The 57,671-nt window shown below is 69.1% G+C and carries 45 protein-coding genes (1 of these 45 running past the window's edge); 23 read left to right on the top strand and 22 right to left on the bottom strand.

Annotated elements, in window-relative coordinates:
• The first annotated feature begins 235 nt into the window (after positions 1-235).
• Complete coding sequence (locus AB4Z48_RS14520; RefSeq protein WP_441615031.1) at positions 236-634, top strand: DUF6632 domain-containing protein; 399 nt, start codon at positions 236-238, stop codon at positions 632-634.
• A 51-nt stretch (positions 635-685) separates the two neighbouring features.
• On the opposite strand, the gene AB4Z48_RS14515 is transcribed toward AB4Z48_RS14520, so the two are convergent.
• The 3 genes from AB4Z48_RS14515 to AB4Z48_RS14505 all read right to left on the bottom strand — a co-directional run bounded on the left by AB4Z48_RS14515 (position 686) and on the right by AB4Z48_RS14505 (position 3,923).
• On the bottom strand, positions 686-1,120 hold the full coding sequence (locus AB4Z48_RS14515; protein WP_441615029.1) for a GFA family protein: 435 nt from the start codon (positions 1,118-1,120) through the stop codon (positions 686-688).
• A gap of 246 nt (positions 1,121-1,366) precedes the next feature.
• Entirely contained in the window at positions 1,367-2,821 is a 1,455-nt protein-coding gene (locus tag AB4Z48_RS14510) for a GntP family permease (protein ID WP_441615027.1), read from the bottom strand.
• 196 nt (positions 2,822-3,017) lie between these two features.
• Entirely contained in the window at positions 3,018-3,923 is a 906-nt protein-coding gene (locus AB4Z48_RS14505; RefSeq protein WP_441615025.1) for a LysR substrate-binding domain-containing protein, read from the bottom strand.
• Positions 3,924-4,230: 307 nt separating this feature from the next.
• On the opposite strand from AB4Z48_RS14505, the gene AB4Z48_RS14500 reads away from it, so the two are divergent.
• The 6 genes from AB4Z48_RS14500 to AB4Z48_RS14475 all read left to right on the top strand — a co-directional run bounded on the left by AB4Z48_RS14500 (position 4,231) and on the right by AB4Z48_RS14475 (position 11,351).
• On the top strand, positions 4,231-5,223 hold the full coding sequence (locus AB4Z48_RS14500) for a Bug family tripartite tricarboxylate transporter substrate binding protein (RefSeq protein ID WP_441615023.1): 993 nt from the start codon (positions 4,231-4,233) through the stop codon (positions 5,221-5,223).
• A 150-nt stretch (positions 5,224-5,373) separates the two neighbouring features.
• The gene (locus AB4Z48_RS14495; protein WP_441615021.1) at positions 5,374-6,966 is read left to right on the top strand and encodes a gamma-glutamyltransferase family protein; all 1,593 of its coding nucleotides are present in this window, start codon (positions 5,374-5,376) and stop codon (positions 6,964-6,966) included.
• 124 nt (positions 6,967-7,090) lie between these two features.
• Positions 7,091-7,312 (top strand): hypothetical protein, encoded by a 222-nt coding sequence (locus tag AB4Z48_RS14490; protein ID WP_441615020.1) that lies wholly within the window; start codon positions 7,091-7,093, stop codon positions 7,310-7,312.
• 373 nt (positions 7,313-7,685) lie between these two features.
• Entirely contained in the window at positions 7,686-8,534 is an 849-nt protein-coding gene (gene hpnD / locus AB4Z48_RS14485) for a presqualene diphosphate synthase HpnD (RefSeq protein WP_441615018.1), read from the top strand.
• Positions 8,535-8,640: 106 nt separating this feature from the next.
• Positions 8,641-10,665: a squalene--hopene cyclase gene (gene shc / locus AB4Z48_RS14480; RefSeq protein ID WP_441615016.1), complete on the top strand. Its 2,025-nt coding sequence runs from the start codon at positions 8,641-8,643 to the stop codon at positions 10,663-10,665.
• 35 nt (positions 10,666-10,700) lie between these two features.
• On the top strand, positions 10,701-11,351 hold the full coding sequence (locus tag AB4Z48_RS14475; RefSeq protein ID WP_441615015.1) for a phosphorylase: 651 nt from the start codon (positions 10,701-10,703) through the stop codon (positions 11,349-11,351).
• 116 nt (positions 11,352-11,467) lie between these two features.
• Here AB4Z48_RS14475 and AB4Z48_RS14470 read toward each other — a convergent pair whose 3' ends face one another.
• The gene (locus AB4Z48_RS14470) at positions 11,468-12,358 is read right to left on the bottom strand and encodes an MlaA family lipoprotein (protein WP_441615013.1); all 891 of its coding nucleotides are present in this window, start codon (positions 12,356-12,358) and stop codon (positions 11,468-11,470) included.
• Positions 12,359-12,371: 13 nt separating this feature from the next.
• Positions 12,372-15,044: an MMPL family transporter gene (locus tag AB4Z48_RS14465; RefSeq protein ID WP_441615011.1), complete on the bottom strand. Its 2,673-nt coding sequence runs from the start codon at positions 15,042-15,044 to the stop codon at positions 12,372-12,374.
• A 418-nt stretch (positions 15,045-15,462) separates the two neighbouring features.
• Here AB4Z48_RS14465 and AB4Z48_RS14460 point away from each other — a divergent pair, with 418 nt between their 5' ends.
• Positions 15,463-16,101 (top strand): MlaC/ttg2D family ABC transporter substrate-binding protein, encoded by a 639-nt coding sequence (locus AB4Z48_RS14460; RefSeq protein WP_441615009.1) that lies wholly within the window; start codon positions 15,463-15,465, stop codon positions 16,099-16,101.
• Between the two features lie 77 nt (positions 16,102-16,178).
• On the opposite strand, the gene hpnH is transcribed toward AB4Z48_RS14460, so the two are convergent.
• Both hpnH and ispH read right to left on the bottom strand, forming a co-directional pair.
• A complete protein-coding gene (gene hpnH, locus AB4Z48_RS14455; RefSeq protein ID WP_441615007.1) occupies positions 16,179-17,342 on the bottom strand; it encodes an adenosyl-hopene transferase HpnH in 1,164 nt (387 codons plus the stop codon).
• A 32-nt stretch (positions 17,343-17,374) separates the two neighbouring features.
• Positions 17,375-18,379, bottom strand: a complete 1,005-nt coding sequence (ispH, locus tag AB4Z48_RS14450; protein ID WP_441615006.1) for a 4-hydroxy-3-methylbut-2-enyl diphosphate reductase — start codon at positions 18,377-18,379, stop codon at positions 17,375-17,377.
• Positions 18,380-18,537: 158 nt separating this feature from the next.
• Here ispH and hpnA point away from each other — a divergent pair, with 158 nt between their 5' ends.
• Positions 18,538-19,539: a hopanoid-associated sugar epimerase gene (gene hpnA / locus AB4Z48_RS14445; RefSeq protein ID WP_441615004.1), complete on the top strand. Its 1,002-nt coding sequence runs from the start codon at positions 18,538-18,540 to the stop codon at positions 19,537-19,539.
• A 30-nt stretch (positions 19,540-19,569) separates the two neighbouring features.
• On the opposite strand, the gene AB4Z48_RS14440 is transcribed toward hpnA, so the two are convergent.
• Both AB4Z48_RS14440 and AB4Z48_RS14435 read right to left on the bottom strand, forming a co-directional pair.
• Positions 19,570-20,709, bottom strand: a complete 1,140-nt coding sequence (locus AB4Z48_RS14440) for a glycosyltransferase (protein ID WP_441615002.1) — start codon at positions 20,707-20,709, stop codon at positions 19,570-19,572.
• 42 nt (positions 20,710-20,751) lie between these two features.
• On the bottom strand, positions 20,752-21,720 hold the full coding sequence (locus AB4Z48_RS14435; protein ID WP_441615000.1) for a ferritin-like domain-containing protein: 969 nt from the start codon (positions 21,718-21,720) through the stop codon (positions 20,752-20,754).
• Positions 21,721-22,084: 364 nt separating this feature from the next.
• Between AB4Z48_RS14435 and AB4Z48_RS14430 the strand changes: the two genes are divergently transcribed.
• Positions 22,085-22,372, top strand: a complete 288-nt coding sequence (locus AB4Z48_RS14430; RefSeq protein ID WP_441614998.1) for a hypothetical protein — start codon at positions 22,085-22,087, stop codon at positions 22,370-22,372.
• Between the two features lie 221 nt (positions 22,373-22,593).
• Here the strand turns inward: AB4Z48_RS14430 and AB4Z48_RS14425 are convergent, their stop codons facing one another.
• A complete protein-coding gene (locus tag AB4Z48_RS14425; RefSeq protein ID WP_441614996.1) occupies positions 22,594-23,973 on the bottom strand; it encodes an amino acid permease in 1,380 nt (459 codons plus the stop codon).
• A 190-nt stretch (positions 23,974-24,163) separates the two neighbouring features.
• On the opposite strand from AB4Z48_RS14425, the gene AB4Z48_RS14420 reads away from it, so the two are divergent.
• Positions 24,164-24,310 carry a hypothetical protein gene (locus tag AB4Z48_RS14420; RefSeq protein ID WP_441614994.1) on the top strand — a complete coding sequence of 49 codons (147 nt, stop codon included), beginning with the start codon at positions 24,164-24,166 and terminating at the stop codon, positions 24,308-24,310.
• 25 nt (positions 24,311-24,335) lie between these two features.
• Here AB4Z48_RS14420 and AB4Z48_RS14415 read toward each other — a convergent pair whose 3' ends face one another.
• Positions 24,336-25,130, bottom strand: a complete 795-nt coding sequence (locus AB4Z48_RS14415; RefSeq protein WP_441614992.1) for an AraC family transcriptional regulator — start codon at positions 25,128-25,130, stop codon at positions 24,336-24,338.
• Entirely contained in the window at positions 25,114-26,058 is a 945-nt protein-coding gene (locus AB4Z48_RS14410) for a DMT family transporter (RefSeq protein ID WP_441614990.1), read from the bottom strand. Before AB4Z48_RS14410 ends, AB4Z48_RS14415 begins: the two co-directional genes overlap by 17 nt.
• A 210-nt stretch (positions 26,059-26,268) precedes the next feature.
• Between AB4Z48_RS14410 and surE the strand changes: the two genes are divergently transcribed.
• Together surE and AB4Z48_RS14400 are read left to right on the top strand one after the other, a co-directional pair.
• Positions 26,269-27,042 (top strand): 5'/3'-nucleotidase SurE, encoded by a 774-nt coding sequence (surE, locus tag AB4Z48_RS14405; protein ID WP_441614988.1) that lies wholly within the window; start codon positions 26,269-26,271, stop codon positions 27,040-27,042.
• A 77-nt stretch (positions 27,043-27,119) separates the two neighbouring features.
• The gene (locus AB4Z48_RS14400) at positions 27,120-28,034 is read left to right on the top strand and encodes a LysR family transcriptional regulator (protein WP_441614986.1); all 915 of its coding nucleotides are present in this window, start codon (positions 27,120-27,122) and stop codon (positions 28,032-28,034) included.
• 148 nt (positions 28,035-28,182) lie between these two features.
• Here the strand turns inward: AB4Z48_RS14400 and AB4Z48_RS14395 are convergent, their stop codons facing one another.
• The 3 genes from AB4Z48_RS14395 to AB4Z48_RS14385 form a co-directional block, all read right to left on the bottom strand.
• The gene (locus AB4Z48_RS14395) at positions 28,183-28,386 is read right to left on the bottom strand and encodes a hypothetical protein (RefSeq protein WP_441614984.1); all 204 of its coding nucleotides are present in this window, start codon (positions 28,384-28,386) and stop codon (positions 28,183-28,185) included.
• A gap of 274 nt (positions 28,387-28,660) precedes the next feature.
• Entirely contained in the window at positions 28,661-28,909 is a 249-nt protein-coding gene (locus tag AB4Z48_RS14390; RefSeq protein WP_441614982.1) for a nickel-binding protein, read from the bottom strand.
• Positions 28,910-28,951: 42 nt separating this feature from the next.
• Positions 28,952-32,215: an ATP-binding protein gene (locus AB4Z48_RS14385; protein WP_441614980.1), complete on the bottom strand. Its 3,264-nt coding sequence runs from the start codon at positions 32,213-32,215 to the stop codon at positions 28,952-28,954.
• A gap of 215 nt (positions 32,216-32,430) precedes the next feature.
• On the opposite strand from AB4Z48_RS14385, the gene AB4Z48_RS14380 reads away from it, so the two are divergent.
• The 6 genes from AB4Z48_RS14380 (at position 32,431) to mdtD (ending at position 42,508) form a co-directional block, all read left to right on the top strand.
• Positions 32,431-33,486, top strand: a complete 1,056-nt coding sequence (locus tag AB4Z48_RS14380) for a class I SAM-dependent methyltransferase (RefSeq protein WP_441614978.1) — start codon at positions 32,431-32,433, stop codon at positions 33,484-33,486.
• Positions 33,487-33,632: 146 nt separating this feature from the next.
• Entirely contained in the window at positions 33,633-34,655 is a 1,023-nt protein-coding gene (locus AB4Z48_RS14375) for a helix-turn-helix domain-containing protein (protein WP_441614976.1), read from the top strand.
• 138 nt (positions 34,656-34,793) lie between these two features.
• Positions 34,794-36,284, top strand: coding sequence for a phenylacetaldehyde dehydrogenase StyD (gene styD, locus AB4Z48_RS14370; RefSeq protein WP_441614974.1), 1,491 nt, complete (start codon positions 34,794-34,796; stop codon positions 36,282-36,284).
• Between the two features lie 218 nt (positions 36,285-36,502).
• Entirely contained in the window at positions 36,503-38,692 is a 2,190-nt protein-coding gene (locus AB4Z48_RS14365) for a PQQ-dependent dehydrogenase, methanol/ethanol family (RefSeq protein WP_441614972.1), read from the top strand.
• A gap of 195 nt (positions 38,693-38,887) precedes the next feature.
• Positions 38,888-40,918, top strand: a complete 2,031-nt coding sequence (locus tag AB4Z48_RS14360) for a TonB-dependent receptor family protein (protein ID WP_441614970.1) — start codon at positions 38,888-38,890, stop codon at positions 40,916-40,918.
• 108 nt (positions 40,919-41,026) lie between these two features.
• A complete protein-coding gene (gene mdtD / locus AB4Z48_RS14355) occupies positions 41,027-42,508 on the top strand; it encodes a multidrug transporter subunit MdtD (protein WP_441614969.1) in 1,482 nt (493 codons plus the stop codon).
• Between the two features lie 13 nt (positions 42,509-42,521).
• Here the strand turns inward: mdtD and AB4Z48_RS14350 are convergent, their stop codons facing one another.
• Positions 42,522-43,481: a LysR substrate-binding domain-containing protein gene (locus AB4Z48_RS14350; protein WP_441614967.1), complete on the bottom strand. Its 960-nt coding sequence runs from the start codon at positions 43,479-43,481 to the stop codon at positions 42,522-42,524.
• A gap of 95 nt (positions 43,482-43,576) precedes the next feature.
• On the opposite strand from AB4Z48_RS14350, the gene pcaH reads away from it, so the two are divergent.
• The 4 genes from pcaH (at position 43,577) to pcaDC (ending at position 47,689) form a co-directional block, all read left to right on the top strand.
• Entirely contained in the window at positions 43,577-44,305 is a 729-nt protein-coding gene (gene pcaH, locus AB4Z48_RS14345) for a protocatechuate 3,4-dioxygenase subunit beta (RefSeq protein WP_441614965.1), read from the top strand.
• Positions 44,306-44,308: 3 nt separating this feature from the next.
• Entirely contained in the window at positions 44,309-44,887 is a 579-nt protein-coding gene (gene pcaG / locus AB4Z48_RS14340) for a protocatechuate 3,4-dioxygenase subunit alpha (protein ID WP_441614963.1), read from the top strand.
• Between the two features lie 103 nt (positions 44,888-44,990).
• A complete protein-coding gene (locus tag AB4Z48_RS14335; protein ID WP_441614961.1) occupies positions 44,991-46,361 on the top strand; it encodes a 3-carboxy-cis,cis-muconate cycloisomerase in 1,371 nt (456 codons plus the stop codon).
• A gap of 143 nt (positions 46,362-46,504) precedes the next feature.
• The gene (pcaDC, locus tag AB4Z48_RS14330) at positions 46,505-47,689 is read left to right on the top strand and encodes a bifunctional 3-oxoadipate enol-lactonase/4-carboxymuconolactone decarboxylase PcaDC (protein ID WP_441614959.1); all 1,185 of its coding nucleotides are present in this window, start codon (positions 46,505-46,507) and stop codon (positions 47,687-47,689) included.
• Positions 47,690-47,821: 132 nt separating this feature from the next.
• Here pcaDC and AB4Z48_RS14325 read toward each other — a convergent pair whose 3' ends face one another.
• The 6 genes from AB4Z48_RS14325 to AB4Z48_RS14300 form a co-directional block, all read right to left on the bottom strand.
• On the bottom strand, positions 47,822-49,048 hold the full coding sequence (locus AB4Z48_RS14325; protein ID WP_441614957.1) for an MFS transporter: 1,227 nt from the start codon (positions 49,046-49,048) through the stop codon (positions 47,822-47,824).
• Between the two features lie 272 nt (positions 49,049-49,320).
• Positions 49,321-52,116 carry a molybdopterin-dependent oxidoreductase gene (locus tag AB4Z48_RS14320; RefSeq protein WP_441614955.1) on the bottom strand — a complete coding sequence of 932 codons (2,796 nt, stop codon included), beginning with the start codon at positions 52,114-52,116 and terminating at the stop codon, positions 49,321-49,323.
• A gap of 50 nt (positions 52,117-52,166) precedes the next feature.
• Positions 52,167-53,411, bottom strand: a complete 1,245-nt coding sequence (locus AB4Z48_RS14315) for an NAD(P)/FAD-dependent oxidoreductase (protein ID WP_441614954.1) — start codon at positions 53,409-53,411, stop codon at positions 52,167-52,169.
• Positions 53,408-53,758, bottom strand: a complete 351-nt coding sequence (gene nirD, locus AB4Z48_RS14310) for a nitrite reductase small subunit NirD (protein WP_441614952.1) — start codon at positions 53,756-53,758, stop codon at positions 53,408-53,410. Before nirD ends, AB4Z48_RS14315 begins: the two co-directional genes overlap by 4 nt.
• A 45-nt stretch (positions 53,759-53,803) precedes the next feature.
• Positions 53,804-56,353, bottom strand: coding sequence for a nitrite reductase large subunit NirB (gene nirB / locus AB4Z48_RS14305; protein ID WP_441614950.1), 2,550 nt, complete (start codon positions 56,351-56,353; stop codon positions 53,804-53,806).
• 84 nt (positions 56,354-56,437) lie between these two features.
• On the bottom strand, positions 56,438-57,671 hold the 3' portion of the coding sequence (locus tag AB4Z48_RS14300; protein ID WP_441615111.1) for an MFS transporter. The gene runs 89 nt beyond the window's last position; 1,234 of the gene's 1,323 nt are visible here — the last part of the coding sequence; its start codon lies off the right edge, out of view; it ends in the stop codon at positions 56,438-56,440.

Genomic DNA, 57,671 nt, shown 5'->3' with positions numbered 1-57,671 from the left:
GTGAAAGCGATTGCCTTGTTTTGTTGCGATCGATATAGAACGGATACTATAACACTCGATATAAAACGCAAGCAGATTTTTTGTGGCAAATAGTGCACAGCAGGACGAGATGGCCGGGCCCGCTTCATGCCGGTCTGTTCGGCACCCCGCATGCCGGGCCCGGCATGCGTTGAGACCCGCGGATGCGCGTGAAACAATGGCCTGGCGTGTTAGCTATGCAAACGGGAGAGCGAAAATGACAGACAACGCCCGCCTTCGGCTGCTCCGGATCGCGCTGGTAGTGGTGGGCGCGGTTGCGCTCGCGCTCTATCCGCTGATGGTGCTGTGGCCATCCGGCTGGGCATGGCACAGCGGGTACTCGGACTATCCGCTGATGATCGTCGGCATCTACGCGACGCTGGGTGTGTTCCTGATCCTCGCGGCGCGCGATCCGCTGCGCCACCTGAGCCTGATCTGGTTCACGGTGTGGTCGAGCCTGGTGCACGGCGGCATCATGGCTGTCGAGGCGCTCGCGAGCGTGCACCAGCGCGGGCACCTGCTTGGCGACGTGCCCGGTTTGCTTATCGCAGCAGCGGTGCTGGCCGTGCTGACACCGCGCGGATCGACGGTGCGGCGGCTGCGCGGGGAGCGCTAGGCCGCGGGCCGGGCGCTCCGGGGCAGGCCGGCCGCCCGGAGGTGCCGGGCGCTATGCGCCGGCCGGCAGGATCTCCACATCCGCAATCCAGTTGCGCTGCCGCCGCGCCAGCCGGTCCTCCGTGCTTTCGCCGTCGAAGGTGGTGCTTGCGGGATGGCGCACCAGCGCCGGATCCACGCCTTCCAGCGCATTGACGCTGACCACCGCATAGAGCCGCCCGCCGATCTGGCAGCTGACCAGCGGGACCACACCGCAGCGGGTGCAGACATGGAAGCGGGCAGTCTCGGTGCCGAAGGCGTATCCGGAGACGGCGGCGGGGTCCTTGACGATGACCCTCAGCGAGCCCTCGGGGCAGGAGGTCCAGACCCCGCCATGCTTGGTGCAGAACGAGCAGGTGCAGCGGCGCGCGGGGATCTCCGGCGCGTCGGACTTCCAGTCGAGCGTGAACGAGATATTGCCGCAGTGGCAGCTGCCGGTGGTGAGCATGCGACGGCTCCGGGGTTCCGATAAGGACGTTGAACGGATGCATCCTGCATTGGGGAGATGCAGCGTCCGGCGACCATATCACGAGTGAGCGCAGGGGCGGAACACGGGCGTGAATCCTGCCCCACCGGCAACCCGCTGCCGGACGACCGTACCTCGGTGACGAAAGACGTGGCGCGCCCTGCCGCTACCGCGCCGGTGCAACGTGCATTCGCCCGGGAGCCAGGATCGCGGCGGCCGCAGCCGTCGTTAGAAGGATCCGAAGGTCCCGCCGATGAGGATCACCGCGACCAGTGCGGCGATGGGGCCGGCGATGCCCACCACCACGATGTCACGATAGCTCTCGCGGTGGGTGGTGCCGCACACCGCCAGCAGGGTTACCACCGCGCCGTTGTGCGGCAGGCTGTCGAGCGTGCCGGCGCCGATCACGGCGACACGGTGCATCAGGGCCGGGTCGATGCCGGTGACTTCGGCCAGTTGCAGATAGGTGCCGCCGAGCGCCTGCAGCGCGATGGTCAGGCCGCCCGAGGCCGAGCCGGTCAGCGCGGCCAGCACATTGGTGGCCACCGCGAGCGATACCAGCGGACCGCCCTCGATCGACAGCACCCAGTCGCGCACCACGTCGAAGCCGGGCAGGGCTGCCACCACCGCGCCGAAACCCACCAGGCTGGCCACGCTCACGGCCGGCAGYACGGCCGCATTGGCGCCGGCGTCCATGCTCTCGCGCAGCTTGCGCAGGCGCTTGCGGTGCAGGATCAGCAGGCAGAGCGTGGCGGCCGCCAGCGCCACGATTACCGACCACACCCCGCCCAGCGCCGCCAGGCTGGTGCCGCCCCAGCGCTCGTCGGCCAGGTAGCCGGCGTCCTGGCGCGGCAGTACCAGCAGGCTCATGACCAGGTTGACGGCGACCACCACCACCAGCGGCGCGAAGGCGCTCCACACGGCAGGCAGTTCTTCGCTGCGCGCGCCGCGGTGGGCCTCGGCGGGATCGAATTCGCGCGCCACGGTGGCGCGCTCGCGCACCAGCGCATCGTCGGCAGCGCGGTCGGCGCAAGCCAGCGCATGGTCGCCGAAGGTCTCGCCCGCGCGGCGCGCGGCACGCTCCACCCGCCCCAGCCACCAGAGCCCGAAGCCCAGCATGATGGCCGCGGCAATCACGCCCAGGCCCGGCGCGGCGAACGGCGTGGTGCCGAAGAACGGCATGGGGATGGCGTTCTGGATGGCCGGCGTGCCCGGCAGCGCGGACATGGTGAAGGTGGAGGTCCCAAGCGCGATCGCAGCCGGCATCAGCCGGCGCGGGATCTGCGCGGCGGCAAACAGCGCCTGTGCCATCGGCGCCAGCACGAAAAAGGCCACGAACAGGCTGACCCCGCCATAGGTGACCAGCGCACCGGCCAGCACCACCGCCAGGATGGCCCGCCGCGGGCCGAGCTTGAGGATCATCCAGGCGGCGATGGCGTTGACCGAGCCGCTGTCGTCCATCAGCTTGYCGAACAGCGCGCCCAGCAGGAACAGCGGGAAGAACTGCGCGAAGAAGCCCGCCGCATTGGCCATGAAGGTCTGGGTCCAGTGCGCCAGCAGCGGCTCGCCCGCCGTGGCCGCGGCCAGCAGCGCGGCGGCCGGCGCCAGCAGCAGGATGCTCCAGCCCCGGTAGGCCAGCCAGATCAGCAGGCCAAGGGCGAACAGGATGCCAGCAAGACCCATGGGGCAGTTCTCCCGTAGCAGTTGGTCGAGGTCGCAGGAGGAGCGCCGGCACAGCGCATCCACGTGCCGGGACAGCAGGCCGGAGGCGGCCTCGCGTCCCGGTTCGGGCGCCGGCCCGGGCCAGTCGCGGGGGCAATCCGCAAACGTCTACAGCATAGGTGACGCCGGCATGCGGCGTGGCGCACGCGGCGCCACGCTATTGCGCCTGCCGCTCCAGCACCTCCCAGAGTTCGAGCAGGGTAGGGTTGCCGGCGTGGGCCGCGCGGTAGGCGCAGATGTCGAGTCCGGAGTGCCATGTGGCATCGCCGGCCGGCACCAGGGTGCCCGCGGCCAGCGCGTCGGCCGCGGTGGTGCGCGGCAGCCAGGCCACGCCGTGCCCTTCGATGGCCATCTTCATCAGCAGGATCGCCATATCCGCCTCGTAGCAGCGCTCCAGGGGGCGGCGCGGCGGCGTGCCTTCCAGGATGACCTCCACCACGCGCCCGAGCGTGGTGCCGGCGGTATAGGCCAGGTAGGGAATCGGCTTGTGGCCGCTGCCGCCCAGCGAGAACAGCGGGCCGCCGCGCAAGTTGGGCGCGCTCAGCGGCATCAGCAGGTCATGGCCCACGGTCAGGCTGCGGAACTTGTCGGTATCCAGCGAGACCGGCACGCGCGCATGGTTGTAGCCCAGCATCAGGTCGCAGTTGCCCTCCGACAAGGCCACCACCGCTTCGAGCACGTTGGCGGCCACCACGCGTGCATTGAACTGGCCGTAGCGGGCCTGGCAGGCTTTGAGCCAGGTGGGCAGGAAGGTCAGCGACAAGGTGTGCCCGGCGGCGATCTGGATGGCCTTGCCCGGCATGCGGCTTTCCTGGCGCAGGGTGGCGCGCGCGTCCATCAGCAGGGTCAGCGCTTCGCGGCCGCTGGCGCAGAAGGTCTTGCCCGCGGGCGTGAGATCGAGCGGGAAGGTGTTGCGGTCGACCAGCACCGCGCCGGCCCAGTCTTCCAGGGAGCGGATGCGCCGCGACAGGGCCGATTGCGTGATGTGCCGCAACTCGGCGGCACGCGAGAAGCTGCGGGTCTTTTCCAGGACCAGCAGGTCGTCGATCCATTTCAGTTGCATGGCTTGCGCGTTCCTAGGACTGTTTCGGGTGGTCCCGTGAACGGATCGCCGCGGGCCTCTCGCACGGATCTTCCACAGGGGTATTCCATTTTCGCATAGCCTTATGGCCGATCCGCATCCCGGTGTCCGGAAGCCCGCCCTAGAATCATCACTTCCCATCAGCCGGCATATCGCCCGAAGGCGAAGCAGATCCAGCATGACAGGGGCGCGCAAACAAGCTGGCAGGCAAAGCGGCTGCGCCCTGGAACGCATCCGAACCTACCTAGGCAGTCAACGTCTCTCGACGCTTTCCGGAGCTACCCTGATCATGTTCACGCAGTCGCTTTTCCGCACACGTTCGTGCCATGCCGGCCTGCTGCTGGCACTGGCCCTCGGCGCCGCCGCGCCGGCCGCCGCCGCGGACTATCCCGACCACCCGGTGCAACTGGTGTTGTCCTTCCCGCCGTCCGGCGCCACCGACGTGCTGGCGCGTGCGGTGGGGCAGCGCTTGTCCACCGTGCTCAGGCAGCCCGTGGTGGTGGACAACCGCCCGGGCGCGGGCGGCGCCATCGGCATGGGCTACGCGGCCAAGGCCGCGCCCGACGGCTACACGCTGTACCTGGCTGCCGTCAGCAATGCCGCCATCGCGGCAGCCACGTACAACAGCCAGCCTGCCAGCCTGAGCCGGGATTTCGTGCCCATCGCGGGCATCGGCACCGTGCCGCATATCCTGGTGGTGCCGGCCTCGCTGCCGGTGCATTCGGTGCCCGAGCTGGTGAGCCTRCTCAAGGCCTCGCCCGGCAAGTACAACTTCGCCTCGCAGGGCGCCGGCACGCTGTCGCACCTGGAATCGGAGCTGTTCAAGCTGCGCACCGGGGTGGACGTGGTGCACGTGCCATACAAGGGCAGCTCGTTCGCACTGCCGGACCTGATCGCCGGGCGCTCCACCCTGATGTTCGACAGCATTCCCTCGGCGCTGCCGCATGTGAAATCCGGCAAGCTGCGCCTGCTGGCGGTGGCGTCCGGGCAGCGCGTGAGTTCGCTGCCCGATGCGCAGACCGTGACCGAGGCGGGCATCCGCGATTTCCGTGCCGACAACCTGTTTGGCCTGGTCGCGCCGAAGGGCACGCCGCCGCAGGTGGTCCGGCAGCTTGCCGCCGCCATGAAGGAGGTGCTGGCCTCGCCCGAGCTTGGCGCGTCGATGGAAGCGCAGGGCGTGCAGATCAAGTACACCCCGCCCGAGCAGTTCGGCCAGATGATCGGCGACGAGATGCGCACGTGGGAAAAGGTGGCGCGCGCGGCCAACGTGCGGATCGAATAGACGCAGCCGTGAAGACATCGCGCTTTCCGTCGTTTTCTTGTTCTTGAAGTGCCCGGCAGCAGCCGTCCCGCGACGGTGGCTACCGGGCGTTGCAGTCCCCTGATTCCTCAACTTTCAATCGCCGCTCACCGGGCGCAAGCGCTTAGTCCCATGACCAATTTCTGGAATTTCCCCTATCCCTCGCAGCGCGTGCCGGTCCTGGCCGACAACGTGGTGGCCACCTCGCAGCCGCTGGCGGCCGCGGCCGGGCTGCGCATGCTGGCCCGCGGCGGCAACGCCGTGGACGCGGCGCTGGCCACCGCCATCGCCCTGACCGTGGTCGAGCCCTGCATGAACGGGATCGGTGGCGATGCCTTCGCGCTGATCTGGGACGGCAAGGAACTGCACGGCCTGAACGCCAGCGGCCGCGCGCCCGCGGCCTGGACGCCGGAGTATTTCTCGCGCTACGACAGCATGCCCCCCAACGGCTGGGACACCGTGACCGTGCCAGGCGCGGTGTCCGGCTGGCGTGCCACCTGGGAAAAGTTCGGCAGCCTGCCGTTCGCTGACCTGTTCGAGCCCGCGCTGGAATATGCGCGCAATGGCTACCTGGTCTCGCACACCGTGCACCGCCAGTGGCAGGCGCAGGTGCCGGTGCTGATCGACAAGCCGGGCTTTGCCGACGCCTTCGCGCCGAACGGCCGCGCGCCGCTGCCGGGCGAGCGCTTTATCTGCGAGGGCCAGGCGCGGACGCTGGCCCGCATCGCCGAGACCAAGGGCGACGATTTCTATCATGGCGAACTGGCCGGCCGCATTGCCGCGCACGCGCGCGCCACCGGCGGGCTGATCACCGAGGCGGACCTGGCCGCGCACCGCGCTGACTGGGTCCAGCCGATCAGCACGGCCTACCGCGACCTGGAGCTGTTCGAGATCGGCCCGAACGGGCAGGGCATCGGCGCGCTGATGGCGCTGGGCATGCTGGAACAGTTCGACGTGGCCGGCATGGGCGTGGACTCCGCCGCGGCCATCCACGTGCAGGTGGAAGCCATGAAGCTGGCCTTTGCCGACCTGCATGCCTACGTAGGCGACCACACGGCGATGACCGAGGTGCAGGCGGCCGATCTGCTGGATCGCCGCTACCTGGCCAGCCGCGCCAGGACCATCGACCTCGAGCGTGCCGGCGCGGCCGGCCCCGGCAAGCCGCACAGCGGCGGCACGGTCTACCTGACCGCGGCGGACCGCAACGGCATGATGGTTTCGTACATCCAGTCCAATTTCAAGGGCTTCGGCTCCGGCGTGGTGGTGCCCGGCACCGGCATCGCGCTGCATAACCGCGGCTGGGGCTTCAACCTCAAGCCCGGCCACCCCAACCAGGTCAGTCCCGGCAAGCGGCCGTTCCACACCATCATCCCCGGCTTCCTGATGCGCCAGGGCAAGCCGCTGGCCAGCTTCGGCGTGATGGGTGGCTCGATGCAGGCCCAGGGCCATGTGCAGATGGCCAGCCGCCTGGCGGACTTCGGCCAGAACCCGCAAGCCGCGTGCGACGGCCCGCGCTGGCGTGTGCTGGACGACAACAGCACCATCTCGGTGGAATGGAACTGCCCGGAAGCCACCGTGGCAGGGCTGCGCGCGCGCGGGCACAAGGTCGAGGTGGCGCCGCAGGGCAACCTGGACTTCGGCGGCGCCCAGATAGCGATGCGGCTCGACAGCGGCTACGCGGCCGCTTCGGATCACCGCAAGGACGGCTATCCGGTGGGATTCTGAGCACCGGGCTTCCGTTCTCGCGGCGCGGGGAACATGGCGCGATGTGTGGGCTGGAACACATCAGGCAGGCGCAGGTGGGGCATAGACTGAGGGCGTCCTGATTGCCAGCCCAAGGGAGGCCGCCATGGAAGCGCTCCGTTCGCGTCGCTTGCTCGACCGTGTTTCGCCGGCAGTGCTGGCCGATCTTCGCAGGATGCAGGCGGCCACCGAATGGGCCCTGGCACAGGCCGCGGCCGACCGGGTGCCGGTGGATCCGGCCGGCAAGGGGTTCGAATTTGCCCGCTATGATCCCGGCCTGAGAGGGTTTGTCGTGCTCCGGCTGCGAGGCCGGGTAAGCGGCGCCTGAGCCGCGCCCCGCACGACCGCGCGCCTGCGTGTCTTTCGCAGGCGGGCGCGCCGGCTCGTCTGATCCCTGCTTTTGTGATTCATCGGGATATTGATGGGCGCTCGATGGGCGCTTGATAGACGCTTCCAGCGGTGCATGTCGAGCACTTCCCGGGCGCATTCGCCGCCGCTCTGCGCAGCCCGCCCCCTGCATTCCCGCGCCCTGGCGTCCGAAGTTCACCCCGCTGCCCGCTAGCAGGCCCTCCACGGCGCGCCTTGCTATAATCCCGAATTACCCAAAATCATGCCGCCCTGGCTGTGCGTGCCTTTTCCCGTGTGCTTTTCCGGGAACGGGGCGTGCGGCGGAGGCGGCTCAACGCGTGACGGGGAGTTACGTGGCCGGAACCGATATCGCAGTGCAAAACGTCCCACCCGCAGGCAATGCCGTCTCGTCCGGCAGTTCGTTCCATGCCGCCATGAAGATCCTGCCTGCCGTGCAGCGGCAGGCGATGTTCGAGATCTATGCCTTCTGCCGGGCGGTGGACGATATCGCCGACGGCGATGACCCGCGTCCCGCGCGCCTGGCCGGGCTGGATGCCTGGCGCGCCGACCTGGCCGCCTGCTATGCCGGTTCGCCGCCGCCCGCCTTGCGCGGCTTGCATGCGCAGATCCAGCGCTTCGGGCTGCTGCAGGAGGATTTCCTGGCGGTCATCGATGGCATGGCCATGGATGTGGTGGGCGATGTGCGCGCGCCCGACGCCGCCACGCTGGACCTGTATTGCGATCGCGTGGCGAGCGCGGTTGGCCGGCTTGCGGTGCGCGTGTTCGGCATGGAGCGCGATGCCGGCGTGGCGCTGGCCTATCACCTGGGCCGTGCGCTGCAGCTGACCAATATCCTGCGCGACATCGACGAGGACGCCGGGCTGGGCCGCGTGTACCTGCCGGCCGAAGCGCTCACCAATGCTGGCGTGCCGCTGGGCGCGCCGCAGGCCATCGTCGGCCATCCGGCCGTGGGCCGCGCCTGCCTGGAAGTGGCGGGGCAGGCCCAGGCGCACTATGACAAGGCGTTCGCGATCATGGCGAACTGCCCGCGCCGCGTGGTGCGCTCGCCGCGCATCATGGGCGAGGTCTACCACGTGGTGCTGCAGCGCTTGCTGGCCCGCGGCTGGACCACGCCGCGCGAACGGGTGAGGGTGCCCCGCGCCCGCGCGCTCTGGATCCTGTTGCGGCACGGTCTCGTCTGAGGCGGTGCGCTGATTTGCCGCCGTACGCGGTCGCCGCCCGTCATGGGCCCGGCGAGCGTGCGGCATTGCTGTAATTTGCGTTGTTGAAGAGAGGACATCGAAACCGATGAGCCAAGTAGCAATATCCACCGATCCGGCCATCCCTGCGGCTGTCGCGCACGGCGCGCCGCAGGCGGGCGCGCTGGAAGGCGCGATCGGCCGCGCGCAGGACGCCCTGCTGGCGGCCCAGCAGCCGGACGGCCATTGGGTGTTCGAGCTGGAAGCCGACGCCACCATCCCGGCCGAGTACGTCCTGCTGGTGCATTACCTGGGCGAGACCGCCGATACCGTGCTGGAAGCGCGCATCGCGCGCTACCTGCGCCGCATCCAGAATGCCGACGGCGGCTGGCCGCTGTTCCACCAGGGCGCGTCCGACATCAGCGCCAGCGTGAAGGCGTATTTCGCGCTGAAGATGATCGGTGACGACCCCGATGCCGAGCACATGCGCCGCGCGCGCGCCTCCATTCATGCGCAGGGCGGCGCCGAGGGCAGCAATGTCTTCACCCGCACGCTGCTGGCGCTGTACGGCGTGATGCCGTGGCAGGCGGTGCCGATGATGCCGGTGGAGATCATGCTGCTGCCCCTGTGGTTCCCGTTCCATCTTTCCAAGGTGGCGTACTGGGCCCGCACGGTGATCGTGCCGCTGCTGGTGCTCAACAGCCTGCGTCCGCAGGCGCGCAATCCGCGCGGCGTGGGCATCGACGAGCTGTTCCTGCGCCCGTGCCAGGCCACGCGCCTGCCAGCCAAGGCGCCCCACCAGGGACGCGCGTGGTTCAGCTTCTTCCGCGTGGTCGATGCCGGCCTGCGCGTGGCCGAGCCGCTGTTCCCGCGCAGCCTGCGCAAGCGCGCCATCGACCGTGCGGAGCGGTTCGTGCGCGAACGCCTGAACGGCGAGGACGGCCTGGGCGCCATCTTCCCGGCCATGGCGAACGCCGTGATGATGTTCGACGTGCTGGGCGTGCCGAGGACCGATCCGGACGTGGCGATCGCGCGCGCGTCCGTCGAGAAGCTGCTGGTGGTGCATGGCGACGAAGCGTATTGCCAGCCTTGCCTGTCGCCGGTGTGGGACACCTCGCTGGCCAGCCATGCCCTGCTGGAAGCCGGCGGCGCGCGCGCCGAGGCGGCCGCCGAGCGCGGCCTGCAATGGCTGGTGCCGCTGCAGGAGCTGGACGTGCGCGGCGACTGGATCGTGCGGCGCCCGGACGTGCGCCCCGGCGGCTGGGCCTTCCAGTACGCCAATCCGCATTACCCGGACGTGGACGACACCGCCGTGGTGGCCATGGCCATGGACCGCGCCGCGCGCGTGGGCGCCGGCGCGCCCGCCGTGACGGCGGCCAGCCACCGCGAGCGCTATGGCGAAGCCGTTTCGCGCGCGCGCGAATGGGTCGAAGGCATGCAGAGCAGCAACGGCGGCTGGGGTGCCTTCGAGCCCGAGAACACGCACGAGTACCTCAACAACATTCCGTTCGCCGACCACGGCGCGCTGCTCGATCCGCCCACCGCCGATGTCTCGGCGCGCTGCCTGTCGATGCTGGCGCAGCTCGGCGAGAGCGCCACCAGCAGCGACGCCTTCAAGCGCGCGCTGCGCTACCTGCTGGACGAGCAGATGGCCGACGGCAGCTGGTATGGCCGCTGGGGCATGAACTATATCTACGGCACCTGGAGCGCCTTGTGCGCGCTCAACGCCGCGGGCATGGACCCGGAGGCGCCGGAGATGCGCCGCGCCGCCGAGTGGCTGATCTCGATCCAGAACGCCGACGGTGGCTGGGGCGAGGACGGCAGCAGCTACCGCCTCGACTACAAGGGCTACGAGCCCGCGCCGAGCGTGGCCTCGCAGACCGCGTGGGCGGTGCTGGCGCTGATGGCGGCCGGCGCCGTCGATCATCCGGCCGTGGCGCGCGGCATCGATTACCTGGTCGGCACGCAGCAGGCCGATGGCCTGTGGAACGAAGCGCGCTTCACCGCGGTGGGCTTCCCGCGCGTGTTCTACCTGCGTTACCACGGCTACGCGCGTTTCTTCCCGCTGTGGGCGCTGGCCCGCTTCCGCAACCTGCGCCGCGACGGCACGCGGGCGGTGGCGTGGGGGATGTAAGCACGGCAGTCCCGGCGCCGCGCCGCGCCGGTCCCATGCTCGTGGTGACCGGCATGCGCTTCGAGGCCCGCATTGCCGCGGGACCCGGCATCGAAACCCTGCATGGCCTGCGCGCCGAGGCGCTGGCGCAAGGCCTGCGCGAGCGCCTGGCGCAGCCCTGCGCCGGGGTGATCAGCTTCGGCGTGGCCGGCGGGCTGGATCCCGCGCTGCTGCCCGGCAAGGTGATCCTCGCCACCGGCATCCGCGCAGGCGCCAGCTTCTGGCCGGCCGATGCCGCCTGGCTGCGGGCGCTGTCCCGGTCTCTGCCCGATGCCGTCGCCGGCACGCTCGCCGGCGATGATTCACCGGTTACCTCCGTGGCCGCCAAGAGCGCGCTGCATGCCGCCACCGGCGCGCTGGCAGCCGACATGGAATCCCATATCGCAGCACGCATCGCGCACGAATACGGCGTCCCCTTCGCCGCCTGCCGCGTGGTGGTGGATCCGGCCGCGCGCGATGTCCCGCCCGCTGCGGTGGCCGGCATGGGTGCGGACGGCGGGACCGATATCTGGGCGGTATTGAAGTCTTTGCTGGCCGGGCCCGGCCAGTTGCCGGACCTGCTCAGGCTGGCGCGCGATGCGAAGCGCGCGAGGCTGGGGCTGGAAGCGGCACGGCGCCGCGTGGGAACGGGATTCGGGCTGGCCTGAACGGGGCTCGAACGGGCTTGATGGGGCTTGATGGGGCTTGCGCCGGAATCAGGACGATTCCGGCAGGCGGGCAGCCTGGGCGCTCCTCGGCGCCCGGGCCACCACAAGGCTGATGACTATTCCTTCCTGGTGCTCTCGTCCGGCGCCTTTTCCGCGCCGCCGGCTGGCGGCGGAACCGGTGCCGCCGTTGCCTCGGCCGGTGTAGCGGCCGGCGCAGAGGCCGGTGCAGAGGCCGGTGCGCCGGGCGCCGCGGCCGGCGCGGCATCCGCCGGCGCGTCGTCGTCTTCATATTGCGGCAGCTTGCCGCTGCCGCCGTCGATCAGGTACTGGCGCCGCTGCAGGTATCCATCCCGTACGAAACTGTATTTGTCCAGCGCCGCCAGCGTCAGCAGGTCGGTCGCGCCCAGCGCATTGGTGCGGGCATCGAGGAAACCCAGGAAGTACAGGCCGTAGCGGTAGTCCTGGTCGACCCACGTGGTGGGCGAGATCTGGAAGTTCACGTACAGGCCGATCCCGTCGCGGATCGAGCTGGGGCCGAACAGCGGCAGCACCAGGTACGGGCCCGAGGGTATGCCCCACACGCCCATGGTCAGGCCGAAGTCCTGTGCGTGCTTGCTAAGGCCGGCCGGCGTGGCGATATCGATCAGGCCGCCGATGCCGAGCGTGGAGTTGACGGCGATCCGCATGAAGGTCTCGGCCGCGTCGACGCCCTTGCCCTGCAGCACGTTGTTGACGAAATTGCCGACGTCGGCGAGGTTCGAGTAGAAGTTGGTGATGGCGGTGCGCACGGGCTGCGGCGTGACGGCGCGATAGCCCTTGGCCAATGGGGTCGCCACGTATTCGTCGGCCTTGTCATTGATCGTGAATATGACGCGGTTGAACGGCTCGATGGGGTCGTTCGGGCTGGCCTGGGGGCCGCTGGCGCAGGCTGTGGCCAGCAGCGCGAGGGACAGCGCCGGCAGCAGCCGGGTAATACTGGAGGGACGGTAATCGGAACGGGTCGTCATGGTTGGCGGGTTTTCAGTGGACCGGCCCCTTGGCAGGCGCGGACCGCTTGCGCGGCTTGCCCATCAGGATCGGCTGGAAGAAGACGGCGCCGGCCAGCGTGCACGCCAGCGCCAGCGCCAGCAGCTTGCCCATGCTGGCGGTGCCCGGATGCTGCGACAGCCAGAGGCTGCCGAAGGCGGTGGCGGTGGTGGCGGCGCTGAAGAGCACGGCGTGGGTCAGCGGCGATTGCAGCAGGTGCGTCTTGCCTTCGCGCCAGGCAATCACATAGTAGATCTTGAATGCCACGCCGATGCCGAACAGCAGCGGCAGCGCAATCACGTTGGCGAAATTGAGCGGGATGCCGAACACCACGCACAGCTCCAGCGTCAGCAGCGCCGAGACCAGCAGCGGCACCAGCGTGCGCAGCACGTCGCCCACGCGGCGCAGCGTCACCCACAGCAAGATGGTGATCGACACCACGGCCCACACGCCGGCCTGGGCGAAGGCGGTCATGATGGTGTCGGCCGAGCCGCGGATCGAGATCGGCCCGCCCACGGCATCCGGCGCAACGCCTTGCACGGCATCGATAAAGCGCTTGAGCGCGGCGTCGCGCAGATCGCTGTCGACGCTGGAGGCGTCGGCATCGCCGGGCTTGGCCGCGGCGGGGAGCTTGGGACTCACGCTGACCAGCGCCTGGCCGTCCGGTGCGACCCAGTCGCGCACCATGGCGGGCGGCAGCGATGCCTGCGTGACCGGCTGCGGCGACAGGGTGCGCTGCAGGCGCGCCAGCGCCAGGCGCAGCGGCAGGGCGATGGCCTGCTCCGCGCGGTCGCGCGTGGCGGCATCGGCGGCGGCGAGCTTGCGCAGCGACGCGGCCAGGTGGCTGGCCTGCGTCGCGCCGGGGCCGGGATGGTCTTCGGCGGCGAGCGCCAGCTGGCGCGCCGCGTTCTTGAGCGAGCTGACGCGGCGCTCGTCGTTGGCCGGCGTGGCCACGGTCTGCGTCAGCACCGGCATCAGGCTGGCGCTCGCATCGGCGATCAGCGCCAGCTTGGCCGGCTGGTCGTCGGGAATGAAGGTCTGCAGCGTGACCACGCGCGACACCTCGGGCAGCGCCGCCAGGCGGGCGGCGGCGGCCTTGGCGGCATCCAGCGAGGGGGTCAGCACATTGACATTGTCGGTGCCGGCCTGGGGCGCATCCTTGAGCGAGAGCAGCGTCGCCATCGATTCGGAGTGCGGATCCTTGAGGTGCAGCGGATCGAAATCGAAGCGCAGGTGCATCAGCAGCGGCGCGCCCGCCAGGATCACGCCGAGGGTGGCGATCAGGACCTGGGTGCGGTAGCGCTCGAAGAAGGCGTCGGCGGGCGCCAGCCACTTGAAGCCTGGCACGTCGAGCCGGCCGGCTTCGTCCTTCGGGCGCATCACGGTGATCAGCGCCGGCAGCAGGGTAATGGTGGTGCTGAAGGCCACCAGCATGCCCACGCCGGCGATCTTGCCCAGCTCCGCCACGCCGCGGTAGTCGGTCGGCAGGAAGCAGAAGAAGGCGGCCGCGGTGGCGGCCGCGGCCAGCGCGAGCGGCACGCCTACCGCCTTGGCGGCGCAGGCGAGCGCGTCGGGGATGTCGGGGTGTGTGTGGCGCTCGGCGCGGTAGCGCACGCCGAACTGGATGCCGAAGTCCACGCCCAGGCCGACGAACAGCACGGCGAAGGCGACCGAGATCATGTTCAGCGCGCCCACCATGGCCAGTCCCAGCGCGGCGGTGATGGCCAGGCCGACCAGCAGGCTGGCCAGCACCGCCATGATCAGCCGCTTGGAGCGCAGCGCCAGCCACAGGATCAGGATCACCACCAGCAGGGTCAGCACGCCGTTCATGGCGGCGCCTTCCTTGACCGAGGCGAACTCGTCGTCGGCCAGCGCCTGCGAGCCGGTCAGGTGCACGCTGGCGCCGAAGCGCTTGTCCAGCCCGAGCTTGAGCGCAGTGGCGCGGATGGCTTCGGCCGCGCCGGCGCCGGCCTGCAGGTCGGCGTAGTCGAGCACGGGGCTGAGCGCGACGAAGGACATCGCCGTGGCGCCGGGCGCCAGCTCCTGGCCGGAGTCGACCAGCCCGGTCCAGGACAGCGCGCCCGGCTTGCCGGCCAGCACCTGGTCGACCACCCCGGCGCTGCTGCCGAGCAGCTTGGCCATGTCGCCCAGCTTGATCTGACCCAGCTGCAGCGGCAGGTTCAGCGTGGTGGTGAGCGTGTCGGACAGGCCGCGCAGGGTCGGGTCGTGCGCCAGCGCGTTGAGCAGCGGGCGCGCCTGCTTGAGCTGGGAGGTCACGTCACGCAGCTTGGCGGTATCGAGGAAGAGCAGGCCGTTGTGCTCGAAGAAATCGCCGGCGCCGGGCTGGCTGACCGCGCGAAAGCGCGTGGTCTGCTGCCCGAGCGCCTTGGCCAGCTCGTCGGCGGCGGCATCGGCCAGCTCGGGGGCCGGCGCCTTCACCACGGCCAGGATCATCTGGTCGCGCTGGGGAAAGGCGGCGCTGACCGCGGCATCACGTTTCGCCCAGGGCTGGTCCGATTCCAGCAGGCGGCTGATATCGGTATTGATGGCGAAGTGCCGAGCCACATAGATACCGCTGACGATGGTCAGCAACAGCGCAAGCGCGATCACGGGCCAGGCGCGGCGGGTGGAGAACTTGACGATGCGAATGACCGACGACGTCAGCATGGGCGATATGGGGACCTGAGTGATGCGCTACGGCGGGCGCGGTAAAAGATACACGCGGAGGTACCGCGCACGGTACGCCGCAAGGTGCCGCTCTGGTCGCAATGCGAAGCCTCATGCAAGCGACAAGACGAAGCAAAGGCACAAAGCGGCAGCCGCGAGTATAACGGGACGGCACGGCATGGCGCTCGGGTACCGGGCCGCGCCGCGGTGCGCGCGAGGCGCCACGCGGGCGAGCCGGGCCCGGTGCGTGCCTGCGCCGGTACGCTATACTGCCCCGTCATGTGCGCGCAAGCCGTCTGCAGCCTGGCTTTTGTGGCGCTGAGGCGCGCTGCGGCACTCTCCATGTCTGGTTTCCTTGGCAAAGCCGCCGGACCCGTCCGACGGTCGACCCGACCGGCATTTTCAGGTCTAAATTCGCATGAAGACACACGGTATTGCTTTCCAGGCCCTGGTTCCGCTCGCGGCGGTGGCCATGGTATCGGCCGCGCAGGCGCAATCGGTGGACAAGTCCTCGCCGGACCGCCTGGTGCGGGCCGCGGTCGAGGGCGTGATCAGCACGATCCAGTCCAGCCCGGATACGCGCAGCGGCGACCTGGCCAAGATCACGGCCGTGGTGGAGCGCCAGTTCCTGCCCTACGCCGACTTCGAGCGTACCACCCGGCTGGCGGTGGGCAGCGCCTGGCGCAATGCCACGCCCGAGCAGCAGAAGCAACTCTACGAGCAGTTCCAGACCCTGCTGGTGCGCAGCTATGCGGTATCGCTGTCACAGTTGCGCGAGCAGAAGGTGAAATTCAGCTACAAGCCGGTCCTGGCCGCGGCCAATGCCACCGATGTGGTGGTGGAGACGCGGGTGCAGAACAACGGCGACGATATGCAGATCGACTACCGTCTGCAGCGCAGCGGCAACGGCTGGAAGATCTATGACATCAACATGATGGGGGCCTGGCTGATCGAGGTGTACCGCCGCCAGTTCGCCGACATCGTGGCGCGCAACGGCATCGACGGGCTGCTCAAGTACCTCGTCAACCACAACGCACGCCGGACCGCGGACGCCTGAGCGCCCGCCGGCAGCCGCGCCGGGCGGTACGCAAGGTACCGCGGCGCGGCGCTCCCGTCGGGGAGCGTCCCGGGTGCTTAGTGGGCGGCCGCCTTGCGCGTGGCGGCGTCGTTGGCTGCCTTGGCCTTGGAGCGGCCGATCTCTTCGAGCTTGATCTCGACGTGCTTCGAGAACACGTAGTCGGCGGGGCGCTGCTTGTCCAGCGGGATATCCGGGGCCATCGGGCCCGAGGTACGCACGCCGCGCAGGGACACGCCCAGCGCCTTGAGCGGATGGGAGATGGTGTCGGCCACGGCGGTGGCTTCGAAGCCGCTGTGTACCATGCAGTCGGCGCACTTTTCGTAGTTGCCGGTGCCGTAGGCGTCCCAGTCGGTGGTGTCCATCAATTCCTTGAAGGTCTTCACATAACCTTCGCCCAGCAGGTAGCACGGACGTTGCCAGCCGAACACCGTGCGCGCCGGGTTGCCCCAGGGCGTGCAGTGATAGGTCTGGTTGCCGGCCAGGAAGTCCAGGAACAGCGTGGACTGGCTGAATGCCCATTTCTTGCCGTTCTGGCCGCGCTGCAGGATGTCGCGGAACAGCTGCTTGGTCTTGCCGCGGTTCAGGAAGTGCTGCTGGTCCGGCGCGCGCTCGTAGGCATAGCCCGGCGACACGGTGATGCCATCCACGCCGATTTCCTTGACCGAGTCGAAGAACTTCGCGACCTTTTCCGGCTCGGCGTTGTTGAACAGCGTGCAGTTGATGTTGACCCGGAAGCCGCGCGCCTTGGCCGCGCGGATCGCCGCCACGGCGCGGTCGTAGACGCCTTCCTGGCTGACTGCGTGGTCGTGCATGTCGCGGTCGCCGTCCAGGTGGACCGACCACACGAAGTAGGGGTTGGGCTCGTACTGGTCCAGCTTCTTTTCCATCAGCAGCGCGTTGGTGCACAGGTAGACGAAGCGCTTGCGGGCGATGATGCCCCGCACGATCTCCGGCATGTCACGGTGCAGCAGCGGCTCGCCGCCGGCGATGGACACCACCGGCGCGCCGCATTCGTCGACGGCGCCCAGGCATTCCGCCACGGACAGGCGCTGGTTCAGGATTTCGTCCGGATAGTCGATCTTGCCGCAGCCGTTGCACGCCAGGTTGCATCGGAACAGGGGCTCGAGCATCAGCGCCAGGGGGTAGCGCTTGTTGCCGGACAGATGCTGCTTGACGACGTAGGCGCCCACGCGGGCGACTTGCAGAAAGGGAATGGCCATTTACTTCCTTCTTATATGGGGGCGGCCGGGCATTACCCGGCGGCGGTTTGCGGGTCCGGCTGCGGCGCGGCCTCGGGGGTGGCCTTGCTGGCAGCCGTGCGCTTGCGCGCGGGCGGGTCGGCCAGTTCGGCGGGCAGCCGGAATTCAGCGTGTTCCTCGCGGCCGTCCATGGTGGAGACTTCCACCGGACCCAGGCGGCGCAGCGTGGCGATCACGTCCATGACCATCTCCTCGGGGGCGGAGGCGCCAGCGGTGATGCCGACGACTTCGACGCCGCGCACCCATTCGGGGTTCAGCTCGCTGCCATCGGCGATCAGATAGCTGGGCACGCCGCTTTCCGTGCCGATTTCGCGCAGCCGGTTGGAGTTGGAGCTATTGGTGGCGCCGATCACGAGGATCAGTTCCACCTGTTTGGAGAGTTCGCGCACCGCGCTCTGGCGGTTTTGCGTTGCATAGCAAATGTCGCGCGTATCCGGCCCCACCAGATTGGCGAAGCGGCGGGTCAGCGCGGCAATGATATTACGTGTGTCGTCCACGCTGAGCGTGGTCTGCGTCACATAGGCGACCGGGGTGTCTTCCGGCAGCTCCAGCTCGGCGACTTCTGCCTCGCTCTGCACCAGGATCACCTTGCCCGGGATCTGGCCCATGGTGCCTTCGACTTCAGGGTGGCCGGCATGGCCGATCAGGATCACGGTGCGGCCGCTGGCGGCGTACTGGCGCCCCTGGGTGTGGACCTTGATCACCAGCGGGCAGGTCGCGTCGATCGAGTGCAGCTCGCGGGTGCGTGCGTCGGCCTCGACGTCCTTGGATACGCCATGCGCGCTGAAAATGGTGACGGCGCCGCTAGGCACTTCGTCCAGTTCTTCGACGAAGCGCGCGCCTTTGCGCCTCAGTCCTTCTACAACGTGCTTGTTGTGCACGATTTCATGTCGCACGAACACCGGGGCACCGTGCTTGAGCAATGCGCGGTCTACAATCTCGATCGCGCGCACTACACCGGCACAGAAGCCACGGGGTTGAGCAAGAATCACCTGCATAAAGATAGGCCCCCCGACCCAGTCAACGGGTTCAGCATTAGTTGATATTCCGGAATCACTTTCCCGTCATACGGTGGTTACTATATACCCGTGCCGCAACCTTTGCCCGGCACCTGGCTTTCGCCAGCAACACTTTGAGGTTTTTTTCCGTGAGTAATATGACGTCAGGAGACTATGTGCTGGTAACCGGCGCCTCCGGCTTTCTCGGATCGGCGGTGGCACGACAGGCTCTGGCGCGCGGCTTCCGGGTGCGCGCGATGGTACGCGCCCAAAGCCCGCGGCGCAACCTTGACGGGTTGCCCGTGGAGATCGCGGAAGGCGACATGCGCGACGCGCGCGCGATGGAGGCAGCGCTCAGGGGCGTGCGCTACCTGTTCCATGTGGCGGCCGATTATCGCTTGTGGGCGCCGGATCCCGAGGAAATCGTCCGCACCAACGTGGCCGGCACCGAGGCCGTGATGGGCGCCGCGCAGACCTGCGGGGTGGAGCGCATCGTCTACACCAGCAGCGTGGCGACCCTGCGTGTCGCGGGCGCCACGGCGCCGGTCGCCGAAGATGCGCCGATGGGCGGCCACGAAGCCATTGGCGCTTACAAGCGCAGCAAGGTGCTGGCCGAGCGCGTGGTGGAGCGCATGGTGGCCCGCGACGGGCTGCCTGCGGTGATCGTCAATCCCTCCACGCCGATCGGTCCGCGCGACGTGCGGCCCACGCCGACCGGCCGCATCATCGTCGAGGCAGCCAGCGGCAAGATCCCGGCCTTCGTCGATACCGGCCTCAACCTGGTCCATGTGGACGACGTGGCCGCAGGCCACATGCTCGCGCTGGACCGCGGCGTCACCGGCGAGCGCTACATCCTGGGCGGGCAGGACGTCACCCTGCAGCAGATGCTGGCCGACCTCGCTGCCATGACGGGTCGGCGCCCGCCCACCATCAAGCTGCCGCGCTGGCCGCTCTATCCGCTGGCCTACGCGGCCGAAGCGGTGGCCCGCGTGACCGGCAAGGAGCCGTTCCTGACGGCCGACGGCCTGTCCATGTCGAAATACCAGATGTTCTTCAGCTCGGAAAAGGCGCGCCGGGTGCTTGGCTACCAGGCCAGGCCCTACCAGGAAGCGCTGCGCGAGGCACTGGAGTGGTTCCGCGGCGCAGGCTACCTGCGCTGAGCCCGGGCCGGGCAGGTCCCGGCCTGGCGCTCAGCCGCGCTGCGGCGCCTGCGAGCGGCCTTTCCACTGGCCGCCCTTGCGCAGCCAGTAGCGGCGCGCGGAGTCGACGGTCGCGCCCAGGTAGAACAGCGCGGTCAGCGGCAGCAGCGGCGCCAGCCACGGCGGCTGGCGGTATTCGCGCAGCATCGGCGCGTAGGCCAGCGACATCGCCAGCCAGGCCGCCCAGGCCGGCCACAGGCGCGCTCCGCCCGCCAGCGCCAGCACGGGCGGCGCCAGGTAGGTCAGCGCCATGCCGGCCACCGCGCCGGCAAGCAGCAGCGGCGAGTAGCGCAGCTGCGTGTAGGCGCTGCGGGTGATCATGTCCCACAGGCTGCGCCAGTCGTCGTAGGGACGCACCGAAACGCTGTCGTCGGCCAGGTCCAGGCGGATCGAACCGCCTTGCTTGATGCACGCCGCGAGGCTGCAGTCGTCGATCAGTTCCCCGCGGATCGCCTCGAACCCGCCGATGCGGGCCAGTGCCGTGCGCCGCGCCAGCATGCAGCCGCCCGCGGCGGCCGCCACCCGGCTGCGCTTGTCGTTGACATGGGCGAAGGGGTACAACTTGGCGAAGAAGAAGACAAAAGCCGGCACGATCATGCGCTCCCACCACGAGGCACAGCGCAGCCGCACCATCAGCGATACCAGGTCGCGCTGCTCGTGTTCCGCGCGGGCCACCAGCTGCTTCAGCACACCGGCGCCATGATGGATGTCGGCATCGGTCAGCCACACCCAGGCCGCGCCCGGTGCCAGCGCATCGGCTGCTTCCAGCCCTTGCGACTGGGCCCAGACCTTGCCGCTCCAGCCCGCCGGCAGATCCCGCGCCGTGATGACGCTCAGGGAATCCGCCTTGCCCAGCGCCGCGGCCGCGCTGCGCGCCTTGTCCGCGGTACCGTCGGTGCTGTGATCGTCCACCACCACCAGATGCAGCCGCGCGGGATAGTCCTGGCCCAGTGCGCTGGCCACGGCCCCGCCGATCACCGTCGCCTCGTTGCGGGCGGGAATGATGGCGACGACCTCCGGCCACCGCGCCGGCGCGGGCGCGGGGGCGGGCTTGCGCACGCGCCAGAAGCCGCCGCGGCCGGCCAGCAGCACGCACCAGATGGCGAGCGGGATCAGGGACAACAAGAACATCTCAAAGCACTCCGGAGGGGATATAAGTGAATTAAGCCGCGCTTAGCGCAGCCATCGCCGCGCGAGCCGGGCCAGTCTGGGCACCGTCTCGGGACGCAGCAGGCGGGGATCATAGCCTGCCATGCGTTTTTCGTTCTCGCTCAGGCAGAGTTCGATCATCTCGCGCGCGGACATGGTATTGCCCAGCGCGGCCGAACTGTTCATCGGGAAATTGGCGTCCTTGGCCGAGCCGTCGGCCTCGATGCTGCGGGCCATGCCGATGCGCTCCTTGATCAGGAACAGCCATACCCGCAGCACCTTGAGCATGTACAGGGGGCGTCGCCACCAGGGCAGGCTGCGGCGGTACCAGGCCGCCCAGTTGATGAAGAACAGGATATGGCGGCCTTCTTCCTGGATGACCGGCTCAAAGGTTTCCACCAGTTCGGCGGGGAAGAATCCCGATTTCCTGGCGGCGGCAAACAGGCCGAAGGCGAAAAAACTGTCGATGCACTCGCTGTAGCCGGTGGCGAGCCAGCCCCATTCCAGGTCGGCCGGCGGCAGGTACTCCGGCTCCGGTTCCAGCGCAATGCCGTACGCCTCCACCAGCCGCGATAACACCACCTTGTGGCGCGCCTCTTCGCTGCTATCCATCTCCAGCGCACTGCGCAGCAGCGGATCGGCCACGGTATCGGCAAACGCCTTGACGCGCACCGACGCACGGCCTTCGGTCTGCACGGCGATATCCCAGATCGGCAGGGAGGTGACGCGGTGCAGGGCATCGGGATCGAGCCGGGGCCAGTCGATCACGGCGGGTTTGTAGGGGTTATGCGTCTGCAGCAGCATATTGCAGAACATGCGCAAGTGCTGCTGCGACCCGATGCGGACCGGTCCGGGCTCGGGATCGGTCCAGTTGCGCATGTCGTAGTCCGCTTGATCGACCGCGGCTTTCGCGATGGTGGCTGCGACGGCAGTTGCCCGGGCCTCTGCACCGGATGCGTCGGTTCTGCTGGGTGCGGCAAGCGCGTCAGACATCCGGCTCCCCTGGCAATTGATGATTCGCGGTCATTCTAGCGTGGCCCGGGCCCCCGCGTGTGCGTGAGAGGCATCAGAGGGCGCGCATGCCAGCCGGGGAGCGGGTTCCCGGTGCGCCGGCGGCGCTTGGGCATGCCCGCCGGCGCCGGCGAGCCGGCAAGGCCCATCGATTGCGTCGCCAGTCGCGGGATGCGTTTGGGGCAGACATGTATTTGGGATATTTCTCACACAGCTTTGCGAAATAACCTAGTAACCCGCCGCCTCGACTGGTCTCAAATTGCCTTGGGTTTTAGCGGCGCTATCAACAAAAGTACCGATACGGCGTCGATTTCGAAAATCGAAGGATAACGAAGTCGGAGAAATCATGGATCTGCTGGATACGGAGGAAGCGAGCCGAATCACCATCACGGACCTTGGACGGCTCACCCAGGTGCTGAAGTGCGACTACGACGCGATCGTGACAAGCCAGGGCGACGGCTTCTGGCGGGTGCAGTTCCTGCTGGGCGGGCACATTTATATGCTGGGCACCGTGCGCGGCAGCATCCGGCGATGGCGCCAGCTCGACGCGGTGATCGCCTTCCTGCAGTCCAATTGCCGCGACAGCAAGCAGGTCCGGCTGCAAATCGGCCAGTGGATTTTTTCAAGGAGCTAGCTTATGCGTATCGGACGCGCAGACAGGCGATTCAGGCGAAGACGTTAATCCTGCCTTTATCCTTATTCACCGGGTTTAGGAATTCACGCCAGGGAACTGGCAGGCCACGGCCGGAAATCAAGACGCCCCTGCGATCTTTCGATCGGCAGGGGCGTCTTGCTGCTGAATCACGCCAGCACAGCCTCACGCCGCGTGGCCGCGAGGCGCCGCCGGCGCAACGCTCAGGCCTGGTATTGCACCGGCTCGCGGGACTGCATGCCCAGGCGGTAGTACAGCACCGTGAGTAGCACCAGCCATGCCGGGCCGATGTACAGCGCGATGCGCGTGTCGGGGAAGTAGGCCATCAGCGCCACCACGAGGCCGAGGAAGGCCAGCGCGATCCACGAGCCATAGGGCCAGAACGGCATGCGGAAGGCAAGCTTGCCGCGTTCGGCCGCCGACAGGCCCCGGCGAAAGTTCATCTGCGTGACCAGGATCACCGCCCAGGTCCAGATGGCGCCGAAGGTGGAGATCGAGGTCACCCACACGAACACCTTTTCCGGCACCAGGTAGTTCAGCAGCACGCCGCACAGCAGGGCGGCGATCGACACCAGCAGTGCGCGRCGCGGCACGCCATTGCGGTCCACCACGGCGAAGGCGCGCGGCGCCTGGCCTTGCTGGGCGAGGTTGTAGAGCATGCGGCCGGTGCTGAAGATGCCGCCGTTGCACGACGACAGCGCGGCGGTCAGCACCACGAAGTTGATGATGCCGGCGGCGGTCTTGATGCCCAGGCGCTCGAAGGTCATCACGAAGGGGCTGCCCTGCGTGCCGAGTTCGTTCCACGGGTAGATGGCGAGGATCACGAACAGCGCGCCCACGTAGAAGATCAGGATGCGCCAGAACACGGAGTTGATCGCGCCGGGAATCGACTTCTGCGGGTTCCTGGCCTCGCCGGCGGTCAGGCCGATCATTTCCACGCCGAGGTACGCGAACATCACCATCTGCAGGGACATCAGCACGCCGGTGGCGCCATTGGGCATGAAGCCGCCGTGCTGCCACAGGTTGGAGAGGCCCACGGCCACGCCGCCGTTGCCGAAGCCGGCCACGATCATGCCGGTGCCGCCGATCAGCATCAGCACGATGGTCACGATCTTGATCATGGCGAACCAGAACTCGAACTCGCCGTAGGCCTTGACCGCCAGCAGGTTGACCGAGCCCATCGAGGCCAGCGCGGCCAGCGCCCAGATCCAGCGCGGCACGTCGGGGAACCAGATGCCCATGTAGATGGCCACGGCCGTGATTTCGGCGATGCAGGTCACCAGCCACAGGAACCAGTAGTTCCAGCCGGTCAGGTAGCCGGCGAGCGGCCCCATGTAGTCCTGCGCGTAGCGGCAGAAGGAGCCTGCCACCGGGTTGTGCACGGCCATCTCGCCAAGCGCGCGCATGATCAGGAAAATCATGGCGCCGCCGATGATATAGGCCAGCATGATGGCCGGTCCCGCCATCTTGATGGCGTTGGCCGAGCCCAGGAACAGGCCGACGCCGATGGCCGAGCCCAGCGCCATCAGCCTGATCTGGCGTTCGCCCAGGCCGCGGTGCAGTGCTTCTGCTTTTTCACTCATTGATTGTCTCCGGTCGGTAATCGTCCGGCGCCGCCCTGGGTAAGGGCGGGCCGGTTGCTTCCAGACTTCCGCCGGACGGGTCGCGCAGGTGATGCGCGCCCGCCCGGCACCGCAAATGACAGGGCCATGCCGGGTAGGCATGTCCTGCCGTCAACCATGCAAACTACGCAATTGCCTGTCTGGAGATTCCGTGCCTGCGATCAGTCAATGCAGTGATGCGGTGCTGTTGAGCGGAAGTGGCGAGCAGATTAAAGACAATCGATCAGTATTTGTTTGTGAAATTTTGGCATCAAGCAGTAATAAATCCTGCGACGATGGTTTGGAGGTGCCTTTTTAGGCGCTTATGCGATGTGCGTGATGCGCTATGCGCGCGCGCCGGCGCTGCGCCATGCGCCCGGCGGCATGCCGAAACGCTGGGTAAAGCGGCGCGTGAAGGTGGTCTGGTCGGGAAAGCCGAGCATCAGCGCGATGTCTGCCAGGCCCTGGCTGTGGTCGGCAAGCAGGTGCGTGGCGTGGTCCAGCCGCAGGCGGGTCTGGTAACGGTGCGGCGTGTCGCCGAAGGCTTCGCAGAACAGGGTGTGGAAGCGCCGCACGCTCCAGCCGAAATGGGCCGCAAGCTGGCCGGCGCCCAGTGGCGCGTCGAGATGCCGGCGCAGGTAGGCGTCGATCTGCGCCACGGGAAAGGGGGCGAACTGGCCGCGTCCCGGCACGCCCAGGCCTTGCGCCAGGTCGCCCGCAAGCACGGTGGCCAGCTGCCAGTGATATTGGCGGGATGTGCTTCGACCCGGGGCTTGCGGCAGGGCGGCAATGCGCCGCACGCGCTCGGCCCAGCTATCGGCGACGGCAAAGGCCCGGGCGTGCCCGGTCAGCGCCGCGGGCAGCGCCAGCGAGCCCGGCGGCACGTCCAGCACCAGCTGGCGGTTGTCCGGCAGGCCGAGGAAGTCATGGCGCTCGCCAGCGGGGACGATCAGCCCGCTGCCGCGATCGAGCCGGTGCAGGTGGCCATCGATCTCCAGCTCGCTGGCGCCGTCCAGGCCGAACAGGACCTGGGCGTAGCCATGCCGATGCCAGTCTGGCTCCGGCTCGTAGATACGGGTCTCCACCAGCGGCGCCGGGCCTGCCAGCGAGGGTGCGGCGGCTTTATCGCGCGGTGGCATGGCCGGTACTTCCGCGCGGCGCGGCGCGCTGGCTGGTCTGGCAAAGCCACACCCCGAGCCCGGCCACGGCGAGCCCCAGCAACTGCAGGGCGCCAAGCCTGTCGCCGAACAGCAGCCACGCCTGCAGCGCGGCCAGCGGCGGCGCCAGGAACATCAGCGAGGCGGCGGTCGCCGCCTGGCCGCGCCGGACGATGCGCAGCAGGAGATAGGTGCCGGCGCCGGAAAGCACCAGCGCCGCCCAGCCCAGCGCCGACCACAGGGCCAGGCCGGGCTGCCAGTGCGTCTCCCCGAGCAGCCAGGCCAGCGCGCCGGCCACCAGGGCGCCGCCCACGTTTTGCCACGCCGAACTGGCGCGCAGGTCGGCCGTGGCAATCGAGGTCTTCTGCAGGATGGTGCCCATGGTGATGGAAAGGATGGAAAGCAAGGCCACCAGCACCACCCAGGGCGAGACCGGGCTCGGCGCGCTGGCCAGGGTGGCGGGAGCCACCACCAATACTACGCCGAGCGAACCCAGCGCAAGGCCGCCCCAGCCCTGGCGCGACGGGAACTCGCCCAGCAGCGGGATCGCCAGCAGCGCCGTCAGCAGCGGCTGCAAGGCCCCGAGCAAGGCCATCGCCGAAGGCGCAAGCCCGTGCGCGATGGCCCAATAGCCGCCGCACAGATAGCTGCCGTGCAGCAGCGCGCCCGCCAGCAGGTGTTTCGGGACGTCGCGCAGTGCCGGCCAGCGCGCGCCGCCGGCCAGCGCGACAATCGCGAACATCAGCGCCGCCAGGCCGAAGCGGGCCAGCAGGAACAGGCTGGGTTGCGCCACCGGCACGATGGCCCGGCCCACGATGAAGCCGGTCGACCAGATCAGCACAAAGCCGAGGCTGGACAGCCAGGAAGAGGACAGCCAGGAAGAGGACAGGGGGAAGCGGGAGGGCGACATGGCATCGGCGCGGCGAGGCGCGCAAGGACAACGACGCGCGCAGCTTAGTGGGCCCGCCGCCGCGCCGTCTTGGCAAATCCGGCAATCGTGGCCAAAGGCCTTCGCTCACCGGCGAGCCGGCCGGCGCGGCCTGGGTTTATAGTTGCCGCTGGATTTTCGCCGGCGGCATTGCCGCCACGCCTTTCACCCTTGCCCATTTTTCCTCCGCCCATGTCCGAACCCCTGCTGGATCGCGTCCTCCTCACCAATGACGATGGCATCGATGCCCCCGGCCTGGCCGTGCTAGAAGCCGTGGCCGCCACGCTGGCGCGCGAAGTCTGGGTCGTCGCGCCCGAGCACGACCAGAGCGGCACTTCCCATTCGATCAGCCTGCACGCGCCGCTGCGCTTCAGCCAGCAAGGCGAGCGCCGCTTCGGCGTCAGCGGCACGCCGGGCGACTGCGTGGTCATGGCCGCGCGCCACCTGATGGCCGACGCCCCGCCCAGCCTGGTCCTCTCCGGCATCAATCGCGGCGCCAACCTTGGCCTCGAGACCGTGTTCTCCGGCACCGTGGGCGCCGCCATGACCGGCATCCTGCTGGGCATTCCGTCCATCGCGCTGAGCCAGGCTTTCACCGACCGCAACGCCGTGCGCTGGGAAACCGCCCGCGCCCTGGCCCCGGACGTCATCCGCCGCCTGCTCGCCGCCGGCTGGAGCGACCAGGCCTGCCTGAACGTCAACTTCCCCGACGTCGATCCCGATGCCGCCGGCCCGCTCACCGTCACGCGGCAGGGCCTTGGCCTGGTCAAGGACATCGCCGTGCGGGCGCATGTCGACCCGCGCGGCATTCCCTACCACTGGCTGCAATTCTCGCGCGCGCCGCGGCCCGACACGCAGGACAGCGAAGCCGTGGTGATCGGCCGGGGCGGGATTTCGGTGACGCCGCTGCGCTTCGAGCGCACCGATGACGAGGCGGCGCAGGGGCTGGTGGGGCGCCTGGCCTGAGGCAAGGCGCGTGGTGCAGGATCGGCTTTGGTTTGATAATGTGGCAATTCTGCATGCCCTTATCAATCCAGCTTTGAATGTACTCACTCGACGACCTCAAGCTCTTCGTCCGCACCGCCGAGCTTGAAAACCTCTCGGCCGCGGCGCGCGAGCTCGGGCGTACGGCCGCCACCGCGAGCGCGGCGCTGATCCGCCTGGAGCACCGCCTGAGCGCGCGGCTGTTCGCGCGGACCACCCGCCGCATGCGGCTGACCGAGGAGGGGCGGGTGTTCCTGGAGGCGGCGCGCAAGGCGCTGGCGGCCCTCGAGGAGGGCGAGGGCGCGCTGGCGGAGCAGCGCGAGGAACTGGCCGGTGCGCTGCGGCTGTCGGCGCCGGCCGACCTCGGACGCACCTTGCTGCGCGGCTGGCTGGACGATTTCCTGCTGGCGCACCCGCAGCTTTCGCTGGAGCTGTCGGTGGGCGACACGCTGGCCGACCTGTATCGCAGCAACGTCGACCTGGCGGTGCGGGTGGGATGGCTGGAGGATTCCGGCCTGGTGCGACGCCAGCTTGCGCTTACGCGTCGCGTGGCGGTGGCCGCGCCGGCCTATCTGGCCGCGCATGGCACCCCGGCTTCGCCCGAAGCGCTGGCGCAGCACCAGATGCTGTGCCTGGCGCCCGGCGGGCAGTCGCGCATGCGCTGGCCGTTCCGGTCGCGGCAGGCGCGGCTCGAAGTCGAAGCGAGCGGGCGGCGCACCAGCGACGACGGCGCCGTGGTGCGCGACTGGGCGCTGGCGGGCCACGGCATCGCGTTCAAGAACTGGTTCGATGTGGCCGCCGACGTGAGCACCGGGCGCCTGGTGCTGCTGTTTCCCGGCTGGTACGAAGACAGCATTCCCCTGCAGCTGGTGTTCCTGCAGAGCCGGTTTCCATCCTACCGGCAGCGACGCCTGATCGAGTTCCTGCAGGTCCGATTTGCGGCGTTCGACACGGAGTACCCTTTCCCGGGCTAGCTTTCCCGTCGCATCCGCGCTCCGTGGCGGGCGGTTCGCAGTGGCGCGATATATATCGCAACGTGATGTAAATGGGGCGCGATTCGACGACGGGAAGCGACGCTGCGAGGGGATCGCCGGGCCGCTCGCGCGCCCGGCATTGTCTGTTTCACTGGCTTGCCGCGCGCCCGGCTCCGAGGTCGCGCCACAAGGACGCGTCGTGCGATCCGGTCTCGCCGAAATAGCAGAGTATGGCGGTGCCGCTCCCGTATTCGGTGTCGCGCACGGTGAACGCACCCGACAGGCAGATGAACATGGTCATGCCAGCCAGGACGGCAAGCAGGCACAGTGTAAGTAGCGACAGTTTTTGCATGGCTAACCTTCAGGCGGTCATCGGGGGCGCGGGAGCCGGACCCATCGGCGCGCATCCCGTTCGTCAATAGCCGCTTGCCTGTCTGTTTTCTCCGTGGGGCACGGTTGTCAGAAGCGGCGCTCCTGCACCATTACGCATTTCTCGTGCCGGAGGCGGTGGTGGGGAAAAAGCACCACGTTGTGCGCCAGGAGCGGCCTGCCGCCAGCAAGCTGTTGGCCGCCGGCAGACAGGTTTTGCGCATTGTGTGCGTTGCGCGGCGACAGCGTGGCGCCGCTCACTCCACCACGTCGCCAACCCATACGCGGTCGAAGCTGGCCGCGGCCTCGTGCTGGATCTTGCGTACCGTCTCGGCGTCCGCGGCYTCGTACTCGCAGACCATGCGCTTGCGGTCGGAGGCGATCAGGCTGCGTTTCCAGGTGACGTTGTAGAGCGCGAGGCACGGGCGCTCGCGGTCGGCCACGATCTTCATGTCCTCATCGGACTGGGGCGTGGCAAAGCTGCGTTCAACGATGATGCGTGACATGGCGGGACTCCTTGCCGTGGTGAAAACATCCATGCCTCTAGGCTAGTGTCCCAGCGTTGGCGCGAGCGTTGGAATGGCTCGGCATGCCTGAAGGGCACGATCCAGCGCCGCCGCGGCGCGCGCGCTGCAGCGGTGCCCGGTCAGCAACCAGCGCAGCTCGCCCAGCAGCGCCGCCGCGCCTGCCGCATCGCCGGCCGCGGCGGCCAGCTGCGCCAGGCAGGCCGTGGCGACCGCCATCTCGGTCAGCCTGCGCACGGCGCGGGCAGCTTCCAGCGCCTCGCTTGCACAGGCGTGGGCCGCGTCCCGCTGGCCCTGTCCGAGCGCGATTGCCGCTGCTGCGTTGAGTGCGTAGGCCAGGTGTGCCTTGTCGTCCATCGCACGCAGCGCCGCGTGCGATGCCGCCAGCACGCCCGCGGCCTCTGCCCGTTCTTGCTCACCATCCGTGCCGGGCCGCAGCGCGGCCAGCGCGCCGAGCGCGCGGGCGAACGGCGCGTCGGCCTCGTCGCATTCGGGTGCCGGCGAGCCATCCGCCGCACCCGGCGTGCGCATGCGCTGGGCGGCCCGCCCGATCTCGGCGCAGCACGCCGTGACGTCATCGAAGCGGCCGAGCTCGAAGGCAATGGTGGCCAGCCAGACCAGGCATTCGTACTCGCGCCAGTGATCCTGGCGCTGCCGGGAGAGCGCAACGGCGCAAGCGACGTGCCCATGCGCGGCTGCCAGGTCACCGTCCACGCGGGCCAGCAGGCCGTGGCCCCACATCAGTTCCGTCACCTGGAGGTCGAGCGTGTCGGCGAGCGGGTCGGCCTCGGCCAGCATGGCGCGCGCGCGCGGCAGGTCGGCTTCCACTTCGAGCAGGCAGCGGGCCGTGTTGGCGAGCTGCTGGCAGCGCGTGGCGGCATCGGCCTTGCGCGTCATGCGCTCGGCCTCCAGCGTGCACTGGCGGGCCCCCCCGGTGTCGTTGCGTTGCTGGTACAGCCACGAGAGGATATGCAGGCCCGCCGCGGCCTCCTCGTGCAGCGACAGGGCCTGCGCGGCGCCGATGGCGTCTTCCAGCGCGCCGCACAGCGCGGGCAGCCGCCGTGCACCGGCTGCCGTGGCGGCCACGGCCCGCAGCTTCAGCAGTCCGATGGCCAGGCGCACGCGGGCGGCGCCCGGCGGCAGCTGTCCGAGCTGCGCGAGGCCGCGTTCGGCCACCGCCGCGGCCTCGTCGTTGGCATACACGCACAGGCAATGCTGGCCCGCCGCCAGGCAGGCCTGCGCGGCCAGCGGCGCATCGCCGGCAAGGCTGGCGTGGTGGGCCAGCTCGCCATGCAGGCGGGGGTCGTCCGCGCAGGCCGCGGCCAGTTGCTGCGCGATCAGGCGATGGATTTCGCGGCGGCGCGGCGGGGAGATGGCGCGGTAGGCTGCCTGGCGCACCACATCGTGGCTAAAGTCGAAATGGCCTTCGCCGGTGGGCTTGAGCAGGCCGCGCCGCTCCAGCTGCGAGAGGCTGTCGAGCATCTGGGCGAGCGGCACACCCGAGATATCCGCCAGCAGCCTTGGCCGCACTTCGCGCCCGAGCGCGGAGGCACGCGTGAGCAGCTCGTGCGCAACGGGATCGAGCGCGTCCAGGCGCTCTGCGATCAGTGTGTCGAGCGTGCGGCGCGGCAGGCGGCCGTCGCCGGCATCGTCGCGCGCCGGCTGGCGCGCGCGGGCGAGCTCGATGACGAACAGCGGATTGCCGCCGCTGTCGCGCGCGACCGCCAGGGGATCCATCGCGGCGCCTGCCGGGCCGAGCAGGGCCGCGACATCGGGCGCTTCCAGCGGTGCCAGCGGCATGCGCAGCAGGCGTGCCTCGCGGGCAAGCGAATGGAGCATGCCCTTGGCCCACGGATTGTCGTCGATCTCGCCCGAGCGCGCGGCGCCGGCAAAGATCATGCGTGCGCCGGGCGCGAGCGTGCGGCACAGGAAGTGCAGCAGGGCCGCGGAGCCCTCGTCGAGCCAGTGCAGGTCATCCAGCGCCAGCGCGAGCGGCTGCGCGGCGGCGAGCGCTTGCAGCAGGCTGGCTGCGGCACCGAACAGCTGCTCGCGGCTGCCTTCGCGGACGGTGCCGGCCATGCTGGCAGGGTTGCCCGCGCCGGTCGCCAGCAGCGGCGCCGCGAGCTGCGCGGCGGCCGGCACATCGTCGGCGCCGATGCCACGCAGGGTATCGAGCCAGAGCCCGTAGGGCCGCACCATCTCGGCCTCGTAGCAGCGGCCGCGGAGCACGCGCAGGCCGGCAGCCGCGGCGCTGGCGGCGAAGTGGTCGAGCAGCCGGGTCTTGCCGAGGCCTGGTTCCCCGAGAAAGAGCAAGAGCGCCTGCCTGTCCGCGCCGCCGGCGACAAGGCGCGCGATGGCCCGGCATTCGGACTGCCGTCCTGTCAAAGGCATTGACTGCGGGTCGGGCTCCGGATCGGGCTGCGGATCGGGCCGTGCAGCGACAGGGGCGTCGGCCAGCCCGGCCAGCTCGGCAGCCTGCGCGTCGGTGCCCGATGCGCCCAGGGCGTGCATTTCGCGGCGCGCATGGTGGATGGCTGCATCGAGCGGTCCGCCGGCCGGCGCTGACAGCTCGCGCCGCAACATGTCGCGCGCATAGGTGTAGTGCTGCTCGGCATCCGGGTAGCGCCCGGCCGCTGCCAGCAGGGCGACCAGCGTGGCGTGCGCGGATTCGGTGAGCGGATCGGCGGCCACCATGGCCCGGCCGTAGGGCAGGGCCAGGGCAGGCGTGGCGTGCAGGCGTGCAACCAGCTCGGCGAGCACGGCCCGGCGCAGGGCGTCGTAGCGCTCGCGCCGCGCCGTGCACCAGTGATAGAAGCGATAGCAGTTGGCCAGGTCCAGGCCGGCGAGGAATTCGCCCTTCAGCAGGGCGGCTGCTTCCTCCAGTGCGGCAAGCGATGTTGTCTGCGGCCCCGCGGCAAGCAGCACGTCGACGCGCGCGATGTCGATCGCCGCACCGTGCGCGGCAAAGGCCACGCGCTCGCGGTCGGCAACCAGCCTGGTGATGCCGCCCGCGCCAGACACGCCCGCCTGGTCCACCAGCGGACGAAGCTTGGTGAGGCTCCAGCGCAAGGCGGCGCGCGGGTCGTCGGGGCCTTCCCAGAGCAAGTCGCACAAGACCTGCCGCGATTGGGCAGTGCCCTCGGCCACCAGGTAGCCAAGCAGGGCGCGGGTGCGCCGGGAGGCGGGCAGTGTCAGCGGGGCGCCCTGGCGGGTCACGCATACATCACCCAGCAGGCGGATTTCCAGGCCGGCGATGGTCTGCGCTGAAGCGAGATCGGTGGCCCTCACGCTGCTGCCTCCTGCCGTGATTCCAACCGTGATTCCAACGATGCCGGCCGATATTGGATGCGGTAGGGCGCGCCAGCGGGCCTGCGGCACCGCGATGCCGCGCCGCACCGGCAGCGCTCCCAGAAAAAGTAGCACACGGGTAGTGCCACCGCCAGCGGCCCGTGGCCGCCCCGCGGTCGCCCCGTCTCCTCCCACCCGCCATCAAGGAGTCCGCCATGGCACTCGACGAAAGCAAGCTGAACGCATTCATGGGCAACTTCGTGCACGATCTCGGCGCCGTGATGCACGCCGCGACCATCGTGGTCGGGGACAAGCTCGGGCTGTACAAGGCGCTGGCCGGCAAGGCGCTGAGCGCGCAGGAGCTGGCGCACGATACCGGCACCGATGCGCGCTACGTGCGCGAGTGGCTGTCGGCCCAGGCCGCCAGCGGCTTCGTGGAATACGATCCGGCCACCGGGCAGTTCCACCTGAGCGAGGAGCAGGCCTTCGCGCTGACCGTGGAAGGCGGGCCGGCCTTCATCCCGGGCGCGTTCGAAATCGCCGTGGCGCAGTTCAAGGCCATTCCCAGGATCATCGAGGCATTCCGCTCCGGCGCCGGCCTCGGCTGGCACGAGCATGACGCCGCGCTGTTCCACGGCACCGAGCGCTTTTTCCGGCCCGGCTACGCCGCGCACCTGGTGACCGACTGGATCCCGGCGCTGGAGGGCGTGGGCGCGCGCCTGGAAGCGGGCGCCAGCGTGGCCGACATCGGCTGCGGGCACGGCGCGTCCACCATCATCCTGGCGCAGGCCTATCCCAACTCCACCTTCCACGGTTTCGATTACCACGAGCCCTCGATCCGCTATGCCGGCGAAGCCGCGCAGCGCGCCGGCGTGGCGGACCGGGTCACGTTCGAGGTGGCCAGCGCCAAGGACTTCCCCGGCAGCGGCTACGACCTGGCGGCGATGTTCGACTGCCTGCACGACATGGGCGACCCCGTGGGCGCCTCGCACCATGTGTGGAACAGCCTCAAGCCCGATGGCACCTGGATGATCGTGGAGCCGTTCGCGCAGGACCGGCTCGAGGAGAACCTCAATCCCGTGGGGCGCATCTTCTATTCGGCGTCCACCTTCATCTGCACGCCGGCTTCGCGCGCGCAGGAAGGCGCGATGTGCCTTGGCGCGCAGGCGGGCGAGCAGCGCATCCGCGAGGTGGTGACGCGCGGCGGCTTCCGGCATTTCCGGCGGGCCACGGAAACGCCGTTCAACCTGATCTACGAGGCGCGCCCCTAGCGCAGGCGAAGCCGTGCGGGCCTTCGGCCGGGTAATTGTTCCCATTGTCTGCCTACCGGCTTTCCATTAGGCTTGTGATCCGCTTTCGGCCCTGCCGGCACGACGGTTTCACCGCCGCCGGCAGCCCCGGTCCCTGGAGATGCCCGATGCCAGCCGTGCAATGCCTGCCGCAGATCTCGTCCCGCATGAATGGCCTGAGCTTCGAGCAATGGCGCCAGGCGATCGACACCAGCTTCCTGCCGCTGGAATATTCGCGCCAGGGCAGCGGACGTTTTCATTGCAGCTTCAGCTATGCGCGCTTCGGCGCCTGCGCGGTGGCGGACCTGGAGGTCGACGCGCATCGCGTGGCGCGCGAGCCGCGCCACGCGGCGGCATCGGATGCCGGCTTCTTCAAGATCTTCTGGCAACTGAACGGGCACAGCCGCGTGGCGCAGCGCGGCAACGAGGCTGCGCTCGGCGCGGGCATGTGGTCGATCTACGATACCGCGCAGCCCTACAGCATCGAAATGGGTGAGCGCAGCCGCGTGCTGGTGTTGCTGGTGCCGCAGGAGCGCGCTTTCGGCTGGCGCGACGCAGCCGCGAGCCTGGGAGGCCAGGCCTTGCCGGGCGAAGGGGCGGCGCGCATCGCGGTATCGGCGCTGGGCGCGCTGCTCCATGACACCTGTGCCGGCCACCTGCTGGATCACCAGGGCCAGACCGTGCTGCAGGATTCGGTGGTATCGCTGATGGAAACCGCGCTGCAGGGCGTGCATGCGGCGGCCCGGCCGGCCGCCGGCGATGCGGCCGGCGCCGCCATGGCGAGCCACCTGGGCGAGGGGCGCCTGCACCGCCTGGCCGAGTTCATCGATGCCCACCTGCATGATCCCGAGCTCTCGGTGCAGCGGCTGGCCTCGGTGCTCAACGTTTCGCGCCGCACGCTGTACAACCTGTTCCGCGAGGCCGGCCTGACGCCCCATGCCTACATCTTGTCGCGCCGGCTGCGACAGGCCGCGCAGCGCCTGTCCGGCGAGGCGGGGCGCAGCATCACCGAGATCGCCTTCGCGCTCGGCTTTGCCGATGCCGCGCATTTCAGCCGCGTGTTCCACGAGCGCTTTGGCATGAGCCCCTCGCAATGGCGGCAGCGGCATGCGGGCGCCGCCCGGCCCGCCCGTGTTGCGCTGCCGCACTGATCCGCGCCATTCCCTGCTTCACGCGCGCTTGCACGCATCGGCAAGCATTGTGCACGGCCAGACAAGCCACGCCCCAAGGCGCGATGCTAACTTCGTTCTCCACAACAAGGCGCAAGCCGACATCCACCGGAGACGAAGATGAATGCACCCAAGGAAGCCCGCAACAACCTGGATCAGGCCATCCGCAATGCCATGCTGATCGACGGCGAATGGCGCCAGGCCGCCTCGGGCGAGACCTTCGCCGTGTTCGATCCCGCCACGGGCGAGGCGATCGCACGCGTGCCGGCGGGTGGCGCGGCAGATATCGATGCCGCCGTGGCCGCCGCCGCGCGTGCCTTTGCGGGCGGCGCCTGGCGCGCCATGGTGCCGGCCCAGCGCGAGCGGCTGCTGCTCAAGCTCGCCGACCTGGTGGAACTGCACGCCGACGAACTGGCGCGGCTGGAGACGCTCAACAACGGCAAGCTGCTGGCCTTCGCCCAAGGGCTGGAGGTGGCAGGCAGCGCGCAATGGCTGCGCTATATGGCGGGGTGGGCCACCAAGATCGAAGGCAGCACGCTCGATATCTCGGTGCCGTTCCCGCCGGGTACGCGCTATAGCGCTTCGACGCGGCGCACGCCGGTGGGCGTGGTGGGCGCCATCGTGCCGTGGAATTTCCCGCTGCTGATGGCGGTGTGGAAGATCGCGCCGGCGCTGGCGTGCGGCTGCACGGTGGTGCTCAAGCCGGCCGAGGAGACGCCGCTGACTGCGCTGCGGCTGGCCGAGCTGGCGCTCGAGGCGGGATTCCCGGCGGGCGTGTTCAATGTGGTCACCGGAGACGGCTCGACCGGCGCGGCGCTGGTCGGGCATCCCGGCGTGAACAAGATCACCTTCACCGGCTCCACCGAGGTAGGCCGCCTGATCGGGGCGCGCTGCGGCCAGGATATCCGCCGTGTATCGCTGGAGCTGGGCGGCAAGAGCCCGGTCATCGTGCTGGACGATTGCGATCCGGCAAACGCCATCGCCGGCGCGGCCGCCGCCATCTTCCTCAACCAGGGGCAGGTGTGCACGGCCGGCTCGCGCCTCTACGTGGCGCGCCGCCACTACGAGCAGGTGGTCGAAGGGCTGGGCAAGGTGGCCAACGCCACGGTGCTGGGCTCCGGGCTCGATCCGGCCAGCCAGATGGGGCCGCTGGTGTCGGCGCGCCAGCGCGACAAGGTCATGGGCCTGATCGGCACGGGGCGCAGCGAAGGCGCGGAGATCATCGCGGGCGGCACCGCGCCGGACCGTCCAGGCTATTTCGTGCGGCCCACGGTGGTGGCCAACGCGGCCTGCAAGGACCTGACGCTGGTGCGCGAAGAAGTGTTCGGGCCGGTCGTGGTGGCCATGCCGTTCGACGATCCGCAGGCTGTCCTGGCCGAGGCCAACCGCTCGGAGTACGGTCTCGGCGCCAGCATCTGGAGCAACGACCTGCGCGCCGTGCAGCGCCTGGTGGACGGGCTCGATGCCGGCACGGTCTGGGTCAACACGCACAACATCGTCGACCCCAATATGCCGTTCGGCGGCTACAAGGCGTCTGGCGTGGGCCGCGAGCATGGCTACTCGGCCATCGAGTCCTATACCGAGCTCAAGTCGGTCTGCATGGCCTACTGAGGGGCGCCGCCGCGCACCCGGCCTTTGCCGGGCGACCGGGCCGACGCCCTGCGGGTAATCCCGGGTATTTAAAAGGTGCGCGGTACGCACATGCTTAGGCCTGCTGCATGCGGCAGCGTGGCGGAGGAGGTCCGCCATGCTGCCGGCCCGCGGCCCCGGCAGCGCCTTTCGCATCCCCCCGAAGAATAAGCAAAAAAGCACAAGAGAGAGGAGACACGATGAGCCACGAATCCATGCGGGTTCTGTCATGCATTCTGTCGCGCGTTCTGCCGCGCGTTCTGTCACGCCATCGGCGCGCCGCGAGCGTGCTGCTGGCGGCTGCCGCGGCCGTGACGATGGCCGCGCCGGCCGCCGCGCAGGGCAAGCCCGCGGCCCGGACGGCCACGCCCGACCATATCCGCGCCGTCACCCGCAGCATCGACGGCGCCTTTATCGAGGCCAACGCAGCCAGGACGCCGGACTGGCCCAGCTATGGCCTGGATTACGCCGAGACCCGCTTCAGCCGGCTCTCCCAGATCAATGCCGACAACGTCAAGGGGCTCGGGCTGGTCTGGTCCTACAACCTCGAATCCACGCGCGGGGTCGAGGCCACGCCGCTGGTGGTGGATGGCATCATGTACGTCACCGCCTCGTGGAGCGTGGTGCATGCGGTCGACACGCGTAGCGGCAAGCGGCTCTGGAGCTTCGATCCCAAGGTCGACCGCTCGCTCGGCTACCGCGGTTGCTGCGATGTGGTCAACCGCGGGGTGGCGCTCTACCAGGGCAAGGTGTTCGTCGCCGCCTATGACGGCCGGCTGATCGCGCTGGACGCGTCGAACGGCCGCAAGGTGTGGGAGAAGGACACCATCATCGACCGCAAGCATTCCTACACCATCACCGGCGCGCCGCGTGTGTTCAAGGGCAAGGTCATCATCGGCAACGGCGGCGCCGAATACGGCGTGCGCGGCTATATCACCGCCTACGATGCCGGCACCGGCGAGCAGAAGTGGCGCTGGTTCACGGTGCCCGGCGACCCGTCGAAGCCGTTCGAGGACGAATCGATGGCGCAGGCCGCCAAGACCTGGGACCCGGCCGGCAAATGGTGGGAGGCTGGCGGCGGCGGCACCGCGTGGGACACGCTGGCCTTCGACCCGGAACTCAATCTCATGTACGTCGGCACCGGCAACGGCTCGCCGTGGTCGCGCAGCAAGCGCAGCCCGTCGGGTGGCGACAACCTGTACCTGGCGTCCATCGTCGCGCTCGATCCGGATACCGGCAAATACGTCTGGCACTACCAGGAAACGCCGGGCGACAACTGGGACTACACCTCCACCCAGCAGATGATCCTGGCCGACCTGAATATCGGCGGGCAGGCGCGCAAGGTCATCCTGCACGCGCCCAAGAACGGCTTCTTCTTCGTCATCGACCGCACCGACGGCAAGTTCATCTCGGCCAGGAACTTCGTCGACGTGAACTGGGCCAGCGGCTACGACCAGAACGGACGCCCGGTCGAGTTGCCGGCCGCGCGCCAGGGCGACAAGCCCTACGACGCCATCCCCGGCCCTTACGGCGCGCACAACTGGCACCCGATGTCGTTCAATCCGCAGACCGGCCTGGTCTACCTGCCGGCGCAGCATGTGCCGCTGAACCTGATGGACGACAAGAACTGGACCTTCAACGGCGGCCAGCCCGGCCAGCCGCACGGCAACGTGGGCTGGAACACGGCCAAGATCCTCAATGCCGAACCGCCCGCCAGCAAGCCCTTCGGCCGCCTGATCGCGTGGGATCCGGTGCAGCAGAAGGCGGTATGGACCCAGGAACAGGTCTCGCCGTGGAATGGCGGCACGCTCACCACGGCGGGCAACCTGGTGTTCCAGGGCACGGCGGACGGGCGCTTCATCGCCTACGACGCCACCAGCGGCGCGAAGCTGTGGGAGTCGCCCACCGGCACCGGCGTGATCGCGGCGCCGGTCAGCTATATGGTGGACGGCAAGCAGTACGTGTCCGTCGCGGTGGGCTGGGGCGGCGTGTACGGCCAGGCGCAGCGCGCCACGGACCGCCAGGGGCCGGGCACGGTGTACACCTTCGCGATAGGCGGCAAGGCGCCGCTGCCGGCCTTTGCGCAGTACCGCGCGGACCAGTTGCTGTCGGGCGTGAAGTACGATCACGCCAGTGTCGCCGCCGGCACCGCGCTCTACGTCAGCAACTGCGTGCTGTGCCACGGCGTGCCGGGGGTGGACCGCGGCGGCAATATTCCCAACCTGGGCTATATGAACACCGCCTATATTCAAAATCTGGACAAATTCGTCTTCAAGGGGCCCGCCATGGCGCGCGGCATGCCGGATTTCACCGGCAAGCTGAGCATGGAGGACGTCGAGAAGATCAAGGCGTTCATCCAGGGCACCGCCGACGCGATCCGGCCCAAATGAGACGCTGCGCGACCCCTGGCGGAATGCGGCAACGGCGGCAAGGGATCCGATCAACGAACGCAGGGCGGGCACATGGTTGGTGACGGGGCGCGCGGCGCGCAGGGCGGCAAGCGGGTGTGCGGGCTCGCCCGGCCACGCGCGGGGCAGCACCGGTGCCCTCGGCCCCTGCATCGCCTGTGCTGCCTGGCTGCTGCCATGCTCGCCGCGGGTTCGGGAGGCGCCTTTGCCGACGACACGCTGCCCGACGTGGTGGTCAGCGCCAGCCGCGCCGAGCAGAAGCGCTTCGACGCGCCGGCCGCGATCGACAGCGTGCCGGTCGATCCCATGGCCGCCCCCAGCCCGCTGGTCAACCTCTCGGAGTTGCTGACCGGCGTGCCGGGCGTGGCGGCACGCGAGCGCCAGAACTATTCGCAGGATCTGCAACTGGCCGTGCGCGGCTTCGGCAGCCGCTCCACCTTCGGCGTGCGCGGCGTGCGGCTGTTCGTCGACGGCATTCCCGCCACCATGCCGGACGGCCAGGGGCAGGCTTCCACCTTCGATCTCAACAACGCCAGCCGCATCGAGGTGCTGCGCGGCCCCTTCGCGCAGATGTACGGCAATGCATCGGGCGGCGTGGTGCAGGTCTTCACGCCCGATCCGCCCAAGGCACCGATGGCGCGCGCCTCCACCGGCTTCGGCTCGGACGGGCAGTGGACGACCGGCGTCACCGTGGGCGGCGGCAACGACAAGATCGGCGCCGTGCTCGACGCCTGGACCTTCGAGACCGACGGCTACCGCGACCACAGCGCGGCGCGGCGCCGCCAGCTCAACGCCAAGGTAGTGGCCGAACCGGTGGACGGCACCCGGCTCACCGCGCTGCTCAATATCTTCGACCAGCCGCAGGCGCAGGACCCCCTGGGCCTCACGCGCGCGCAGGCCGATGCCAACCCGCGCCAGTCGGTGCCGCTGTCCACGCAGTTCAACACCGGCAAGACCGTCAGGCAGACCCAGGGCGGGCTGGTGTGGGAGCAGCGCCTGGGCGAGCGCGACCGCCTCGAAGCCCGCGCCTACGGCGGCACGCGCGCGCTGACCCAGTACCTGGGCTTCAGCGGCGCCGCCCCGACTTCGGCCGGAGGCATCGTCGACATCGACCGCAGCTTTGGCGGGGCCGCGCTGTCCTGGCACCATGACACCACCTTCGCCGGCCTGCCGCTGACATGGAGCGCCGGCGCCGAGGCCGACGGCATGCACGACGCGCGCACCGGCTACGTCAACCAGAACGGCGTGCAGGGCGCGCTGCGCCGCAATGAGACCGACACCGCCAGCAGCTACGGCGCCTACGCGCAGTTCGACTGGACCTGGCATCCCGCATGGCGGCTGGTGGGCGGTGTGCGCGCCAGCCGGGTCAGGCTTGGCATCGACGATCATTTCATCACCCCCGCCAGTCCCGACGACAGCGGCACCAACACGTACAACAACGTCAGCCCGGTGCTCGGGGTGGTCTGGCAAGCGCTCGACTCCGTCAACGTCTACGCCAACCTGGGCCGTGGCTTCGAAACCCCGACGCTGACCGAGGTGGCCTACGGCCCCAATGGCGCCGGCACCAACCTGGGCTTGAGCCCGTCCACCAGCCGGCAGGGCGAAATAGGCGTCAAGTGGCAGGGCACGAACCAGCGCGTCGAAGCCGCCCTGTTCGGCGCCGCGAGCCACGACGAGATCGTGCCGCTGTCCAACGACAACGGCCGCAGCGTGTTCCAGAACGTCAACGGCGTGCGCAGGCGCGGCTTCGAGCTGGGCTGGCACGGCAGCTTCGGGCCAGCCCAGCGCTTCGGCACCGGGCTGGCCTACACCTGGCTCGATGCCTATTTCGGCGACGCCTTCCTCAACGCCCAGGGCCAGACCGTGGCCGCCGGCAACCGGCTGCCCGGCACCGCGCGCCACAGCCTGAACCTCGAGGCCACCTACCGCCCCGTGGCCGGCCTCACGCTGGGCGCGGAAATGCACGTGGAAGGGCGCGTCTTTGCCGACGACCTCAACACCCAGGCCGCGCCCGGCTACGCCAGCTTCAACCTGCGCGCCGGCTACGCCTTCCGCATGGGCCGCACGCGCTGGTTTGCGTTCGGCCGCATCGACAACATCACCGACCGGCACTACATCGGCTCGGTGATCGTCAACGAAAGCAACGGCCGCTATTTCGAGCCGGCGCCGGGGCGGCGCTTCTTCCTGGGGCTGAGGGCGGAGATCTGAGGCGGGGCTTCGACGCTCGCCGGGCGAGGCCGGTGCGCGAGGGCGGGGCGGTCTGGCAGGACCTGCCGCGCAGGCTACACTACAGCGATACCCGGCCCGGCCATCCAGATGCGAGACACGACCTCCGGCACAACTGCCACCCCCGCCACACCCGCCACGCCCGCCACGCCGCCCGCGCCCGACGACCGCACACGCAGGATCATGCTGTGGGTGGTGGCGGTGGGCTTCTTCATGCAGACGCTGGATTCCACCATCGTCAACACCGCCTTGCCGTCGATGGCGAAAAGCCTGGGCGAGAGTCCGCTGCGCATGCAGTCGGTGGTGATCGCCTACTCGCTGACCATGGCGGTGATCATTCCCGCATCGGGCTGGCTGGCCGATCGCTTCGGCACGCGCACCATCTTCCAGACCGCCATCGGCCTGTTCGTGGCGGGGTCGCTGGCCTGCGCGTATTCCGGCACGCTGAGCATGCTGGTGGCATCGCGCGTGCTGCAGGGGGTGGGCGGGGCGATGCTGTTGCCGGTGGGGCGGCTGGCGGTGCTGCGCACGTTCCCGCGCGACCAGTACCTGCAGGCGCTCAGCTTCGTGGCCATCCCGGGCATGGTCGGGCCGCTGATCGGGCCGACGCTGGGCGGCTGGCTGACCCAGACTTTCTCCTGGCACTGGATCTTCCTGATCAACGTGCCGGTGGGCCTGCTGGGCGGGCTGGCCACCATGCGCTACATGCCCAATGCCCGCCTGCACGGCGTGGCGCGCTTCGATATGAGCGGCTACCTGCTGCTGGCGATCGCCATGCTGACGCTGTCGTTCTCGCTGGACGGCCTGGCGGAGCTGGGCTTCGAGCATGCCACGGTGCTGATGCTGCTGATTGCCAGCATGGCTTCGCTGACCGCCTATGTGCTGCATGCCACGCGCCACCGCCGTCCCTTGTTCGGGTTGCGGCTGTTCCGCATCCATACCTTCAGCGTGGGGCTGCTGGGCAACCTGTTCGCGCGCATCGGCAACGGCGCCATGCCGTTCCTGATCCCGCTGACCCTGCAGGTCAGCCTGGCCTATTCGCCGTTCGAGGCGGGCCTGATGATGCTGCCGATCACGGCGGCGGGCATGGCGTCCAAGCGCCTTGCCACGGGACTGATCGAGCGCCACGGCTATCGCAAGGTGCTGGTCACCAACACGTTCGTGGTGGGGCTGGCGATGGCCTCGTTCGCGCTGATCTCGCCGAGCCAGCCGCTGGCGCTGCTGCTGGTGCAACTGGCCGTGTTCGGCGCGGTCAATTCGATCCAGTTCACCGCGATGAATACCGTCACGCTCAAGGACCTCGGCACGGCCGGGGCCAGCGGCGGCAACAGCCTGCTGTCGATGGTGCAGATGCTGTCGATGAGCCTGGCTGTCACATCGGCCGGCGCCCTGCTGGCGACCTTCCAGGGCGCGTTCAGCGAACACGGCGCGACATCCGCGCTGCCGGCCTTTCACGCCACCTTCATCTGCGTGGGGCTGATCACCTCGGCCTCGGCTTGGATCTTCCTGCAGTTGTCGCCCGATGTCACCCGCGCGGCGGGCAAGAAGATGGCGGACGCGGGGGAGATGTAGCCACTGCCGGCGGCTACTCCCGCGCCTTCGGCGCGTGCCCGCGTGCCCGCGCGGCGGCGCGCTCGCGCAGGTCCTGCACGAAGGCCTCGGCGGCGTGGTCGAGGTTGCGCCCGCCCTGGCGCAGCAGGCCGACAGGCTCTTCGCTGCCATGGCCGGAGATGGGCAGCAAGGCCAGCTCGGCGCTTTCCAGCCCCTGTCGCATGGCGCAGCGCGGCGCCAGCCAGACCGCGTCGGACTTCAGCGCGATCAGCTGGCCCAGGTAGGCATCCGAGGTTTCCAGCACGCCCGGCGGCAACACGAAGCCGTGCCGCGCCAGCATGCTCTCCGCGCTATGGCGCGGCACCGAGCCCTGCGCCGGCACCACCAGCGGGAAGCGCATGACGTCCGCCAGTGTCGGCGTGCCGGCTTGCGGCCCGGCCAGCGCATGCTGGCGGCGCACCGCCAGCAGCAACGGCTCGGCGTCCAGCATCTCGAACCACAAGCCCTCCATCACCGCCGGATTGTCCATGCGGCCGATCACGATATCGAGCAGGTCGGCCTTCAGGCTATCGATCAGCGCGCGGTTCATGCCGGTCTGCACGGCCAGGCTGACTTCGGGGTGGCTGTCGCGAAACGCCAGCACTGCCTCTTGCAGCAGGTCGGGCACCACGCTGGGCAGGGCGCCGATGCGGATGCGACGGGCGCCCCTCTCCGACTCGCCATCGATGCTGCCGGCGGCTTCGTCGAGGTCCTCCAGCACGCGCAAGGCGTGGCGCAGGAAGCGCTGGCCGGATTCGGTCAGTTCCGTGCCGGAGCGCTTGCGTACCAGCAGGCGCGTGCCCAGCAGGGCCTCCAGTTCGGTCAGCGTCTTGGAGATGGCCGGCTGGCTCAGGCCCAGCTGTTCGCCGGCGCGGCCGAGGTGCTGGGTCTGCGCCACCGCCACGAAGGAATGCAGGTGACGCAGCCGCACCCGGCTGCGGAAGGCATTTTGCATATCGAAAAGTTATGAATCTGGTCGAAAAACTCAATTTACAGCAGATAAGTCTGCAAATAAAGTAATGCAAATTCATCCATAAGGAGACGTGCATCATGGCCGACTCGCCCCCCAAGCTCCCGCCAGGCCTGGCCCAGTACCGCCGCCATTACTGGGACACCCAGCCCGCGTACCGCTTCGACCCCTACGGCTCCACCCGTCTGCGCTCGCCGCAGCAGCCGTTGATCGCGCTGCCGCAGACCCTGTCCGAGGTGACCGGTCCGCGGTTCGGCGCCGAGTTCGTGCGCGCCGGCGACAGCGACCTCACCACCGGCCAGGGCCGCGGCGAGGCCATCGGCGAGCGCATCCTGGTCAGCGGGCGCGTGCTCGACGAGAACGGCCGGCCGGTGCCGAATGCGCTGATCGAGGTCTGGCAGGCCAACGCCGCCGGCCGCTATGTGCACAAGCGCGACCAGCACGACGCGCCGCTGGACCCCAATTTCATCGGCGAAGGCCGGGCGGTGACCGACGCCCACGGCCGCTATCAGTTCAAGACCATCAAGCCCGGCGCCTATCCCTGGCGCAACCACCACAACGCCTGGCGGCCGCAGCATATCCATTTCTCGCTGTTCGGCAACGCCTACGCCACGCGGCTGGTCACGCAGATGTACTTTCCGGGCGATCCCTTGCTCGCCTTCGACCCCATCTTCAATTGCGTGCCGGACGCCAAGGCGCGCGAGCGCCTGGTATGCGCGCTGGACTGGGAAACCACGGTGCCCGAGTACGCGCTTGGCTACCGCTTTGATATCGTGCTGCGCGGCCGCGATGCCACGCCGATGGAGTAAGCCATGCTGTACGCGACCACATCCCAGACCGTCGGTCCCTACCTGCATATCGGCCTGTCGGCGCTCGACGCCGGCGACCTGACCGCCGAGGCGCCGTCCCTGGACGGCGAGCGCATCGTCATCGAGGGCCGCATCGTCGACGGCGGGGGCGAGCCCGTGTCCGATGGCATGGTGGAGATCTGGCAGGCCAGCCCGGCCGGCCACTACCGCCACCCCGACGACCAGCGCGAAGGCGCGCAATCCAGCCTGGTGCCCGGCTTTACCGGCTTCGGCCGCCTGCCGACCCAGGCCGACGGCAGCTTCCGCTTCGTCACCGTCAAGCCGGGCGCCGTGCCCGGCCCCGACGGCCAGCCGCAGGCCCCCCATATCGTGGTGTCGCTGTTCATGCGCGGCCTGCTCAAGCACCTGACCACGCGTCTATACTTTCCCGACGAAACGCAGGCCAATGCGCGCGACTGGGTCCTGTCGCAGGTGCCGGCGGAGCGCCGCCAGACCCTGGTGGCGCAGCCGGCGGGCCCGGGCAAGCTGCAGTGGCAGGTGATACTGCAAGGCCAGGGCGAAACGGTGTTCTTCGATATCTGAGCCGGCGCGGCCCCGTTCCCGCCAAGTCTCGCCGCACGCCGGCGCCGGCCCGCTCCGCGGCCCGGCGCCGGCGTGCGTTTCTTTTCCGTGCGAACCTGAACCGATGCCTACTTCTTCCCGACTGACCGACCCCATGTTCGGCAGCGCCGATACGCTGGCCGCATTCTCCGATGCCGGCACGGTGCAGGGCATGCTCGATTTCGAAGCGGCGCTGGCGCTTGCCGAGGCCAGTTGCGGGGTGATCCCGCAGGACGCCGCCGCAGTGATCGCTGCCGCTTGCCGGGCCGGGGAAATCGATTTCGACAAGCTGGCCGATGCCGCCGTCGCGGGCGGCAACCTTGCCATTCCCCTGGTCAAGCAGCTTACGGCCCGCGTGGCCGCACGCGACGAACGGGCCGCGCGCTACGTGCACTGGGGCGCGACCAGCCAGGACGCCATCGATACCGGCATGGTGCTGCAGTTGCGCCGTGCGCTGCAGGCCATCGGCACCGATCTCGAAGCGCTCTGCGAGGCGTGCGCCACGCTCGCGCGGCAGCACCGCAACACGCCGATGGTGGGTCGTACCTGGCTGCAGCACGCGCTGCCCACCACCTTCGGCCTCAAGGCCGCCGGCTGGCTGGACGCCCTGCAGCGCAACCTGCAACGTCTCGGCGCCGCGCGCGAGCAAGTCGCCGTGCTGCAATTCGGCGGCGCCGCCGGCACGCTGGCCAGCCTCGGCAACGCCGCGCCCGCGGTGATTGCCGGACTCGGCCGCGAGCTGGATCTCGCCGTGCCCGCCGTGCCCTGGCATGGCCACCGCGACCGCCTGGCCGACGTGGCCGCCACGCTCGGCATGCTCACCGGCACGCTCGGCAAGATCGCGCGCGACATTGCGCTGCTGATGCAGACCGAAGTGGCTGAAGTCGCCGAGCCCTCCGCCCCGGGCCGCGGTGGTTCCAGCACCATGCCGCACAAGCGCAACCCGGTTGGCTGCGCCGCCGTGCTGACCGCCGCCGTGCGCGTGCCGCCGCTGGTGGCGAGCATGCTCGCCGGCATGGTGCAGGAACACGAGCGCGCCCTCGGCGGCTGGCAGGCCGAATGGGACACCCTCCCGCAGATTGTCACGCTCAGCGCCGGCGCCCTGCGCCAGATGCTGGAGGTGGCAAGCGGCCTGCAGGTCGATGCGCCGCGCATGCGCGCCAACCTCGACATGACCCACGGACTGATTCTCGCCGAAGCCGCCATGCTGGAGCTGGGCGGGCGGATCGGCCGGCTGCAGGCGCACCACCTCGTCGAAGGCGCCTGCAAGCGGGCGGTGGCCGAAGGCACCACGCTGCGTGCAGCGCTGGCGGCGGTGCTGGCCGAAGATCCCGCCCACGCCGGCCTGATGGATGCCGCCGCGCTGGACCGGGTATGCGATCCGGCCAACTATTTCGGGCAGGCAGAGGGATTCGTCGACGGCGCGCTGGCGGCATGGCGCGCACGCGAGGGCTGACGAGCCCGTAGCCATGTCACCGCGAGCCATGCCAACGGAGCCCGTCGACAGGCATCGAGCCTGAACGCCGGAATCCAGGCAACAAGACCAACCAAGACAGACCCAAGACAGATCCAAGACAGATTTCGCCCCTGGAGACTAAATTGCCCCACCTCAATCATGCCGGCGCCTCCCTGTTCTACACCCTGGAAGGCCCCGAATCCGCCCCGGTCCTGATCTTCTCCAACTCCCTCGGCACCGACCACACCATGTGGGCGCCGCAGGCCGAAGCGCTCGGCAAGCAGTTCCGCGTCCTGCGCTACGACACCCGCGGCCACGGGCAATCATCGCTGCCGCCGGGACCGGCCACGGTGGCCGAGCTGGGCAGCGACGTGCTGGCCCTGATGGATGCGCTCGGCATCCGCAAGGCCGCGTTCTGCGGCCTGTCCATGGGCGGCCTGACCGGCATGTGGCTCGGCGTGAATGCGCCCCAGCGCTTCACGCATATCGCGCTCGCCAATACCGCGCCCAAGATCGGCACGGGCGAGGCATGGAACACCCGCATCGACGGGGTGCTGCGCGACGGCATGGCGCCGCTGGTGGACGCATCGCTGCAGCGCTGGTTCACGCCGGGGTTTGTCGCTGCCGCCGGCGGCAAGCTCGATGGCCTGCGTGCCGTGCTGGGCGGCCTCGATGCGCGCGGCTACGCCGCCAACTGCGCCGCCGTGCGCGACGCCGACCTGCGCGAAGCGGTCAGGACCATCCCGGTGCCCGTGCTGGTGATCGCCGGCAGCGCCGATCCGTCCACCACCGCGGCCGAAGGCCGCGCGCTCGCCGATGCCATTCCCGGCGCGCAGTACGTCGAGCTCGAAGCCGCGCACCTGTCCAGCTTCGAACAGACCGCGCGCTTCAACGACGCGCTGGCGCGTTTCCTGTCCGGCGAAGCGAAGCCGTCCAACGACAGCGAACGCTATGCCGCCGGCCTCGCCGTGCGCCGCGCCGTGCTCGGCAGCACCCACGTGGACCGCTCGCTGGCCCGGCTCACGCCGCTCAACGACGAATTCCAGAACCTCATCACGCGCTATGCCTGGGGCGAGATCTGGACCCGCGAAGGCCTGCCGCGCCATACGCGCAGCCTGCTCACCATCGCCATGATGGTGGCGCTCAACCGCAATGAAGAACTCAAGCTGCATCTGCGCGCGGCGGCGAACAACAAGGTAAGCCGCGAGGAGATCAAGGAAGTGCTGCTGCAGACGGCCATCTATTGCGGCGTGCCGGCGGCCAACTCGGCGTTCCATATGGCCGAGGAGGTGTTTGCGGCGGTGGATGCGGAGACGCGTGGGGAGTGAATCGACAAGGCTGATGGCAGAACCGTTGGCTGCCGCCAGTTAGCTCGCCCCATCGCGCCGGGATGGCTGGTGAAGAACCGCCCCGGCTTCCCGCTCCAGCGGATATTGCACGGATTGCGCCTTGCGCTGGCCTCAGTGGCAGTCCGGCGCGGCGGCCATGACGTTCCTTGCCGACGGTGCGGGAGCACGGTCCTTGCGAATGGCCCGGAAGCTGGCGAGCAGCAGCAGGCCGATCAGCGCCAGCACCGCGCCGAAACCGAAGTCTGCCGGAATGCCGCGGCCGTCCACGATACTGCCGCCCACGGACGAGCCCACCGCGATGGCAACCTGGATGATGCCGACGAACAGCGCCGAGCCTGCCTCTGGCAGGTCGGCGGTCGAGCGCTGGATCCATACGCTGAGGCATAGCGGAATCGCGCCGAACGCGATACCCCACGCCAGCACGACCGCCACCACCGCGGGCGTCGCATGCCGCAGCGCGGGCATCAGCAGCAGCGAGACCATCAGCATCACGATCATGGTCGCGAGTGACGCACCGAGGTTTCGCGCGACCGTGGTCGAGACGGCAAAATTGGCGAGAAAGCCGATGATGCCGAAGCCAAGCAGCACCCAGGTAATACCCTGCGCGCTGAAGTCGGCATATTCCTGGAGGAACGGGGCGATAAAGGTATAGGACGAGAAGTGGGCGCCGAACACGAAGGCGACCATGATCAGGCTCGTGCGCGAATGCGTGCGCCGCAGGAGCGCGAACAGATCGGCCAGGCGCAAGGCGGCTTTCGAGGGCAGCGATGGCACCAGCATCGCCTGGGCTGCCAGGGCCACGGCCACCAGTACGCCGGTCGCCATGAACGATGCGCGCCAGGACGCAAGATTTGCGATAAAGGTGCCCAGCGGTACCCCGATCACGGTGGCGAAGGTCACGCCAGCCAGGATCATCGCGGTGGCTCTCGGTGCTTCATGGGGCTGTACCAGCCTGCCTGCCGCGGCCAGCGCGAGCGTCCAGAAGCCGCCCAGGCTCGCGCCCAGCAGGGCGCGCCCGATCAGCATGACCGCGAAGCTGGGCGCAAACGCCGAGATCAGGTTCGATGCCAGCAAAAGCACCGAAAGCGCGAGCAGGATGTGGCGCCGGTCGATACGCCCGGCGCCCAGCATCATGCCGGGCGCGGAGATGGCGGCCAGTACGCCGGGAATCGTCACCATGAGTCCCGCGGTGCCCGGCGTCACGCCGAATTCCGCGGCGACCTGCGGCAATAGCCCGACCGGCAGGAACTCCGTCGTCACGAACGCAAACGCGCCGACGGTTACCGATCCGACTGCCAGCCATGCCCGCGAGGGCGAGTGAATGCCGGGATCTTTCATTGGGTCACCCGCCGGGTGACTGCCTTCCATCATCATGAGTCTGCTCGTCTGCTACGGATCTGAGGGGGCGTGCCCCGAAAGACCGGCAACATACCATCGATGTGCGCGTTGCGCTGGCGGCCCGCAAATAGCGCCCTAATCCCAGGTCTTCGTGAGGGTCTTCATCGAATTGACATAGATGGCCAGCGACACCGCCGCCCAGCTGTGGACCTGCGTTCCTGCCGGGGATCCGGAGTTCGCGGTGCGCGATGGCCAGGGATGCCGAGGGATCCTCAAGCCGTTTCCGCTACCCTGATCTCCGCCAGCAGCTTCTTCAGTTCCGGCACGCAGGATCCGCAGTTGCCGCCGGCCTTCACGCACGTGGTGATTTCCGCCGGGGTCTTGAGGTCGTGCTTGCGCACCGCGTCGCAGATCGTGTTGCGGCCCACGCCGAAGCACGAGCACACCGTAGGGCCGGCATCCGCGCCTTTCTCCATGGGCTGGCCCAGCAGCAGTCCGATGCGGTCGGCGTCTTCGAGATGGTCCTTGCCGAACAGCGTGGAGAGCCATGCGCGCGAGGGCAGCTCGGGCCGGGTGGAGATGTAGATGCAGGTCTGCAGGCGGTCGTCGACCACGTGGCCGGCGTGGTAGATGCCGGCGGTGCGGTCTTCGTACTCGATCCAGTCGGCATCGGGGTCGGTGATGCCGAGCAGGGCGCGGGCCCAGGCGGCACGGTCTGCGATGTTTTCGCGGCCGGCGAATTCGTAGCGCTGGAACTGGCGGCCCTGCACGCGCGTCCAGTAGGTGAGGGTGTCGGCCGGCAGTGCTTCGCGGCTGAGCACGAAGCCGTGCCACGACACGCGGAATTCCTCCACGCGCACCGGGGTGTGCTTGAACTCGGGCTCGCCGGAGACGGGGTCGACCACGGGGTTGACGAGGGCGCCGACGCGCGCGTCCGAGCTGAACTGATTGTTCCAGTGGATCGGCACGAACACGCTGCCGCGCGGGATGCCGCCGCTGTGTTGCACGCGCGCGACCATGGCGCCCCAGCGGGTGGAGACCCGGGCGAGCTTGCCTTCGCCCACGCCGCACAGCAATGCGTCCTGCGGATGCATGTCGACGAAAGGCTCGGCGATGTGGTCGGCCAGCTTGGGCGATTTGCCGGTGCGCGTCATGGTATGCCACTGGTCGCGCACGCGGCCGGTATTGAGCACCAGCGGGAAATCGTCGTCGGTGGCGTGGACCGGCGCACGCGGTGCCGTGGCGACGAAGCGCGCGCGCCCGTCAGGATGGGCGAAGCGGCCGTCGGCGAACAGACGGGCCGTGCCGGAGGGGCCTTGCAGGCCCTGCGAGGCGGCCGTCACCGGCCATTGCACGGGGGCGAGCGCATCGAACTGCTGGCGGCCCATGCCGGCCAGGCCAGCGATGTTGAAGGCGCGATGGGCGAGCGTGGCGTCTTCGGCAGCGCCGCTGCCGGTGTTGCGGTAGGCGCTCAGGCGGGCATGCTCGTCGAAGATCTCGTGCGGCCCGGCGTAGTGGAACCCGTCGAAGCCCATGCGCGTGGCCACCTCGCACAGGATGCGCCAGTCGGCGCGGGCTTCGCCCGGTGCGGGCAGGAAGGCCCGCTGGCGCGAGATGCGGCGCTCGGAGCTGGTGACGGTGCCGTCCTTCTCGCCCCAGCCCAGCGCGGGCAGGAGCACCTGCGCGGCGTCGTTGGTGTCGGTGCGCAGCATGATGTCGGAGCTGACCACCAGCTCGCATGCGGCCAGCGCGCGGCGGGCCTGGTCGGCGTCCGGCAGGCTCACCACCGGGTTGGTGGCGATGACCCACACGGCCTTGACGCGGCCTTGCTCGATGGCTTCGAACAGCTCCACCGCCTTGAGGCCGGGCTTGTCCGCGATGGCGGGCGAGCCCCAGAACGACTGCACGATCTCGCGATGCTGCGGGTTGGCCAGTTCCATGTGCGCGGCCAGCATATTGGCCAGGCCGCCGACTTCGCGCCCGCCCATGGCGTTGGGCTGGCCGGTCAGGGAGAACGGCCCCATGCCGGGCCGGCCCAGGCGGCCGGTGACCAGGTGGCAGTTGATGATGCTGTTGACCTTGTCGGTGCCGGCCGATGACTGGTTGACGCCTTGCGAGAAGGCGGTGACCACCTTGGGCGTGGCGGCGAACATTTCGTAGAACGCGCGCAGCGCTTCGGGGTCGAGCTTGCAGGCCCTGGCGACCTTGGCCAGGTCGGTGCAGTCCGGGCCAGCCGCGGCGAGCGCATCGTCCAGCCCGCTGGTGTGCCCGGCGATGAATGCCGCATCCGCGGCGCCGTGCTGCGCCAGGTAGTGCAGCAGGCCGTTGAACAGCCAGACATCGGTGCCGGGCTTGATGGGCAGGTGCAGGTCGGCCAGCTCGCAGGTGGCGGTGCGGCGCGGGTCGATCACCACCAGCTTCATGCCGGGGCGCGCTTCCCTGGCCCTGGACAGACGCTGGAACAGGATGGGATGGCACCATGCGGTGTTGGAGCCGACCAGCACGACGAGGTCGGCCAGTTCCAGGTCTTCGTAGTTGCCCGGCACCAGGTCTTCGCCGAAGGCGCGCTTGTGCCCGGCCACGGCAGACGACATGCACAGGCGCGAGTTGGTGTCGATATTGGCGCTGCCGATGAACCCTTTCATCAGCTTGTTGGCGATGTAGTAGTCCTCGGTCAGCAACTGGCCGGAGACATAGAGGGCCACGGCGTCCGGGCCGTGCTCGGCGATGATGTCCTTGAAGCCTTGCGCCACCTTGTCCAGGGCGTGATCCCACGATACCTGCGTCAGCGCGCCGTCGGCGCCGCGCACCTGCGGATGCAGCAGGCGGCCTTCGAGCCCGGTGGTTTCGGCCAGGGCGGAGCCCTTGACGCACAGGCGGCCCTGGTTGGAGCCGTGGCTGGCGTCGCCGGCCACTTCGACGCTGCCGTCGTCATGGCGCGTGGCACGCACGCCGCAGCCCACGCCGCAATAGGGGCAGGTGGTATCGGTGACGACGGACGAAGCGCCGGCCGGCGGCGCGGCCGGGGAACCGGTGGAAAGGATGACGGGGATATCGGACAGGTTCACGGTGGCGCGCTCGTTGCTAACGGTAAATCGGATGCCAGGGGGAGCGGCGCTCAGGCCGCCAGCGCCTCGCATTGCGCGCGGCCGAACAGCAGGCGCTGGCGCATGGCGCCGACCGGCTCGCCGCTCTGGATCAGGTCGAAGTACCAGGGGCCGTCCTGCACGTCGCCGTACAGCACCGCGCCGACCAGGCGCCCGCCCTGCAGCACCAGCCGCTTGTAGACGCCGCGGCGCGCATCGCGCATGACCAGGTCTTCGCTGCCTTCGCCGCCGATGAAGTCGCCGGCGGAGTAAAGGTCCACGCCGGTCACCTTGAGCTTGGTCGCGGTGGCCTGCTGCACGTAGCGGCGGTGCCCGGCCCCGGCCAGGTGCGCGGCGGCCACGCGGGCCTGGTCCCAGATCGGCGCCACCAGGCCGAAGGTGGCTTGGCGGTGCTGCACGCATTCGCCCACGGCGTACACGCGCGGATCGAAGCTCTGCAGCGTATCGTCGACCACGATGGCGCGCTCGCAATGCAGGCCTGCCTGCCGGGCCAGCTCGATATTGGGGCGCACGCCGGCGGTCATGACCACCAGGTCGGCGGGAATGCTGGTGCCGTCCTTGAAGCATACGCCGGTGACGCGGTCCTCGCCCAGGATGCTGCTGGTATGGGCGTTGAGCAGGAACTGCAGGCCCTTGCGCTCGAGCGCCTGCTTGAGCAGTGCCGCGGCGGGTGCGTCGAGCTGGCGCTCCATCAGGCTGTCGGCCATGTGCACCACGCTCACTTCCATGCCCTGGCGCATCAGGCCGTTGGCGGCCTCCAGGCCGAGCAGGCCGCCGCCGATCACCACCGCGCGGCGGTGGTTGCGTGCGGCGGCCAGCATGGTTTCCACGTCCTGGATGTCGCGAAAGGCGATCACCCCGTCGAGCTGGTGGCCGGGCACCGGGATGATGAAGGGCTTGGAGCCGGTGGCCAGCAGCAGGCGGTCGTAGCGCACCTCGCGCCCGGATTGCGAGCGCACCAGCCGGCGCGGGCGGTCGATGGCCACCACCGGGTCGCCGGCCAGCAGCTCGATGCCGTTCTGCTCGTACCACTCGCGCGTGTTGAGCATGATGTCGGCGATGGTCTTCTCGCCGGCCAGCACCGGCGAGAGCAGGATGCGGTTGTAGTTGCCGTGCGGCTCGGCGCCGAACACGGTGATGTCGTAGAGATCGGGCGCCAGCTTGAGCAGCTCCTCGACCGTGCGCATGCCGGCCATGCCGTTGCCGACGACCACCAGGCGGGGCTTGTGGCCTGCACTGACGCGACCGGCACTCATGCGGCCACCCAGACCTTGCCGTCATGCACGCGGGCAGGGTAGGCCGCGACCGAGTGCTCCGGCGCTTCCAGGCATTCGCCGGTGCGCAGGTCGAAATGCTGCTTGTAGATCGGCGAGGCCACCACCACGCGCTCGCCCAGGCTGCCCACCAGGCCGCGCGACAGCACCGCGGCATTGGCGTTGGGGTCGTAGTTGGAGATGGCGTATACCTGATCGTCCGCGCCCGCGCCGATGCGGAACACGGCGATCTGTGCCTTGTCCACCAGCGCGCACACGCCGGTATTGGGCACGATGTCGCGCAGGGCGCAGATGGCGGTCCAGGTTTCGCTGTGGTGGGCTTGGCTCATGATGTTTTCCTTGGCGTTGGCGCGTTGGTTGTGGGGCACGGCCGGTCAGGCTGCCTTGACGATCACCGGGATCTGTTCGAGCCTGGAGCGATGCAAGATCCGTTCCTCGGGCGTGGCGGGGCGGATCTGGCCGCGCTCCTCCATGAAGACCAGGTTGTCGTCGCGCAGGTCGCTGTTGACGAAGTGGCGGAAGCGCTTGCGTGTTTCCGGGTTGGTCACGGCCAGCTTCCATTCGTCCTCGTAGGTGTCGACCACGTGCTGCATCTGGGCTTCGAGTTCTGCGCCGATGCCCAGGCTGTCTTCCAGCACCACGGCCTTGAGGTAGTCCAGGCCGCCTTCGAGGTTGTCGCGCCAGGTGCTGGTGCGCTGCAGGCGGTCCGCCGTGCGCACGTAGAACATCAGGAAGCGGTCCACGTAGCGCAGCAGCGTGGCGCGGTCCAGGTCGCTGGCCAGCAATTCGGCGTGGCGCGGCTTCATGCCGCCGTTGCCGCACACATAGAGGTTCCAGCCGCGCTCGGTGGCGATGATGCCCACGTCCTTGCCCTGCGCCTCGGCGCATTCGCGGGTGCAGCCGGAGACGCCGAACTTGATCTTGTGCGGGGCGCGCAGGCCCTTGTAGCGGTTCTCGATCTCGATGGCCAGGCCAACCGAGTCGTCCACCCCATAGCGGCACCAGGTCGAGCCCACGCACGACTTCACGGTGCGCAGCGACTTGCCGTAGGCATGGCCGGATTCGAAGCCGGCCGCGATCAGCTCTTCCCAGATCATCGGCAGCTCTTCCACGCGCGCGCCGAACATGTCGACGCGGGCGCCGCCGGTGATCTTGGTGTACAGGCCGTATTTCTTGGCGACCTGGCCCACCGCGATCAGGCCGTCGGGCGTGACTTCGCCGCCCGGCATGCGCGGCACCACCGAGTAGGTGCCGTCTTTCTGGATATTGCCCAGGAAGTAATCGTTCGAGTCCTGCAGGCTGGCGTGCTCTTCCTTGAGCACGAACTCGTTCCAGCACGAGGCCAGGATGCTCGCCACGGTCGGCTTGCAGACGTCGCAGCCCAGGCCCGTGCCGTGCGCCGCCAGCAGCTCGCCGAAGGTCTTGAAGCCACCCACGCGCACCAGGTGGTAGAGCTCCTGGCGCGAGTAGGCGAAGTGTTCGCACAGGTGGTTGTTCACCGCCAGGCCCTGCTTCTTCATCTCGGCCTTCATCACCTGCGTGACCAGCGGCACACAGCCGCCGCAGGTGCTGCCGGCCTTGGTGCAGCTCTTGAGCGCGCCGATGGTGGTGGCGCCGTCGCGCACGGCAGCGCAGATGTCGCCCTTGGAGACGTTGTTGCACGAGCAGATCTGCGCCGCATCGGGCAGCGCGTCGGCGCCCAGGCCCGGCTTGGCCTGGCCGTCGGAAGCCGGCAGGATCAGGAATTCGGGCGACTCGGGCAGCTCGATCTTGTTGAGCATCATCTGCAGCAGCGTGCCGTATTCCTCGGCGTCGCCCACGAGCACGCCGCCCAGCAGGTACTTGCCGCAATCGGACACCACCAGCTTCTTGTAGACCTGCTTGCGCTCGTCGGTGAACTGGTAGGCACGGCTGCCGGGGGCATTGCCATGCGGGTCGCCAAGGCTGGCCACGTCCACGCCCATCAGCTTGAGTTTGGTGCTCATGTCGGCGCCCGCGAACTCGGCCTGGTGGCCCAGCAGGTGCTTGGCCGCCACGCGCGCCATGTCGTAGCCGGGTGCGACCAGGCCGTAGATCTTGCCTTGCCACAGCGCGCATTCGCCAATGGCGTAGACGTCCGGGTCCGAGGTCAGGCACTGGTTGTCCACGGCGATGCCGCCGCGCTCGCCCACGGCCAGGCCGGCCGCGCGCGCCAGTTCGTCGCGTGGGCGGATGCCGGCCGAAAAGACGATCATGTCGGTTTCGAGGTGGCTGCCATCGGCGAAGTTCATGCGATGGGTGCCTTGCTCGCCGTCGACGATCTCCACGGTGTTCTTGCGCGTGTGCGTGGTGACGCCCAGGTCTTCGATCTTCCGGCGCAGCATCTCGCCGCCGCCGTCATCCACCTGCACGGCCATCAGGCGCGGGGCGAATTCCACCACATGGGTCTGCAGGCCCAGGTCGCGCAGCGCCTTGGCGCATTCCAGGCCGAGCAGCCCGCCGCCCACCACCACGCCGGTCTTCGAGCGGGCGCCGCATTCCTGCATGGCTTCCAGGTCTTCGATGGTGCGGTAGACGAAGCAATCCTTGCGGTCCTTGCCCGGCAGCTGCGGCACGAAGGGGTAGGAGCCGGTGGCGATGATGAGCTTGTCGTAGGACAGGGTCTCGCCGTTGGACACCGTGACCGTCCTGGCCGCGCGGTCGATGACGGTGGCGCGGGCGTTCAGGCGCAGCAGCATGTTGCTGCGCTCGAAGAAGCCGGCTTCCACCAGGGACAGATCCTCGGCGGTCTTGCCGGCGAAGAATTCCGAGAGGTGCACGCGGTCGTAGGCCGGGCGCGGCTCCTCGCACAGGACGGTGACCTCCAGGTCTTGCGAACCGGCTTCGGCCAGGCATTCCAGGAATTTGTGGCCGACCATGCCGTGGCCGATGATGATCAGTTTCATGATGGTTTCCTTGTTCTGTGGGGCCGGGGAGCCGTGGCCGTGCTGTGCTGTGTTTTCTGGGACCGAATTCGTTGCGGCGGCGGCTCAGGAGTTGGAGCCGGCCAGTGCGCTGTCGAACAGGGCTTGCTCGCTGGCCTTGTGTTCGGCCGAGAAGCGCACGGCGATCGCGCACAGGGCCGAGACGATGGCCGCCGCGCCGAGCACGGTGAGCGTCTGCTGCAGGTTGCCGCCCAGGCCCTTCATCAGGAACCCGGCCGCCACCGCGCCCACATTGCCGCCGGCGCCAATGATCCCGGCCACGCCGCCGAGCGCCTTGCGGTCGATGAAGGGCACCAGCGCGTAGGTGGCGCCGCAGGCCATGTGGGTGAACAGGCCGAAGCCCAGCATGGCCACCACGGCCGCCGCCACGCTGTGGGCCTGTGCGAACCACAGCAGGCCCAGGCCTTCGCCGAGGATCAGCACGAACAGCAGGGTGGAGCGCGCATCCAGGCCGCGGCGCAGGGCTGCCTTGTCCGACAGCCAGCCGCCCAGGGCGCGGGCGAACAGCGCGAGCAGGCCGAAGCTGGCGGCGGCCAGGCCGGCGCTGCTGAGCGACAGGCCGAAGTGGTCCACGTAATAGGTGGCGGCCACGTTGTGGATGAAGATCTCCACGCCGAAGCAGGCGCCGTAGGTGATGAACAGCATCCAGACGCGGTAGTTGGCGCTGGCGGCCTTGAAACTGGCCCAGCCGCCTTTCTTGCCGCTGTCCACGCTGATGCCTTGCTTGCGCAGGTCGGCGAAATCGCCTTGCGGGCAGTCCTGGGTGAACTTCCAGTAGAGCACCGCCATGATCAGCATCAGCACGCCCGGCACCAGCAGCGCGAGGCGCCAGCCCATGGCGTGGTTCACGCCCAGCATCAGGATCGCGCCCAGCAGCAGCGGCATCATGGCCTGCGCGGCGCCGCCGCCGGCATTGCCCCAGCCCGCGGCCGCGGCGTTGGCCGTGCCCACCACGTTGGGGGCGAACATCACCGAGGTGTGGTACTGCGTGATGACGAAACTCGCGCCCACCGCGCCGATCAGCAGGCGGAAGAACAGGAAGGTCTCGTAGCTCTGCGCCATCGCCACGCCGAGCACGGGAATCGCGCCGAGCGCCAGCAGGCCGGTATAGGTGCGGCGCGGGCCGAAGCGGTCGCACAGCGGGCCGACGACCAGGCGCACGAGGATGGTCACCGCGACCGCGGCAATATTGATATTGGCGATCTGGCCGGGAGTCAGGCCAAATTCACCCTTGAGCACCGGCATCAGCGGCGCGCACGCGAACCACGCGAAAAAGCAC

It is taken from the genome of Cupriavidus sp. 2TAF22, from assembly GCF_052115045.1.
In the GTDB taxonomy this organism is placed as follows: domain Bacteria; phylum Pseudomonadota; class Gammaproteobacteria; order Burkholderiales; family Burkholderiaceae; genus Cupriavidus.
Note: the sequence above shows the minus strand (reverse complement) of the source record. Positions and strands in the feature narration are given on the sequence as shown.

What these genes read in the sequence shown, in the direction of transcription:
- AB4Z48_RS14520 (WP_441615031.1), top strand. Translation starts at nt 236, where the DNA reads ATGACAGACAACGCCCGCCTTCGGCTGCTCCGGATCGCGCTGGTAGTG.
- AB4Z48_RS14515 (WP_441615029.1), bottom strand. Translation starts at nt 1,120, where the DNA reads ATGCTCACCACCGGCAGCTGCCACTGCGGCAATATCTCGTTCACGCTC.
- AB4Z48_RS14505 (WP_441615025.1), bottom strand. Translation starts at nt 3,923, where the DNA reads ATGCAACTGAAATGGATCGACGACCTGCTGGTCCTGGAAAAGACCCGC.
- AB4Z48_RS14495 (WP_441615021.1), top strand. Translation starts at nt 5,374, where the DNA reads ATGACCAATTTCTGGAATTTCCCCTATCCCTCGCAGCGCGTGCCGGTC.
- AB4Z48_RS14490 (WP_441615020.1), top strand. Translation starts at nt 7,091, where the DNA reads ATGGAAGCGCTCCGTTCGCGTCGCTTGCTCGACCGTGTTTCGCCGGCA.
- shc (WP_441615016.1), top strand. Translation starts at nt 8,641, where the DNA reads ATGAGCCAAGTAGCAATATCCACCGATCCGGCCATCCCTGCGGCTGTC.
- AB4Z48_RS14475 (WP_441615015.1), top strand. Translation starts at nt 10,701, where the DNA reads ATGCTCGTGGTGACCGGCATGCGCTTCGAGGCCCGCATTGCCGCGGGA.
- AB4Z48_RS14470 (WP_441615013.1), bottom strand. Translation starts at nt 12,358, where the DNA reads ATGACGACCCGTTCCGATTACCGTCCCTCCAGTATTACCCGGCTGCTG.
- AB4Z48_RS14465 (WP_441615011.1), bottom strand. Translation starts at nt 15,044, where the DNA reads ATGCTGACGTCGTCGGTCATTCGCATCGTCAAGTTCTCCACCCGCCGC.
- AB4Z48_RS14460 (WP_441615009.1), top strand. Translation starts at nt 15,463, where the DNA reads ATGAAGACACACGGTATTGCTTTCCAGGCCCTGGTTCCGCTCGCGGCG.
- hpnH (WP_441615007.1), bottom strand. Translation starts at nt 17,342, where the DNA reads ATGGCCATTCCCTTTCTGCAAGTCGCCCGCGTGGGCGCCTACGTCGTC.
- ispH (WP_441615006.1), bottom strand. Translation starts at nt 18,379, where the DNA reads ATGCAGGTGATTCTTGCTCAACCCCGTGGCTTCTGTGCCGGTGTAGTG.
- hpnA (WP_441615004.1), top strand. Translation starts at nt 18,538, where the DNA reads ATGACGTCAGGAGACTATGTGCTGGTAACCGGCGCCTCCGGCTTTCTC.
- AB4Z48_RS14440 (WP_441615002.1), bottom strand. Translation starts at nt 20,709, where the DNA reads ATGTTCTTGTTGTCCCTGATCCCGCTCGCCATCTGGTGCGTGCTGCTG.
- AB4Z48_RS14435 (WP_441615000.1), bottom strand. Translation starts at nt 21,720, where the DNA reads ATGTCTGACGCGCTTGCCGCACCCAGCAGAACCGACGCATCCGGTGCA.
- AB4Z48_RS14430 (WP_441614998.1), top strand. Translation starts at nt 22,085, where the DNA reads ATGGATCTGCTGGATACGGAGGAAGCGAGCCGAATCACCATCACGGAC.
- AB4Z48_RS14415 (WP_441614992.1), bottom strand. Translation starts at nt 25,130, where the DNA reads ATGCCACCGCGCGATAAAGCCGCCGCACCCTCGCTGGCAGGCCCGGCG.
- AB4Z48_RS14410 (WP_441614990.1), bottom strand. Translation starts at nt 26,058, where the DNA reads ATGTCGCCCTCCCGCTTCCCCCTGTCCTCTTCCTGGCTGTCCTCTTCC.
- surE (WP_441614988.1), top strand. Translation starts at nt 26,269, where the DNA reads ATGTCCGAACCCCTGCTGGATCGCGTCCTCCTCACCAATGACGATGGC.
- AB4Z48_RS14400 (WP_441614986.1), top strand. Translation starts at nt 27,120, where the DNA reads ATGTACTCACTCGACGACCTCAAGCTCTTCGTCCGCACCGCCGAGCTT.
- AB4Z48_RS14395 (WP_441614984.1), bottom strand. Translation starts at nt 28,386, where the DNA reads ATGCAAAAACTGTCGCTACTTACACTGTGCCTGCTTGCCGTCCTGGCT.
- AB4Z48_RS14380 (WP_441614978.1), top strand. Translation starts at nt 32,431, where the DNA reads ATGGCACTCGACGAAAGCAAGCTGAACGCATTCATGGGCAACTTCGTG.
- AB4Z48_RS14375 (WP_441614976.1), top strand. Translation starts at nt 33,633, where the DNA reads ATGCCAGCCGTGCAATGCCTGCCGCAGATCTCGTCCCGCATGAATGGC.
- styD (WP_441614974.1), top strand. Translation starts at nt 34,794, where the DNA reads ATGAATGCACCCAAGGAAGCCCGCAACAACCTGGATCAGGCCATCCGC.
- AB4Z48_RS14365 (WP_441614972.1), top strand. Translation starts at nt 36,503, where the DNA reads ATGAGCCACGAATCCATGCGGGTTCTGTCATGCATTCTGTCGCGCGTT.
- AB4Z48_RS14360 (WP_441614970.1), top strand. Translation starts at nt 38,888, where the DNA reads ATGCTCGCCGCGGGTTCGGGAGGCGCCTTTGCCGACGACACGCTGCCC.
- mdtD (WP_441614969.1), top strand. Translation starts at nt 41,027, where the DNA reads ATGCGAGACACGACCTCCGGCACAACTGCCACCCCCGCCACACCCGCC.
- AB4Z48_RS14350 (WP_441614967.1), bottom strand. Translation starts at nt 43,481, where the DNA reads ATGCAAAATGCCTTCCGCAGCCGGGTGCGGCTGCGTCACCTGCATTCC.
- pcaH (WP_441614965.1), top strand. Translation starts at nt 43,577, where the DNA reads ATGGCCGACTCGCCCCCCAAGCTCCCGCCAGGCCTGGCCCAGTACCGC.
- pcaG (WP_441614963.1), top strand. Translation starts at nt 44,309, where the DNA reads ATGCTGTACGCGACCACATCCCAGACCGTCGGTCCCTACCTGCATATC.
- AB4Z48_RS14335 (WP_441614961.1), top strand. Translation starts at nt 44,991, where the DNA reads ATGCCTACTTCTTCCCGACTGACCGACCCCATGTTCGGCAGCGCCGAT.
- AB4Z48_RS14325 (WP_441614957.1), bottom strand. Translation starts at nt 49,048, where the DNA reads ATGAAAGATCCCGGCATTCACTCGCCCTCGCGGGCATGGCTGGCAGTC.
- AB4Z48_RS14315 (WP_441614954.1), bottom strand. Translation starts at nt 53,411, where the DNA reads ATGAGTGCCGGTCGCGTCAGTGCAGGCCACAAGCCCCGCCTGGTGGTC.
- nirD (WP_441614952.1), bottom strand. Translation starts at nt 53,758, where the DNA reads ATGAGCCAAGCCCACCACAGCGAAACCTGGACCGCCATCTGCGCCCTG.
- nirB (WP_441614950.1), bottom strand. Translation starts at nt 56,353, where the DNA reads ATGAAACTGATCATCATCGGCCACGGCATGGTCGGCCACAAATTCCTG.